Origin of the sequence: Arthrobacter sp. 2MCAF15, assembly GCF_052115605.1 — a bacterium.
Classification (GTDB): domain Bacteria; phylum Actinomycetota; class Actinomycetes; order Actinomycetales; family Micrococcaceae; genus Arthrobacter.
Map to the genome: position 1 here is coordinate 1 of NZ_JBFRGZ010000005.1, position 56,105 is coordinate 56,105.

General features: G+C 66.7%; 55 protein-coding genes, 5 tRNA genes and 1 other RNA gene (1 of these 61 running past the window's edge). 37 read left to right on the forward strand and 24 right to left on the reverse strand.

The features are described from left to right. Positions 1-589: 589 nt before the first annotated feature. The 9 genes from AB4089_RS07615 to AB4089_RS07655 all read left to right on the forward strand — a co-directional run bounded on the left by AB4089_RS07615 (position 590) and on the right by AB4089_RS07655 (position 7,973). Complete coding sequence (locus tag AB4089_RS07615) at positions 590-1,009, forward strand: DUF3052 domain-containing protein (protein ID WP_018773429.1); 420 nt, start codon at positions 590-592, stop codon at positions 1,007-1,009. Then, positions 1,006-1,518: a peroxiredoxin gene (locus AB4089_RS07620; protein ID WP_441408694.1), complete on the forward strand. Its 513-nt coding sequence runs from the start codon at positions 1,006-1,008 to the stop codon at positions 1,516-1,518. The genes AB4089_RS07615 and AB4089_RS07620 overlap by 4 nt, the downstream gene beginning before the upstream one ends. Positions 1,519-1,549: 31 nt before the next feature. Then, positions 1,550-2,467 (forward strand): NAD-dependent protein deacetylase, encoded by a 918-nt coding sequence (locus tag AB4089_RS07625; RefSeq protein WP_441408695.1) that lies wholly within the window; start codon positions 1,550-1,552, stop codon positions 2,465-2,467. A 104-nt stretch (positions 2,468-2,571) separates the two neighbouring features. Further along, positions 2,572-2,647: transfer RNA gene (locus tag AB4089_RS07630), tRNA-Val, on the forward strand. 124 nt (positions 2,648-2,771) lie between these two features. Continuing rightward, complete coding sequence (locus AB4089_RS07635) at positions 2,772-4,034, forward strand: glycosyltransferase (protein WP_441408696.1); 1,263 nt, start codon at positions 2,772-2,774, stop codon at positions 4,032-4,034. Positions 4,035-4,143: 109 nt separating this feature from the next. Then, complete coding sequence (locus AB4089_RS07640; RefSeq protein ID WP_441408697.1) at positions 4,144-4,434, forward strand: hypothetical protein; 291 nt, start codon at positions 4,144-4,146, stop codon at positions 4,432-4,434. Positions 4,435-4,658: 224 nt separating this feature from the next. Further along, complete coding sequence (locus AB4089_RS07645; RefSeq protein ID WP_441408698.1) at positions 4,659-5,489, forward strand: fumarylacetoacetate hydrolase family protein; 831 nt, start codon at positions 4,659-4,661, stop codon at positions 5,487-5,489. Positions 5,490-5,659: 170 nt separating this feature from the next. After that, a complete protein-coding gene (locus AB4089_RS07650) occupies positions 5,660-6,457 on the forward strand; it encodes an IclR family transcriptional regulator (RefSeq protein WP_441408699.1) in 798 nt (265 codons plus the stop codon). A 160-nt stretch (positions 6,458-6,617) separates the two neighbouring features. Continuing rightward, on the forward strand, positions 6,618-7,973 hold the full coding sequence (locus AB4089_RS07655) for an MFS transporter (RefSeq protein ID WP_441408700.1): 1,356 nt from the start codon (positions 6,618-6,620) through the stop codon (positions 7,971-7,973). 303 nt (positions 7,974-8,276) lie between these two features. Here AB4089_RS07655 and AB4089_RS07660 read toward each other — a convergent pair whose 3' ends face one another. Then, the gene (locus tag AB4089_RS07660; RefSeq protein WP_441408701.1) at positions 8,277-9,341 is read right to left on the reverse strand and encodes a D-2-hydroxyacid dehydrogenase; all 1,065 of its coding nucleotides are present in this window, start codon (positions 9,339-9,341) and stop codon (positions 8,277-8,279) included. Positions 9,342-9,423: 82 nt separating this feature from the next. On the opposite strand from AB4089_RS07660, the gene AB4089_RS07665 reads away from it, so the two are divergent. From AB4089_RS07665 to AB4089_RS07675, 3 genes are read left to right on the forward strand one after another with little or no spacing between them, the layout of a single operon-like run. Next, positions 9,424-10,359: an NAD(P)-dependent oxidoreductase gene (locus tag AB4089_RS07665; RefSeq protein ID WP_441408702.1), complete on the forward strand. Its 936-nt coding sequence runs from the start codon at positions 9,424-9,426 to the stop codon at positions 10,357-10,359. 13 nt (positions 10,360-10,372) lie between these two features. Then, positions 10,373-11,143, forward strand: a complete 771-nt coding sequence (locus tag AB4089_RS07670) for an SDR family oxidoreductase (RefSeq protein ID WP_441408703.1) — start codon at positions 10,373-10,375, stop codon at positions 11,141-11,143. Then, complete coding sequence (locus tag AB4089_RS07675; protein WP_441408704.1) at positions 11,143-12,294, forward strand: L-idonate 5-dehydrogenase; 1,152 nt, start codon at positions 11,143-11,145, stop codon at positions 12,292-12,294. Before AB4089_RS07670 ends, AB4089_RS07675 begins: the two co-directional genes overlap by 1 nt. A gap of 20 nt (positions 12,295-12,314) precedes the next feature. Here the strand turns inward: AB4089_RS07675 and AB4089_RS07680 are convergent, their stop codons facing one another. Then, positions 12,315-13,043, reverse strand: a complete 729-nt coding sequence (locus AB4089_RS07680) for a FadR/GntR family transcriptional regulator (RefSeq protein ID WP_441408705.1) — start codon at positions 13,041-13,043, stop codon at positions 12,315-12,317. Between the two features lie 262 nt (positions 13,044-13,305). Between AB4089_RS07680 and gndA the strand changes: the two genes are divergently transcribed. Beyond that, positions 13,306-14,742 (forward strand): NADP-dependent phosphogluconate dehydrogenase, encoded by a 1,437-nt coding sequence (gndA, locus tag AB4089_RS07685; RefSeq protein WP_441408706.1) that lies wholly within the window; start codon positions 13,306-13,308, stop codon positions 14,740-14,742. 131 nt (positions 14,743-14,873) lie between these two features. Continuing rightward, complete coding sequence (locus tag AB4089_RS07690; protein ID WP_441408707.1) at positions 14,874-15,707, forward strand: oxidoreductase; 834 nt, start codon at positions 14,874-14,876, stop codon at positions 15,705-15,707. Here AB4089_RS07690 and AB4089_RS07695 read toward each other — a convergent pair. The 6 genes from AB4089_RS07695 to msrA form a co-directional block, all read right to left on the reverse strand. Continuing rightward, positions 15,704-16,501 (reverse strand): formylglycine-generating enzyme family protein, encoded by a 798-nt coding sequence (locus tag AB4089_RS07695; RefSeq protein WP_441408879.1) that lies wholly within the window; start codon positions 16,499-16,501, stop codon positions 15,704-15,706. The two genes, AB4089_RS07690 and AB4089_RS07695, sit on opposite strands and share 4 nt — an antisense overlap. After that, entirely contained in the window at positions 16,502-16,639 is a 138-nt protein-coding gene (locus AB4089_RS07700) for a hypothetical protein (RefSeq protein ID WP_441408708.1), read from the reverse strand. It abuts the gene before it with no gap. Then, positions 16,636-18,177, reverse strand: coding sequence for an arylsulfatase (locus AB4089_RS07705; protein WP_441408709.1), 1,542 nt, complete (start codon positions 18,175-18,177; stop codon positions 16,636-16,638). Before AB4089_RS07705 ends, AB4089_RS07700 begins: the two co-directional genes overlap by 4 nt. A 171-nt stretch (positions 18,178-18,348) precedes the next feature. Continuing rightward, a complete protein-coding gene (gene epsC / locus AB4089_RS07710) occupies positions 18,349-18,933 on the reverse strand; it encodes a serine O-acetyltransferase EpsC (protein ID WP_018773413.1) in 585 nt (194 codons plus the stop codon). A 40-nt stretch (positions 18,934-18,973) separates the two neighbouring features. Beyond that, a complete protein-coding gene (gene cysK, locus AB4089_RS07715; protein ID WP_441408710.1) occupies positions 18,974-19,909 on the reverse strand; it encodes a cysteine synthase A in 936 nt (311 codons plus the stop codon). A gap of 65 nt (positions 19,910-19,974) precedes the next feature. After that, positions 19,975-20,499 (reverse strand): peptide-methionine (S)-S-oxide reductase MsrA, encoded by a 525-nt coding sequence (gene msrA / locus AB4089_RS07720; protein WP_441408711.1) that lies wholly within the window; start codon positions 20,497-20,499, stop codon positions 19,975-19,977. 99 nt (positions 20,500-20,598) lie between these two features. Here msrA and AB4089_RS07725 point away from each other — a divergent pair, with 99 nt between their 5' ends. Both AB4089_RS07725 and AB4089_RS07730 read left to right on the forward strand, forming a co-directional pair. Further along, positions 20,599-21,528, forward strand: a complete 930-nt coding sequence (locus AB4089_RS07725) for a Nif3-like dinuclear metal center hexameric protein (RefSeq protein ID WP_441408712.1) — start codon at positions 20,599-20,601, stop codon at positions 21,526-21,528. 62 nt (positions 21,529-21,590) lie between these two features. Then, the gene (locus AB4089_RS07730; protein WP_441408713.1) at positions 21,591-22,328 is read left to right on the forward strand and encodes a zinc ribbon domain-containing protein; all 738 of its coding nucleotides are present in this window, start codon (positions 21,591-21,593) and stop codon (positions 22,326-22,328) included. Positions 22,329-22,388: 60 nt separating this feature from the next. Here AB4089_RS07730 and AB4089_RS07735 read toward each other — a convergent pair whose 3' ends face one another. Beyond that, positions 22,389-23,153 (reverse strand): YaaA family protein, encoded by a 765-nt coding sequence (locus AB4089_RS07735; RefSeq protein WP_441408714.1) that lies wholly within the window; start codon positions 23,151-23,153, stop codon positions 22,389-22,391. 33 nt (positions 23,154-23,186) lie between these two features. Further along, complete coding sequence (locus tag AB4089_RS07740; protein WP_441408715.1) at positions 23,187-24,098, reverse strand: alpha/beta hydrolase; 912 nt, start codon at positions 24,096-24,098, stop codon at positions 23,187-23,189. 83 nt (positions 24,099-24,181) lie between these two features. On the opposite strand from AB4089_RS07740, the gene rnpB reads away from it, so the two are divergent. The 8 genes from rnpB (at position 24,182) to AB4089_RS07780 (ending at position 31,669) form a co-directional block, all read left to right on the forward strand. Beyond that, an RNA gene (gene rnpB, locus AB4089_RS07745) (RNase P RNA component class A) lies at positions 24,182-24,575 on the forward strand. Between the two features lie 193 nt (positions 24,576-24,768). After that, entirely contained in the window at positions 24,769-26,436 is a 1,668-nt protein-coding gene (locus AB4089_RS07750) for a GMC family oxidoreductase (RefSeq protein ID WP_441408716.1), read from the forward strand. Between the two features lie 230 nt (positions 26,437-26,666). Then, complete coding sequence (locus tag AB4089_RS07755; protein WP_441408717.1) at positions 26,667-28,157, forward strand: glyceraldehyde-3-phosphate dehydrogenase; 1,491 nt, start codon at positions 26,667-26,669, stop codon at positions 28,155-28,157. A gap of 90 nt (positions 28,158-28,247) precedes the next feature. Next, positions 28,248-28,457 (forward strand): hypothetical protein, encoded by a 210-nt coding sequence (locus tag AB4089_RS07760; protein ID WP_441408718.1) that lies wholly within the window; start codon positions 28,248-28,250, stop codon positions 28,455-28,457. Positions 28,458-28,568: 111 nt separating this feature from the next. Beyond that, complete coding sequence (locus AB4089_RS07765) at positions 28,569-29,366, forward strand: HNH endonuclease family protein (protein WP_441408719.1); 798 nt, start codon at positions 28,569-28,571, stop codon at positions 29,364-29,366. Positions 29,367-29,531: 165 nt separating this feature from the next. Next, positions 29,532-30,404 (forward strand): polyphosphate kinase 2, encoded by an 873-nt coding sequence (ppk2, locus tag AB4089_RS07770; RefSeq protein WP_441408720.1) that lies wholly within the window; start codon positions 29,532-29,534, stop codon positions 30,402-30,404. A gap of 92 nt (positions 30,405-30,496) precedes the next feature. Continuing rightward, the gene (locus tag AB4089_RS07775) at positions 30,497-30,949 is read left to right on the forward strand and encodes a DUF1579 family protein (RefSeq protein WP_441408721.1); all 453 of its coding nucleotides are present in this window, start codon (positions 30,497-30,499) and stop codon (positions 30,947-30,949) included. A 9-nt stretch (positions 30,950-30,958) separates the two neighbouring features. Further along, a complete protein-coding gene (locus tag AB4089_RS07780; RefSeq protein ID WP_441408722.1) occupies positions 30,959-31,669 on the forward strand; it encodes an alpha/beta fold hydrolase in 711 nt (236 codons plus the stop codon). 94 nt (positions 31,670-31,763) lie between these two features. Here the strand turns inward: AB4089_RS07780 and def are convergent, their stop codons facing one another. From def to orn, 4 genes are all read right to left on the reverse strand, one after another. Then, complete coding sequence (gene def, locus AB4089_RS07785; protein WP_441408723.1) at positions 31,764-32,336, reverse strand: peptide deformylase; 573 nt, start codon at positions 32,334-32,336, stop codon at positions 31,764-31,766. 38 nt (positions 32,337-32,374) lie between these two features. Further along, positions 32,375-33,529 (reverse strand): acyl-CoA dehydrogenase family protein, encoded by a 1,155-nt coding sequence (locus AB4089_RS07790; RefSeq protein ID WP_441408724.1) that lies wholly within the window; start codon positions 33,527-33,529, stop codon positions 32,375-32,377. Positions 33,530-33,678: 149 nt separating this feature from the next. Continuing rightward, positions 33,679-33,751: transfer RNA gene (locus tag AB4089_RS07795), tRNA-His, on the reverse strand. 131 nt (positions 33,752-33,882) lie between these two features. After that, positions 33,883-34,527, reverse strand: a complete 645-nt coding sequence (gene orn / locus AB4089_RS07800; protein ID WP_441408725.1) for an oligoribonuclease — start codon at positions 34,525-34,527, stop codon at positions 33,883-33,885. Between the two features lie 169 nt (positions 34,528-34,696). Between orn and mptB the strand changes: the two genes are divergently transcribed. Beyond that, positions 34,697-36,337, forward strand: a complete 1,641-nt coding sequence (mptB, locus tag AB4089_RS07805) for a polyprenol phosphomannose-dependent alpha 1,6 mannosyltransferase MptB (protein WP_441408726.1) — start codon at positions 34,697-34,699, stop codon at positions 36,335-36,337. 12 nt (positions 36,338-36,349) lie between these two features. Here the strand turns inward: mptB and AB4089_RS07810 are convergent, their stop codons facing one another. Continuing rightward, positions 36,350-37,045 carry a DNA alkylation repair protein gene (locus tag AB4089_RS07810; protein ID WP_441408727.1) on the reverse strand — a complete coding sequence of 232 codons (696 nt, stop codon included), beginning with the start codon at positions 37,043-37,045 and terminating at the stop codon, positions 36,350-36,352. A gap of 77 nt (positions 37,046-37,122) precedes the next feature. On the opposite strand from AB4089_RS07810, the gene map reads away from it, so the two are divergent. Then, a complete protein-coding gene (gene map, locus AB4089_RS07815; RefSeq protein WP_441408728.1) occupies positions 37,123-37,890 on the forward strand; it encodes a type I methionyl aminopeptidase in 768 nt (255 codons plus the stop codon). Positions 37,891-37,912: 22 nt separating this feature from the next. Here the strand turns inward: map and AB4089_RS07820 are convergent, their stop codons facing one another. Together AB4089_RS07820 and AB4089_RS07825 are read right to left on the reverse strand one after the other, a co-directional pair. Then, positions 37,913-38,560, reverse strand: coding sequence for a GNAT family N-acetyltransferase (locus tag AB4089_RS07820; protein WP_441408729.1), 648 nt, complete (start codon positions 38,558-38,560; stop codon positions 37,913-37,915). 23 nt (positions 38,561-38,583) lie between these two features. Beyond that, complete coding sequence (locus AB4089_RS07825; RefSeq protein WP_441408730.1) at positions 38,584-39,045, reverse strand: lipopolysaccharide assembly protein LapA domain-containing protein; 462 nt, start codon at positions 39,043-39,045, stop codon at positions 38,584-38,586. A 237-nt stretch (positions 39,046-39,282) separates the two neighbouring features. Between AB4089_RS07825 and AB4089_RS07830 the strand changes: the two genes are divergently transcribed. After that, positions 39,283-40,299, forward strand: coding sequence for a magnesium and cobalt transport protein CorA (locus AB4089_RS07830; RefSeq protein ID WP_441408731.1), 1,017 nt, complete (start codon positions 39,283-39,285; stop codon positions 40,297-40,299). A 93-nt stretch (positions 40,300-40,392) separates the two neighbouring features. On the opposite strand, the gene AB4089_RS07835 is transcribed toward AB4089_RS07830, so the two are convergent. Next, positions 40,393-40,465: transfer RNA gene (locus AB4089_RS07835), tRNA-Arg, on the reverse strand. 243 nt (positions 40,466-40,708) lie between these two features. On the opposite strand from AB4089_RS07835, the gene AB4089_RS07840 reads away from it, so the two are divergent. Together AB4089_RS07840 and ettA are read left to right on the forward strand one after the other, a co-directional pair. After that, positions 40,709-41,275 carry a single-stranded DNA-binding protein gene (locus AB4089_RS07840; protein WP_441408732.1) on the forward strand — a complete coding sequence of 189 codons (567 nt, stop codon included), beginning with the start codon at positions 40,709-40,711 and terminating at the stop codon, positions 41,273-41,275. Between the two features lie 256 nt (positions 41,276-41,531). Next, the gene (gene ettA / locus AB4089_RS07845) at positions 41,532-43,214 is read left to right on the forward strand and encodes an energy-dependent translational throttle protein EttA (protein WP_441408733.1); all 1,683 of its coding nucleotides are present in this window, start codon (positions 41,532-41,534) and stop codon (positions 43,212-43,214) included. A 198-nt stretch (positions 43,215-43,412) separates the two neighbouring features. Here ettA and AB4089_RS07850 read toward each other — a convergent pair whose 3' ends face one another. Continuing rightward, positions 43,413-44,360: an acyl-CoA thioesterase gene (locus AB4089_RS07850; protein ID WP_441408734.1), complete on the reverse strand. Its 948-nt coding sequence runs from the start codon at positions 44,358-44,360 to the stop codon at positions 43,413-43,415. A gap of 62 nt (positions 44,361-44,422) precedes the next feature. Here AB4089_RS07850 and AB4089_RS07855 point away from each other — a divergent pair, with 62 nt between their 5' ends. Beyond that, the gene (locus AB4089_RS07855; protein WP_441408735.1) at positions 44,423-45,082 is read left to right on the forward strand and encodes a hypothetical protein; all 660 of its coding nucleotides are present in this window, start codon (positions 44,423-44,425) and stop codon (positions 45,080-45,082) included. 13 nt (positions 45,083-45,095) lie between these two features. On the opposite strand, the gene AB4089_RS07860 is transcribed toward AB4089_RS07855, so the two are convergent. Continuing rightward, a complete protein-coding gene (locus AB4089_RS07860; protein WP_390206381.1) occupies positions 45,096-45,554 on the reverse strand; it encodes a globin in 459 nt (152 codons plus the stop codon). A 4-nt stretch (positions 45,555-45,558) separates the two neighbouring features. After that, positions 45,559-46,218: a mechanosensitive ion channel family protein gene (locus AB4089_RS07865; RefSeq protein WP_441408736.1), complete on the reverse strand. Its 660-nt coding sequence runs from the start codon at positions 46,216-46,218 to the stop codon at positions 45,559-45,561. Between the two features lie 132 nt (positions 46,219-46,350). On the opposite strand from AB4089_RS07865, the gene AB4089_RS07870 reads away from it, so the two are divergent. Continuing rightward, positions 46,351-47,385 carry an NAD-dependent epimerase/dehydratase family protein gene (locus tag AB4089_RS07870; protein WP_441408737.1) on the forward strand — a complete coding sequence of 345 codons (1,035 nt, stop codon included), beginning with the start codon at positions 46,351-46,353 and terminating at the stop codon, positions 47,383-47,385. A 58-nt stretch (positions 47,386-47,443) separates the two neighbouring features. On the opposite strand, the gene AB4089_RS07875 is transcribed toward AB4089_RS07870, so the two are convergent. Then, the gene (locus AB4089_RS07875; RefSeq protein WP_441408738.1) at positions 47,444-47,929 is read right to left on the reverse strand and encodes an OsmC family protein; all 486 of its coding nucleotides are present in this window, start codon (positions 47,927-47,929) and stop codon (positions 47,444-47,446) included. An 85-nt stretch (positions 47,930-48,014) separates the two neighbouring features. After that, the gene (pepN, locus tag AB4089_RS07880) at positions 48,015-50,570 is read right to left on the reverse strand and encodes an aminopeptidase N (RefSeq protein ID WP_441408739.1); all 2,556 of its coding nucleotides are present in this window, start codon (positions 50,568-50,570) and stop codon (positions 48,015-48,017) included. 236 nt (positions 50,571-50,806) lie between these two features. Here pepN and AB4089_RS07885 point away from each other — a divergent pair, with 236 nt between their 5' ends. The 3 genes from AB4089_RS07885 to AB4089_RS07895 all read left to right on the forward strand — a co-directional run bounded on the left by AB4089_RS07885 (position 50,807) and on the right by AB4089_RS07895 (position 53,407). After that, positions 50,807-51,808, forward strand: a complete 1,002-nt coding sequence (locus tag AB4089_RS07885) for a hypothetical protein (protein ID WP_441408740.1) — start codon at positions 50,807-50,809, stop codon at positions 51,806-51,808. Between the two features lie 124 nt (positions 51,809-51,932). Continuing rightward, entirely contained in the window at positions 51,933-52,424 is a 492-nt protein-coding gene (locus AB4089_RS07890) for a ribose-5-phosphate isomerase (protein WP_441408741.1), read from the forward strand. Then, positions 52,424-53,407 (forward strand): Fpg/Nei family DNA glycosylase, encoded by a 984-nt coding sequence (locus AB4089_RS07895; protein ID WP_441408742.1) that lies wholly within the window; start codon positions 52,424-52,426, stop codon positions 53,405-53,407. The genes AB4089_RS07890 and AB4089_RS07895 overlap by 1 nt, the downstream gene beginning before the upstream one ends. Positions 53,408-53,539: 132 nt before the next feature. On the opposite strand, the gene AB4089_RS07900 is transcribed toward AB4089_RS07895, so the two are convergent. Then, a tRNA-Gly gene (locus AB4089_RS07900) sits at positions 53,540-53,610 on the reverse strand. 133 nt (positions 53,611-53,743) lie between these two features. Here AB4089_RS07900 and AB4089_RS07905 point away from each other — a divergent pair. The 3 genes from AB4089_RS07905 to AB4089_RS07915 all read left to right on the forward strand — a co-directional run. Continuing rightward, positions 53,744-53,818, forward strand: a tRNA-Pro gene (locus AB4089_RS07905). Between the two features lie 68 nt (positions 53,819-53,886). Further along, positions 53,887-55,281, forward strand: a complete 1,395-nt coding sequence (tig, locus tag AB4089_RS07910) for a trigger factor (protein ID WP_441408743.1) — start codon at positions 53,887-53,889, stop codon at positions 55,279-55,281. 235 nt (positions 55,282-55,516) lie between these two features. Further along, on the forward strand, positions 55,517-56,105 hold the 5' portion of the coding sequence (locus AB4089_RS07915; protein WP_441408880.1) for an ATP-dependent Clp protease proteolytic subunit. The gene runs 47 nt beyond the window's last position; the window shows 589 of its 636 coding nt (coding positions 1-589); its start codon is at positions 55,517-55,519; the stop codon falls past the right edge of the window.

The window sequence follows — 56,105 nt, forward strand, 5'->3', positions numbered from 1 at the left end:
AATGTACTAATGTACTGGGCACGTTCGGTGCCCTGTTCCTGAATCAGGGTATCCAGGGACTCCAGCCATTCGGCGGTCTCTTCCGGATCACGATCAGGCAGCTGGTTTGTCAACCCGCTGAGGATATGGGAGGTATCTTCTCCTGCAGCCACGTCCAACCTCTCTTTGAGCGCATCCATCGGCACCCTCAGCTCCGGGCAGGGTGACTGCCTGGGTTGAACGCGACGTGTGCGACATATCGGTTACAACAGCCCGGTCGTATGCGCCGGGCAAGGTCCAATCACGGTACGCCTGCCTGTAATCAGTCGGGCGGTTGCCCGCGCAGGCGTAGTCGTCATCAGCCACTCTAGCCGTGCGGGCAGACCGATGCGTAGCCGCCGCATGGACCCGTCGTCGTATTTCACGGGCATACTGGTTGTGTGACGAAGGGCTGCCCTGCAGCCTTCGGATCGGCCTGTGTGACGCAGAATATGGCGGATCGCGGGGTCAACAGCTTGAAGCGAGAGCTCAAAGGGTGTTGGCTTGGAGTAATGGAAATCACTAGTGCCATTGAAAACATGAAGCAATTCACAAAACATAGGAGCAACACGTGAGCGAGGCCGACGCCGCCACTTCGGTAAATGTGGCGGAGAAACTGGGTTTCAAAGACGGGGACCTGATTCAGGAATTCGGTTATGACGACGACGTCGACTTCGACTTGCGTGACGATATCGAAGATCTCACGGGCTCTGAACTGCTCGACGAGGACGATCACGAAGTGGTCGACGCCGCCATTCTGTGGTGGCGGGCAGGTGACGGAGACCTTGTCGACACCTTGGTCGATTCGCTGACCACCCTCACCGAGGGCGGCGTCGTATGGGTCCTGACTCCCAAGTCGGGCCGCGACGGCTACGTGTCGCCGGCAGACATCCAGGATGCCGCCCCCACCGCGGGACTTCACTACACCACCTCCGCCGGCGTCTCGAAGGACTGGAGCGCCACCCGTCTGGTCACGCGGAAGAACAAGTGACCCAAGCGGTCCAGCATGAGGCCGCGGCGCTGCCCGCCGTGACGCCAGTTCCCGGCGTCGGGGATTCCGCACCTGAATTCGAGCTTGTTAATCAATATGGCGAACCGGTGCGCCTCTCGGATTTCCGCGGACGCAATGTCGTGGTTGTCTTTTATCCCTTCGCTTTCTCCGGCATCTGCACCGGGGAGCTGTGCGAAATCCGGGACAACCTGGCTCTGTTCGAGGACGCCAACGCCGCGGTGCTGGCAGTCTCGGTGGACAGCAAGTTCGCCCAGCGGGCCTACGCCGAAAAGGAAGGCTACGATTTCGACCTGCTCGCCGACTTTTGGCCGCACGGCGCGGTGGCATCGGCCTACGGGGTGTTCGACGCCGACAGCGGCATGGCACTGCGCGGCACCTTCATCATCGACGCGGCGGGAATCGTCCGCTACGTCGTGGTGAATCCCCGCGGCCAGGCCCGGGACCTCGGCGAATACCGGGCCGCCCTCGCGGGGCTCGGCGGGAATTGATCCGGTGAGGCAGCGGCGGCCAGGAATCGGCATGACAGGATTTGCCAGCCTCCCGCCCGTCACGGCCGCCGAAGCCGGCGGCGATACACCAGCGCAACTCCTGCAGGGCGAGCTCGAGGTCCTGCAGGACATCCGTGGCGTCCTGTCCGGGGGACAGTTCACCGTGCTGACCGGCGCCGGCCTGAGCACGGATTCGGGCATTCCGGATTACCGCGGGCCCGGCGCCGCGCCGCGGATGCCCATGACCTACCAGGAGTTCATCGGCGAACCGGGGAACCGGCAGCGCTACTGGGCCCGCAACCACATCGGCTGGTCGCACCTGCGCCGGGCCGATCCCAATCACGGCCATGCGGCTGTAGCCCGGCTGGAACACCGGGGACTGCTTACCGGACTCATCACGCAGAACGTGGACCGCCTCCACGAGGACGCCGGCAGCATCAACGTCGTGGACCTGCACGGCCGGTTCGACCAGGTTGTCTGCCTTGACTGCCACCGGAGATTCAGCCGCCGGATGCTGGCCGGGATCCTGGAGGAACTGAACCCCGGGTTCCTGGAACGGGCGGAGGCGGCCGGCGCCATTGAAATGGCCCCGGATGCCGATGCCACGGTCGAGGACTCCGAACTGATCGAATCCTTCGTCGTCGCCCGCTGTCCCGCCTGCGGGGGCACCCTGAAACCAGACTTCGTGTACTTCGGCGAAAACGTGCCCAAGGACCGTGTCGAGCGCGCGTATGCCATGGTCGACGCGGCCCGGGCGCTCCTGGTGGCCGGCTCGTCGCTCACAGTAATGAGTGGCCTGCGTTTTGTCCGCCACGCGGCGAAGCAGGGCAAGGCCGTGGTCATCATCAACAGGGGACCGACCCGCGGCGACGACCTCGCCACCATCAAGCTCGACTCCGGCGTCAGCGGCGCCCTGAGCTGGCTCGCCGCCGAGCTGCCGCCACTGTAGTCCGCCGCTGCAGGAGGGAGCGGGCCGATTGGCGCTGGGACCGTGGCATCCGGTACAGTTGCTGTTCGTTGGTTGAAGCGCTTGGGCGTGGATACCGCGGTTTTGGGTCTTTAGCTCAGCTGGTAGAGCGCCACGTTTACACCGTGGATGTCATCGGTTCGATCCCGGTAGGACCCACCACAAGAAACCCCGTCGTTCGAACCAAAAGGTCTGCAACGACGGGTTTTGTGCGTATATACCACAGCGGTGGTCGGGTATAGTTAGGTGATTTGTTCAGCACCCGAGAAACCCCTGGGGGACCACCATGTTCTACGGCGTCACGCGCTACAGCCTATTTTCACCCGGATCGCCGTCGTGGAAGACGTCTCGCAGCGGGGTCTTCAAGACCCCGGAGGCGTACCAGAACTATCTCTTCTCGGAGCAGCGCCTACAGATGCGCGCGGACGTTTTCTTCGGGAAGTCCGTGCCCGCGCTGGCAGCCATGGCCGAGAACCATGACTACAAGCATTTCGTACTCTATTCAGAGTTGCTGCCGGAGCGCCATAAGCAACTGCTGTTCTCTGCAGCCAGCGAACACCCCTTCCTGATCCCCGTGGAGTGGAACAAGACGGTCCGCGGAACCGGCATCGAGGAAGTCACCACCCTTATTGAAGAAGACCTCGCCGGCAAATTCGGAGCGGACGAGGACGTCCAGCCCGTGATGTGGTTCCGCCTCGATGACGACGACGTACTCGCCGCTGACTATCTGACGTGCCTGGAAAGGTACCGGTCCGCGAATCACATCGGGATGGCGATCTCCTTTGGCCTGGGCCTGACGGCGTATCGGGGGGATCACGAACTCGTGAATCTTCGGGAGTTCTACCATCCGAAGTCGGCACAGGGAATGGCATTCGTGTCGGCATTCGACCCGCGCGAAGGCCGCTTCTCCGTGAGTACGCCCGGCCATCACCACAAGGTTGACACTGTGATGCCGACCATTCTGGACTCGAGCGATCACATGTTCTTCCAGATTCGTCACGGTGACCAGGACTCGACGCTGAATTCGACGCCGCATGAGCGCGTTGCGGATTCACTGGCGCGCCTTGAGAAGCTGCCGGTGGTGCGGGCCGCGGATGTTTCCGCAGAAAAATGGCCGAGTCTGATCGAGGATATCGTCGCCGGTGAGTCCGGAATACATGAATTGTCGGCGCCGGGTGCCGAACCCCTGCAGCTTACGGCGGATACTGTGCTCACGTTTCCGCTGAGGGCAGACGCGGGGCTGGTTGAGTTTGAATTCGAGTTCGAATCCGCAGCAAATCTTCAGGGTGGCTTTGCCGAAGTCTCGTATGATCTCCAGGGCGCAGATGAACTGGATGTGTCCACCCTGGGTTTGAAGCGGAACTCCAAGCTTGGCCTGAGCCGCCAGGCTTGGTCGCGGAAATCAAACGGACTGGTGCGCCACAGCATACTCATGCCCGAGGGCGTCAGCATTTCCGGTATCACGTTGACGGGCAAGAACCGTCAGCCGGCCGACGTCTTCATCCGCTTGCGCCAGCCCCGGGTCGTGGCGGTACACGCCGCCGGCTAAGAATTGAGGCCCGATACCGGTCCCGGGACGCCGGTCCCGGATTCGGCTGGGGACTGCCGCCCGCATCCGGTCCCCGAAAATGTCGGTGCCCCACCCTAGCGTGACAGGCATGGAGCACGTGATGGTGAAGACCGGCCCGGACGGGCGGCCCCTGGCGGTAGTACGCGGGGGCAGGGAGTGGATGATCGGGGCCGAGCCGGTGCGCTGGTTCGAGCGCGTCAGCTGGTGGGAGGCCGAGCGCCGGATGCCCAAGGGCCTTAGCCGAGTTGACGTCGAGGTTTGGCAGGTCCAGGCAAGGCTCGGCCGCAACCACGGGTCGGCCCTGACCACCATGGAATTGATCCGGGACGGCCTCGGCGGCGGATGGCGGCTTCGGGGGGCTGTCGCGGACGCCGCATAGGCTGCAGCGGGCGGGAACGAGCCGGACACTGGCCGGGCCAGAAAACCGGGCATTGGAAAAGCCTTCCACCGCGACTATTGGGGGATGCCGCGGTGGAAGGCTTGTAATGAATATACCGTGAACGTTTGGAAATGTGAAACACCGCCAGGGTTTCAGCGCGGCATAATTACGCCAGTCGCTGGCCTAATCAGTGCCAATGGATCCCTCCCGCCTAGGATGTTTGCATGACCGCCACGCATGCCCGCCGAATCGCCAGAGTCCGCCCCGTTTCCCGCGCCACCGAGGACGAACACTTCTTCGTTTCCAACGACGCACCGGACTTTGAGAGCGCGGCCGGCAAGGCGTGGACGGTGACCGCCACCCCGTTCCCCGGGTCTCCGGCCAACGCCGGCAGCCCGCACCGCAGCGGCTGGGAACTCGGCGCAACCGTGGATGAGGCATCATTCACGTTCCTCTCACCCAGTGTCCCGGCCAACGTCTTGGGCATGGCCCACAACACCGGCCGCCCGGGCCGCGACCTGCCGCCGCAGGCCTTCCACAAGGCGACCACCAGCGTGGTGGGCCCGGGGGACGCAATCGAACTGCGGCCGGGCGTGGGCCTCGTCGAGCCGGAGGCCGAACTGACAATCGTCGTCGGGAGCAAGGCCCGCGGCCTGACGCCCGGCAATGCCATGAGCGCCATTCTGGGTTACACCATTGGAAACGACGTATCCGCCAGGGACCTGCAGGCATCCGATGAACTGTGGATCAGCGCCAAGAGCCAGGATACGTTCACACCCGTGGGCCCATGGATCGTCACGGACCTGGCGGGTGAAGACCTGGCAATCGGCATCGAGCACAACGGAGCCCAGTTGAAGGCGGCCAGTTCTGCCGACCTTGGCTGGAAGGTGGAGGAGATCCTCACCTACCTGACCTCGTTCATGACGCTGCACGCCGGCGACCTGGTGCTGACAGGGTTCCCGGCCGAGTGCGCGCCCCTCGCTGCCGGCGACACCGTCACCTGCCAGATTGCAGGCATTGGCGAACTGACCAATCCCGTGGTGGCCGCTGGCTGACGGGCCGGCGGTCTCCAGCGAAGAGCGCCGAAGTGCGGGCAGCGGCCAGCGGGCCCGAGCGGGCCCGGCCGCCGACACATGCGGTGCATTATGATGGTTAGTGTTCAGCTGACTGGACGGCATTTGAATGAGTGGCGCGGCGACTTGCGCGCGATACCTGAAGGAGAATCATGGCCGATTCCCGAGTTCCCCGAACCTCCGAAGGATTGGGGAGCGCGTCACCTGCACCGGCCGTCACCCGAGCCGCCGCTGTGCTTGAGGCCCTGGCCGCATCGGCGACCGGACGCCTGACGCTCAGTGATCTGGCCAGGGAGCTGGGAATCCCGAAGTCCTCAACGTCCAACCTGCTCCTCGCCCTCGAGGAGGCCCGCCTGATCAACCGCCAGGGCGCGGACTTCACCCTCGGGCGCAAGTTGGTTGAGCTGGGTGCGGCCTACCTGAGCCGCCTCGACGAGGTCCAGGAGTTCTACCGCTTTTGTGAGCAGGCTCCGACACTGTCGGGCGAGACTGTCCGCATCGCCATGCTGGACGGAACAAATGTCATCTATCTGGCCCGCTACGAAGGGCACCCGGCGGTACGCCTGACGTCCAACATCGGCGACAAAATGCCGGTGTCCCTCTGCGCCGTGGGCAAGGCCCTAATTGCGCGACTGCATGACCATGACGTCGAGGACATGTTTCCGGACGACGCCGAACTGCCGGTCCTGACGCCGAAGTCGCTGCGCACCGGAGCCGAACTCAAGGCCCAGCTCGAAGTCATCCGGTCACAGGGCTACGCCTTCGAGGACGAGGAATCCACCACTGGCGTCGTGTGCCTGGCCGTGGCCGTCCCCACGCGCGGCGCACATGGTCCAAGCCTTGGCCTCTCGGTCACGGCGCTCAAGGCGACCTACTCGGATGAACAGGGCGCCATGATGGTCAAGGAACTCAGGGACCTCGCCCGGTCCCTTGGCAACCCCATGGGCTAGGGCCCATAACGCCGGGTCGTCCTGGGTCATCACGAATAAGTCTGATTATTCATTGGCTAGCCGATCACTATGCTGTACTCTGTTCAACATAGTGATCGACTCCTTGAGGGGTTGCTCACATCCCACCAGGCCAACGGGGTTCTGGAGTGTTCTTGAGGGAGTGCTTGTGACAACTCGTACTAATACACCGCTGGCTGACACGGACGGCGCCGTCGTCGATCCGGAACAGCTGCGACGGGCAACGCTTGCCAGCTCTGTAGGCTCCGCTCTGGAGTACTACGACTTTTATATCTATGGCCTGGCCTCGGCCCTCATCTTCGGCCCGCTGTTCTTCGCGCCGCTCGGTGAGGACGGAGCCCTGATCGCCTCCTTCGCCACATATGGCGTCGGATTCGCGGCCCGGCCCTTCGGCGGCATGGTCTTCGGCTACATCGGCGACCGATTCGGCCGCAAAATGGTCCTCATCCTCACCATCGGCCTGATGGGCACCGCCAGCTTTGCCATCGGCCTGCTGCCGACGTACGAACAGGCGGGCATGCTGGGCGCCGTACTCCTGGTGATCCTGCGTATCTTCCAGGGCCTGGGTGCCGGCGCGGAACAGGCAGGCGCCACCACGCTGATCTCGGAGGTCGCACCGCGCCGCCGTCGTGGATTCTTCGCAGCTCTCCCGTTCGTCGGCATCCAGCTGGGCACCCTGCTCGGCGCCGGAACGTTTGCCCTGATTGCCATGGCCGACAAGGCCGTTCTGCAGGGCTGGTTGTGGCGGGTGCCCTTCCTGGCCAGCGTGTTCCTGATTCTGGTGGCCCTCTTCATACGGCTCCGCCTGAAGGAAACGCCGGTGTTCCAGGAGTTGGAGAAGCACAAGAATGTGGCCAAGAACCCCATTGGCCAGCTGTGGAAGCACTCAAAGAAGAACGTGCTGATCGGCATCGGCCTCCGGATGGGCGAGAACGGCAATTCATCGATCTATTCCGCCCTGCTGGTCGCCTTCCTGGCGGCAAAGGATGGAGTCTTCCCCGGCGACAAGTTCATCGGCCCGGTCGGCCTGCTCATTGCCGCAGGGTTCGCAGCCGTCATGGTGATCGCGTTCGGCGCGCTCTCCGACAGGATCGGCCGCGTGCCGGTCTACCGCTATGGTGCGCTCTTCCAGGCGCTCATCGCGCTGCCGGCGTTCTACCTGGTGACACTGGGCAACGTCACGCTCGTCTGGGTTGTCATGGTGGTGGGCATCRCCCTCGGTGTTCAGTCCATGCTCGGCCCCCAGTGCCCGCTGCTGCCCGAACTCTTCGGCTCGCAGTACCGCTTCACCGGAGTGGCCATGAGCCGGGAGTTCTCGGCGGTCCTGGCCGGCGGACTGGTCCCGCTGGTAGGCGCCGCGCTGCTGGCCGCCACGGACCATTCCTGGCTGGTGCTCGCCATCTACTCGCTGGTGCTCGCGCTGATCTCGTTCGTCACCACGTTCTTCACGCCGGAGACGGTGGGACGCGACCTCGTCCTCATTGAGGACGCAAGCTAGGCGTACCCGAGCAACAGATCCGCAAGCCGCGGCCCCTTCCTGCCAGGAAGGGGCCGCGGCTTTTTGTGCGACACGGGAAGCGTCCGGCGACGCGCAGAATACCGGGCGCTACCGGAATACCGGCGTCGACAGGCAGGATGCGCGGCGCAGTTGGGAATGCGCGTCGCCAGGCGGGGGTTGCGTCGCCGGCCAGGACTCGCGTCGCCAACCGGGAGTGCCCGACCCTGGAGCGCGCCGACGCAAAGGGCGGCCCGTCCGTTTCCGGAAGGGCCGCCCTGGGTGGTGATGCTGCGGGGCAGCGGCCTAGTAGAAGTGCACCGTGTCCACGAGGTGGGGCAGTTCGCCGCCGTCGAGGTAGGTCCGCAGGTTGCTGGCGAAGCGCTCGGCGATCAGCCGGTTTTCGGCCGCGCTGAGGGCCGAGGTGTGCGGGGAGACCATGACCCGGGGGTGGGACCACAGCGGGCTGTCCTGCGGCAGCGGCTCCACGGCAAACACGTCCAGGCAGGCGTAGGAGACCTGGCCGTTGTCGAGCGCTTCCAGGAGCGCCTCTTCGTCCACCACGGTGCCGCGGCCCACGTTCACGAAGACGGTACCGGGCTTCATGGCAGCGAAGGCCTCGCGGCCGAAGAGCTTCTCCGTGTATGGCGTACCGGGAAGGGTATTGACGACGGCGTCTGCCGTGGCCAGCAGGCCCGCCAGGCCGTCGTTGTCCGTGACCTCCTCGATCCCGGCGATGGCTTCCACGGTCCGCTTGGTGCCGCTGACGCTCATGCCCAGGGCACGGGCAATCCGTGCCGTCTCGAGCCCGATCTCGCCCAGCCCGGTGACCACCAGGCGGGAGCCGTTGACCAGGCGGGTAGGGGTGCGGAGCTCGGGCCAGACCTTGGCAGCCTGGTCCTGGGCCAGTTCGGCGCTGCGCTTGAAGCCGTTGAGGATGCCGAAGACGGCGAACTCGGCGAGCGGCAGGGCATGCACGCCGGCCGAGGTGGTGACCTTGAACTTCTGCAGCGTCTCGGCGTCCAACCCGGATGCCTTCACGGCACCGCCGGCGCCGGCCGCCATGGCGTGGATCCACTCAAGCCGGGGATTGCTGCCTGCGATCCGGGCAAGGCCCGCCGGGCTTTCGTTGGGGAGCCCATACAGCACCTGGGCCTTGTTGAGCATGTCCCAGTAGCGCTCCTCCTGCTCCGGCGTCCTGCGGAAGTCTGGATCTCCCGAGTGGTCTGCGGGAAAGCGTTCCGGCGGCAGGAGGTCGGGCTCGTAGAGGACGGTCACGGACGGATCTACGGCGCGGATGCGTTCCACAAGCTCTGCTTCGAGCGGGACGGCGATCGCGACGGTGGTTTTGGTCGTCATAGTGTTCATCATACTGAATGGAGGCTAGAATGCTGAACAGATTTCAAAGATTGACTACGACAGATTGACCACGACGAAGTGAGGCAGCATGGAGATGGACCGTAAAGAAGCCGGCTTTGTCGGCCTGGGACTGATGGGCGCGCCGATGGCCGCCAACCTCCTCGCGGCAGGCTGGGCCGTCACTGCCTGGAACCGCTCTTCACCAGCCTTGGACGCCTTTGAGGCCCTCGGTGGCTCCCGTGTGGCGGCCGTCGAGGCGCTCCGGGACCAGCCGGTAATTGTCTTCATGCTCCCGGATCTGTCCGACATTGAGGATGCGAGCATCGCCCTCCTGACGGACTGGGCCGCCAGGCCGCCCGCCCCCGGCACCGCCGTGGTGGTCATGAGCAGCGTCTCGCCCTCTGCGGTCAAGGAGTTCGGGAAACGGGTCGTGACGGCGAGCGGAGGCAACGCCGTCGTCGTCGATGCGCCGGTCAGCGGCGGGACGAAAGGTGCGGTTGAGGGAACCCTCGCCATCATGGCCGGCGCCAGCGAAACCGACTTCCGGCGGCTCCTGCCGCTCTTTGGCTCAATGGGCGGCACCGTGCGGCGGCTGGGGGCGCTGGGCTCGGGGTCGCTCGCCAAGGCATGCAACCAGCTGATCGTGGGAAGCACGACGGCGGCGCTCGCCGAGGCCGCCGAGCTCGCCGAACGCTCCGGCATGGACGTGGCGGCCCTCTACGAGGTGCTCGCCGGCGGCCTGGCCGGCAGCCGGGTCCTCGAGGTCGTGGGCCCGAGGCTCGCCGCGAAGGACTACGAACCCACCGGCCCCGCCAAGTTCATGCACAAGGATCTGTCCTTCGTGCTCGAAAGCGCCGACGCCGTCGGTGCCGCGGTGCCGATGGCCTCCGCCGGCGTCGAGCTCTACGCGGAGCTCAAACGCCAGGGGCTGGGGGACCGGGACCTTGCCGTCGTACGGCAGACCATCTCCAATCTCAGCGACAACGCCAGATACAACACAACAGACAACACATCAGTCAAGACCAATTGAGGATCAGCAAACCATGAGTGGACTTTTTGACCTGACGGGGCGGGTGGCCCTGGTGACCGGTTCGAGCCGGGGGATCGGCAATGCGCTGGCCCGGGCGCTGGCGGATGCCGGGGCCACGGTGGTGCTTAACGGCATCAACGGCGAGCGGCTCAAGGCCGCGGAGGCGGCGATGGCCGCGGACTACCCGCCGGGGCGGGTGCACGGCTGCGCGTTCGATGTCACCAGCGATACCGAGGCCGCCCGGGGCATCGCCTGGGTGGAGGAGCACGTGGGGGCGCTGGAGATCCTGGTGAACAACGCCGGGATCCAGCACCGGGTCCCGATGCTGGAGCTGGATGTGGCGGACTGGGAGCGGGTGATCTCCACGGACCTGACCAGCGCGTTCCTGGTCGGGCGGGCGGCGGCCCGGCACATGATTGGCCGGGGGCGGGGCAAGATCATCAACATCTGTTCGGTCCAGACCGACCTGGCCCGGCCCACGATCGCCCCGTATGTGGCGGCCAAGGGCGGGCTGCGGAACCTGACCCGGGCGATGACCGCGGAGTGGGCGGGGTCCGGGCTGCAGATCAACGGGATCGCGCCGGGCTACATCCACACCGAGATGACCCAGAACCTGGTCGATGACGAGGCGTTCAATGCCTGGATCCTGGGCCGGACCCCGGCGCACCGGTGGGGGACGGTGCAGGACCTGGCCGGGCCCGCGGTGTGGCTGGCCTCGGACGGCTCGGACTTCGTCAACGGCCAGACCATCTTCATCGACGGCGGAATGACGGTGGTGGTCTGATGGGCGGCAACACAGCACTTCCCGAGGCAGCGGCCGGGTCTGTCATCTCCGAATCTGACATCTCCGAGTCGGCCCTGCCCGGGGCTGTCCTGTCCGGGACGGGCCTGCCTGTTTCGGGCCTGGCGGTGGTGGCCCACGCGGCCGGTGACCTGCGGATCGAGGACGTGGCGCTGGCGGCGCCGGCCCCGGATGAGGCCGTCGTCGAGGTGGCGTACGGCGGGATCTGCGGCTCGGACCTGCATTACTGGCTGCACGGCGCGGCGGGCGAGTCCATCCTGAGGGCACCCCTGGTGCTCGGGCACGAGGTCTCCGGCACGGTGGTCCGGGCCGCGGCGGACGGCACCGGGCCCGGTCCGGGCACGGCCGTGGCGGTGCACCCGGCCACGCCCGGCCCGGGCCCGGCCCGGTATCCGGCGGACCGGCCCAACCTGTCCCCGGGCTGCACCTACCTGGGCAGCGCGGCCCGGTTCCCGCACACCGACGGCGCGTTCAGCCGGTACGTGAACCTGCCGGTGCGGATGCTCCGGGCGCTGCCCGCGGACCTTGGGCTGCGGACCGCGGCGCTGATCGAGCCGGCGGCCGTCGCCTGGCACGCCGTCGCCCGCGCCGGGGACATCGCCGGCAAGACCGCCCTGGTGATCGGCAGCGGCCCCATCGGCGCCCTGGCCGTCGCGGTCCTCAAACGCGCCGGCGCCGCCCGGATCGTCGCCGTCGACATGCACGCCAAGCCGCTGGACATCGCCCGTGCCGTGGGAGCCGACGCCGTCCTCCAGGCGGACGACGCCGAGGCGATCGCCGCCGTCGAGGCCGACGTCGTGATCGAATCCTCCGGCAACCACCACGGCCTGGCCTCGGCCATCCGGGGTGCCACCCGCGGCGGCACCGTGGTGATGGTCGGCCTGCTGCCCACCGGTCCCCAGCCGGTCCTGATCTCCCTGGCCATCACCCGCGAACTCGACCTCAAGGGCTCCTTCCGCTTCAACGACGAAATCGACCACGTCATCGCCGCCCTCACCGACGGATCGCTGCAAATCGACCCCGTCATCACCCACACTTTTTCGCTGGACCGCGGACTGGAAGCGTTCGAGACTGCCAGGAATGCGGCGGTGTCCGGGAAGGTCCTTCTCGACTTCGGGCCGGCCCCGGAGTGAGGCGGTCCGCCGGCGGTGCGCTACCGGCGCTCGAGCGGAACGAACACCCGCGGCTGGTTCTTCCAGCTCGGCTCCATCTCGGAAATGGTGTCGCGCATGATCCGGTTCGAGGCCTCGCGGGCGGCGGTGGCCTCCCCGGCGGCGATGGCTTCGGCGACCTCCACGTGCCACTGCAGCGCCGTCTCCCGCGGGTGGTCCGGCATGAGGCCGTGGATGGTGCGGCCGGTCAGGGTCTCGGTGACCTGCCCCACCATGTTGGCGAACATCTCGTTGCCGGAGCCGGTCAGCAGCAGGGAATGGAACAGGATGTCCAGCTCCAGGAACCGGGGCACATCCCCGGCCTGCCCGGCGTCCCGCATGGCGTGCGAGACCTCCACAAGTTCCCTGCGGAGCTCCTCGGGGGCGTTGGCAGCTGCCAGTTCGGCGGCCACCGGCTCTACGGCGGTGCGGAGCTCGGCCAGGGAGCGCAGCTGGGCGCCACGGCCCTCGCCGGCCAGGCGCCAGCGGATCACGAGCGGATCGAAGGGATTCCACCGGTTGGAGGGCAGCACCCGGATACCGACGCGCTTGATGGTCTCAACCAGGCCCAGGGACTGCAGGACGCGGACCGCCTCCCGGACCACCGAGCGGGAGACCTTGAGTTCGTCCTCAAGATGCTCGGCAAGCATGACGTGCCCGGCCGGAAGCTCGCCGGCCACGATCCGGGTCCCGAGGTGCTCAATGGCACGATGGTGGAGGCTCGTTGACATAGTCGTAAGCATAATGCTGCAAGCCTCGCCCGGGCCGATCGGCGGCCCGGGCGCAGGTGATCATAGACTGTTTGTGACGCGCAGTATTCCGCTACGTGGGCGCTGCTTTCCCGCAGCCCGCGGAAATACATATGGTTTATGTACAGCCACAAAAATCCCAAGGGCGGGTCCGCCCTCTGCGGTGCACCTTCCCGAGTCCTAGTTGAACGTCGCACATGAATCGCCGTACACAGATGGCGTACAGAAATGAATTGGAGTTTTGATGTCAGCACACATCGGTGTCACCGGCCTTGCGGTGATGGGGGCCAACCTCGCACGCAACCTGGCCCGGAATGGCTTCACCGTTGCCCTGCACAACCGGTCCGTGGAGAAGACAGACGCCCTACTCGCTAAGCACGGCGACGAGGGCGACTTCGTCCGCACGGAAACCCTCCAGGAGCTCGTTGATTCGCTGGAGAAGCCGCGCCGCGTGCTGATCATGGTCAAGGCCGGCAAGCCGGTCGATTCCGTGATCGAGCAGCTCGAGCCGCTCTTGGAAGCGGGCGACATCATCATCGACGCCGGCAACTCGCACTACGAGGACACCCGCCGCCGCGAGGCTGCCCTCGCCAAGAAGGACCTGCACTTTGTCGGCATCGGCGTCTCCGGCGGTGAAGAAGGCGCCCTCAACGGCCCCTCGATCATGCCCGGCGGCTCCAAGGAGTCCTACGACGCCCTCGGCCCGCTGCTGGAAAAGATCGCCGCCCACGTCGACGGCCAGCCCTGCTGCGCATGGATCGGCACCGACGGCGCCGGCCACTTCGTCAAGATGGTCCACAACGGCATCGAATACGCCGACATGCAGGTCATCGGCGAGGCCTTCGACCTCCTGCGCTCCGGCGCCGGGATCGAACCGGCCGAGCAGGCCAAGATCTTCGAAGAGTGGAACAAGGGCGACCTCGCCTCCTTCCTGATCGAAATCTCCGCAGAGGTCCTCGGCCACGTCGATGCCAAGACCGGCAAGCCGTTCGTCGACGTCGTGGTGGATGCCGCCGGCCAGAAGGGCACCGGCCGCTGGACGGTCATCTCCGCGCTCGAGCTCGGCTCCCCGACGTCGGGCATCGCCGAGTCCGTCTTCGCCCGCGCCCTGTCCTCGCAGGCCGAGCAGCGCGTCCTGGCCCAGGAACTGCTGGCCGGCGGCGAGGCCGCCGTCGAGGTCCCTGAGAGCTTCGTCGAAGACGTCCGCCAGGCGCTCTACGCTTCCAAGCTGGTTTCCTACGCCCAGGGTCTGGACATGCTCACTTCCGCGGCCAAGGAATACGGCTGGGACCTGAAGCTGGATGAAATCGCTTCGCTGTGGCGCGGCGGCTGCATCATCCGCGCCGAACTGCTCAAGGAGATCACCAAGGCCTACGCCGCGGCGGAAAAGCCGGCCAACCTGCTCTTCGCACCGGCGTTCACCAAGGCGATCGCCGACGTCCTCCCGGCCTGGCGCCGTGTGGTGGCCACCGCGGTGCAGCTCGGCATCCCGGTACCGGTCTTCTCCTCCTCGCTGGCCTACTACGACGGCCTGCGCCGCAAGCGCCTGCCGGCCGCCGTGATCCAGGGCCAGCGCGACCTCTTCGGTGCGCACACCTACGGCCGGGTCGACGCCGAGGGCACTTTCCACACCCTCTGGGGCGAGGACAAGTCCGAGATCGAGGCAGTGGACACGCACTAGTCCGCACCGCGAACGGCCGGCGCTTCCCGATACTGTGGGAGGCGCCGGCCGTTCGTGTTTCCGCGCCGCACCCGCCCCAGACGTTCAGCACCCAGTTCAGCACCGAGTTCAGCGCCCAAGGAGTTCTGCCCATGCCCCAGCCCGTAGCGTTTGTCACCGGTGCGTCCACCGGGATCGGCTTCGAAACCGCGAGGAAGCTGGCCGCGGCCGGCTTCACCGTCTACGCCGGTGCCCGCCGGGTGGAGAAAATGGAACCTCTGAAGGCCTCCGGCGTCAACGTGGTGGCCCTGGACGTGACGGAAGAGGAGTCCATGAGCACCGCCGTCGGGGAAGTGCTGGCCGCGCACGGCCGCATCGACGTCCTGGTCAACAACGCCGGCTACGGGACGTACGGCTCGCTCGAGGAAGTGGAGCTCGCCGAGGGGCGGCGGCAGTTCGACGTCAACGTCTTCGGCCTCGCCCGCATGACCCAGCTCGTGATCCCCGCCATGCGGGCCGCGCGGGCGGGCCGGATCATCAACATCTCATCCATCGGCGGCAAGATGTACGAGCCGCTGGGCGCCTGGTACCACGCGACGAAGTTTGCCGTGGAGGGCCTGAGCGATTCGCTGCGGCTCGAACTCAAGCCGCACGGCATCGACGTGGCCATCATCGAGCCCGCCGGGACGCAGTCGGAGTGGGGCACCATTGCGGCCCAGGGGCTGCTGGCCAGCTCCGGGAGCGGCCCCTACGCCGGCCAGGCCAAGGTGGTCGCGGCCGCGCTGGCCACCACGGACAACGCCGCGACGTCGGCGCGGCCGGAACTCGCGGCCGAGGCCATCCTGCACGCGGCCACCGCGCGGCGGCCCAAGACACGGTACCCGGTGGGAGCCAGCGCCCGGGGGATCCTGCTGCTGCGCCACCTGCTGCCGGACCGGGCGTTCGACGCCGTCCTGTGGAACATCTACAAGCGGTTCCCCGGCTAAAGTTTCGATGCAGCGCAGCGGAACCCGACGTGGCTCATCCCGGTGTCGATCATCTGCGGCCGCCGCGCGGCGGGCCGGTACCGCCGGCAGTAGTTGTCGGCGCAGAGGAATGAACCTCCCTTGATGACCTTGCGCGGAACCGGAGCCTGACGCGGGTCGATGCTGGAGTCGCGCTCTCCGCCCCGGGGATTGCGCGAGGCACAGCATCCGGGGCCGGCGTCGTGCTGCTGGTACCAGTCACTGGTCCACTCCCACACGTTTCCAGCCATGTCATGGAGCCCGTACCCGTTCGGCGGGAAGGAACCCACGGGCGTGGTCGAGCCGTAGCCGCGGCGTGCCCTCCAGGGGAAGTCGCCGTGCCAGTAGTTCGCGCGCGGCGTGTGCGCGTCCTCCGGGTCCTCGCCCCACGTGAACCGCGCACCATCGAGGCCGCCCCGGGCGGCGTATTCCCATTCCGCCTCGGTTGGCAGACGGCATCCGGCCCACACGGCGTAGGCTTCGGCGTCCTCGTACGCGACATGCACCACCGGATGGTCCGCGCGGTCGGCGATGGTGGTGCCGGGCCCGAACGGCCGTCTCCAGTTCGCGCCCGGCGTCCACGCCCACCACTGGCTGAGGTGCCTCAGGTCGACGGGGCCCGGTGTTCCCGTGAAGACCATCGAACCCGGGACGAGGTTCTCGGCCGGCGCACCCGGAAACATCTCCGGGTCCAGCGGCCGCTCCGCGACCGTGCGGTACCCAGTGGCCCGCACGAAGCTCGCGAACTCGCGGTTGGTAACCGTTGCCGGGCTGATTCAGAACCCGCCGACCCGCACCCTGTGCGCCGGGGCCTCCTCCGGGTAGTGCTCATCCGAGCCCATCACGAACTCTCCGGCGTCGATGCGCACGAACCCCTCCGGAGCGACGGGCGGCGTGGCGGGGTGAGGAATCAATCGCCACCGGCCAGGAACGCCTGCAGCTTCTCCACGGCCTGGTCGATGCTGAAGGTCGCCGCACGCTGGCGCGGCGGGAACTCCTCGAACGTGGCGAGGAACTCTGTCATGAGGGCCTGGGCGGCGAAGATGAGGTAGTCGTTCTCGAAGAGCCAGTCGAAGTACGTGTTGGAGGTGACGTCGGCCCGTTCGAAGGGGTCGGTGCGCATGTTGAACAGTTTCGGGATCCGCAACTGCACGAAGGGTTCGAACCACACCTGCAGCGTGCCCTGCACGCGCTGCTCCATGAACACGACCTTCCAGTTGTCGTACCTCAAGGCGAGCACGTCGCCGTCGTCGGAGAAGTACACGAGCCCCTTCCTGGGGCTCCCGGTGACTTCGCCCGTGAGGTATGGGAGCAGGTCGTAGCCGTCGATGTGGACTTTGTAGGTGCGGCCGCCGATCGACTTGCCCTGCTTGAGTTCCTCGACCGTGGTCGTGTCGCCGGCGGCGGCGAGGAACGTCGGCAGCCAGTCATGGTGCTGGATGATCTCGTTGGACACGACCCCTGCCGGGATGTGGCCCGGCCACCGGATCACCTCGGGGACGCGGAACGCGCCCTCCCAGTTGGTGTTCTTCTCGCTCCGGAACGGGGTCATTCCGCCGTCGGGCCACGTGTTCATGTGCGGGCCGTTATCGGTGGAGTAGATCACGATCGTGTCCTCGGCAAGGCCCAGTTCGTCGAGGTGGTCCAGGAGCCCGCCGACGAGTTTGTCGTGGTCGATCATGGTGTCGTGGTATTCGGACTGCCAGCGGCCGGCCTGGCCGATGCTCTCGGGCTTCGGGTGCGTGCGGAAGTGCATGTGCGTGGTGTTCATCCACACAAAGAACGGGTTGCCGGCGCCATGCGCGCGCCCGATGAAGTCCTTGGCCGCGGCGCCGAACTCCTCGTCGATCGTCTCCATGCGCTTTTTGGTGAGCGGGCCGGTGTCCTCGATGCGCTGCCTGCCGCGAGGGCCGAACCGCCCGTCCACAGTGTCGTCCTCGTCCTCGGTGGCCCAGGAGCGGATGACCCCGCGCGGCCGTGCCCGGTCGTTGAAACCGGGGAAGTCCTGGACACTGGGCCAGTTGGGCGATTCCGGCTCCTCCTCGGCATTGAGGTGGTACAGGTTGCCGTAAAACTCGTCAAAGCCGTGGGCGGTCGGCAGGAATTCGTTCTTGTCGCCCAGATGGTTCTTGCCGAACTGTCCGGTCACGTAGCCGTGCGGTTTGAGGACCTCGGCGATGGTGGGGTCCTCGGCACGCAGGCCGAGGTCCGCGCCCGGCATGCCGACCTTGCTGAGCCCGGTACGGAACACGCTCTGCCCGGTGATGAACGAGGCACGCCCCGCGGTGCAGCTCTGTTCGCCATAGGAGTCCGTGAACCGCATGCCTTCCTCGGCAAGGCGGTCAATGTTGGGTGTGCGGTAGCCCATCAGCCCGTCGCTGTAGCAGCTCAGGTTGGTGATGCCAATGTCATCACCCCAGATGACCAGGATGTTCGGCTTACCGTTGGGCATGGCGCGCCTCCTCGCAGGCTCGGACGGCGCCAATTCAAGGACATTCCTAAAGGACACTGCATGTTTAGGACACTGCACGCTAGGACACTGCACGGACGGACGCGCCGCTGTGCTCGACATCCTAGTGACACGGGGAGCAGGGGAAAAGACTTCCGCCGCCCCGGAGCGGCCCTAGATCCGGTATTCGATCAGGTATTCGGCCGGGTCGACGGCGGGTTTGGTCTCGCGCTGCGCGTCGCGGTGCCGCCAGGTCGCAGGCACGCCGGTGACGATTGATTCGGCCGGGGCATCCTTGACCACGACGGCGTTGGCGCCGACGGCGCTGTCCCGGCCGATGGTGATGGGGCCCAGGATCTTGGCTCCGGCGCCGATCACCACGCGGTCCTCGATGGTGGGGTGGCGTTTGATCTTGGCCAGCGAGCGGCCGCCGAGGGTCACCCCGTGGTAGATCATGACGTCCTCGCCGATCTCGGCGGTCTCACCGATGACCACGCCCATGCCGTGGTCGATGAAGAAGCGCCGGCCAATGGTCGCGCCGGGGTGGATCTCGATCCCGGTGAGGAACCGGGCGAGCTGGGAGATGAGCCGGGCCGGGAACCGCAGGGCCGGGTTTTGCCACAGCCGGTGCGTCAGGCGGTGGAACCAGATGGCGTGCAGGCCGGAATAGGCGAAGAAGTTCTCAAAAGAACCTCGAGCCGCCGGGTCGTGGGACCGGGCGGCGTCGAGGTCTTCCTTCAGTCTTGCGAAGAAGCTCACAAAGACCTTTCTGGGGAATCGTGGGACGGCGGCAGTGACTTTAGCCGCGGATGTCGTCGTACAGCACGGTGGAGATGTAGCGCTCACCAAAGTCGCAAACCACAGCAACAATGAGTTTACCGGCGTTCTCGGGGCGTTTGGCGAGCTCCAGGGCCGCCCAGACGATCGCGCCGGAGGAGATGCCGCCCAGGATACCTTCCTTGATGCCGAGATCGCGGGCAACGCGGACGGAGTCTTCCAGGGTGGCGTCGATGACCTCGTCGTAGACGTTGGTGTCCAGGATTTCGGGGACGAAGTTCGCTCCGAGACCCTGGATCTTGTGCGGGCCCGGGGCGCCGCCATTGAGGATGGGGGAGTCCTTCGGCTCGACGGCGACGATCTGGACGCCCGGCTTGCGTTCCTTCAGGACCTGCCCGACGCCGGTGACGGTGCCGCCGGTGCCGACGCCGGCGACGAAGATATCCACCTTGCCGTCGGTGTCAGCCCAGACTTCCTCGGCCGTGGTGCGGCGGTGGATCTCCGGGTTGGCCTCGTTGGCGAACTGCTGGGCCCAGATGGAGTTCTCCGTGTTGGCCACGATCTCCTGGGCCTTCTCCACGGCTCCGCGCATGCCCTCGGAACCGGGGGTCAGGACGATTTCGGCGCCGTAGGCGCGCAGCATGACCCGGCGCTCGGTGGACATGGTTTCCGGCATGGTCAGGATGACCTTGTAGCCGCGGGCCGCGCCCACCATGGCCAGGGCGATTCCGGTGTTGCCGGAGGTGCCTTCGACGATGGTGCCGCCGGGCTTGAGGGCACCGGCCTTCTCGGCAGCGTCAATGATGGCGACGCCGATCCGGTCCTTGACGCTGTTGGCCGGGTTGTAGAACTCCAGCTTGACGGCCACTGTGGCGTCAAGGCCTTCGGTCAGCCGGTTCAGCCGGACCAGCGGAGTTCCGCCGACCAGCTGGGTTACATCGTCATAGATCGGTGCCATGTATGTATGCCTGTCTTTGAAGAGGGTTGACTGAGGTCAGCCTAACGAGCGCGTACAGGCCCTAGCTAAGCATTAAGCCACGCAGAGTAATATTTCCTCGCCTTGGCCAGCTTCGGGTTGATGATGACCTGGCAATAACCCTGCTCGGGGTACTTGGCGAAGTAGTCCTGGTGAATTTGCTCCGCCACATGGAACTGCGGCAGCCGGCTGACCTCGGTGACGATCGGATGCCGCCACAGGGCCTGGTTCCGCTCGATCGCCTCCTCGAACAGGATTTTTTCCTCGGTGGTTTCGTAGAACATCGAGGAACGGTACTGCGTCCCGACGTCGTAGCCCTGCCGGTTCAGGGTGGTGGGGTCGTGGAGGACGAAGAACATGTCCAGGATGACTTCGGCGGGGATGACGTCCTCGTCGAACGTCACCGCCACCACCTCGGCGTGGCCGGTGGTCCCGGAGCACACAGAGTAATAGTCGGGGTCGCGGTCATGGCCTCCGGTGTAGCCCGAAACGACCGAACTGACACCCTTGGTTTTCTGGTAGACGGCGTCGAGGCACCAAAAGCAGCCTCCGCCGAGGACAAAAGTTCTCATGACCTCTTCAATGGTTCGACGGTCCAGATGATTCCCCACCCACCTTACGAGACCCTTACGAGTGTCAGGGGCGCCCGCGGATAGGGTAAAAATGGGGGTATGGAACCTGTGAACACCGATGTTTCAGTGGAGTCCGACGGCGCTGCTGCCGCCGACGACGGCGCTACCGGCCACGGCGAGGCCCCCGGCGCCGCGACGCTGGGCATGATCCAGCTGGCGGTGGAGGAGCTCTGGCCCGAATCCTTGGCCGAGGACTGGGACGAGGTGGGCCTCGTGGCGGGCCATCCGAACGCCGAGGTGCACAGGGTCATGTTCGCCGTCGATCCGACCACGGACGTGATCGAGGAAGCCATTGAATTCGGCGCCGAACTGCTCATCACGCACCATCCGCTCCTGCTCAGGGGCGTGACGTCGGTCGCCGCGAATACGGCCAAGGGCAAGGCCGTGCACCGCCTCATCGAGTCCGGGACCGCGCTGATGACCGTGCACACCAACGGGGACTCCGCCGTTGGGGGAGTCTCCGATGTCCTGGCCGATGCCCTGGGCCTGCTGAATGTCGCCCCCCTGACTCCCGCCGCGAACGGGCTCCCCGAAGAAGGAATCGGCCGGGTCGGGGACCTCGAGGAGGTCCTGACGCTGGGTGATTTCGCTGCCCGGGTGTACGGCATCCTGCCCTCGGTGGCCGGCGGCGTCCGGGTATCGGGTGACCGGGACGGACTGATCCGGCGGGTAGCTGTCTGCGGCGGCGCCGGCGATTCCCTCTTCGGGGAGGTGCGGGCCAGCAACGCGGACGTCTACGTGACAGCTGACCTGAGGCACCACCCGGCATCGGAAGCCCGGGAGGCGGCGGTCAACGACCGGCCCTACCTGATCGATGTGTCCCACTTCGCCAGCGAGTGGCTATGGCTGCCCGCGGCCGCCGAAGCGCTGGGCAACGTGCTCACCGACCAGGGCCACGACGTCGAGATCCGGGTCAGCACCACCAACAGTGATCCGTGGGACTTCATTCTGACTCCGGCCGGGGACTAGAGTCTAGGGAGCGCCGATACGGTGCCCGGCTTCGGCCGGATTGGATTTAGCGGAGGTAAATAGTGGCCAAGGCAGCACCGGCGGAACAGTTGAAGTTGCTCGAATTGCAGGGACTCGATGCCAAGCTCAAGTCCTTGTCCAACCGCCGGCGAAGCCTTGAAAGTGACTCCCGGATCACCGATCTTGAAGCTGCACTCAGTGTGGCCAACGGTGAACTCGGTGCAGCAAAGGTTGCCGTCCACGACGCCGAGCTCGAGCTCAAGCGCTCCGAGGCCGACGTCGAGCAGGTTGCCTCCCGGATCGAACGCGACGAGGCCAGGCTCAACAGCGGAACGGGCCTGTCCAAAGACCTCGTTGCCCTGCAGCGGGACCTCGTTTCCCTGAACAAGCGCCGCTCGGACCTCGAGGACGTTGAGCTGGAGGTCCTCGAACGGCTCGACTCGCTGCGTGCCCGCCAAGTGGCCCAGCAGCAGATCGTGGACGACATCCAGGGCTCCTTCGGCTCCATCCGCGCCGAGCTGGACGAACAGCTGGCAGAGATTGCAGCCGAGGCCACCGTGGTGCGCGGGCAGCGGGCCGAGTTCGCCGCCGCCCTCGACGCCGGCATGCTGGCCATCTACGAGAAGACGCTGGCTAAGCGCGGCGTCGGCGCTGCCCGGCTCTTCCACGGGACCTCGGAAGGCTCGGGCATGCACCTGAGCCCGGGCGACCTCGCGGAGATCAAGGCCGCCGCCGAGGACGACATCGTCTTTTGCCCGGATTCCGGCTGCATCCTGGTCCGCTCCGCCGAGTGGGCCTAACCACCCAACTGACTAACAGCAGGGGCCGTTCTGAGTGTTCAGAACGGCCCCTGCTGTTAGCTAGTTGGGCAGGATGATGTTCAGGGTGTGCGGCTTCCGGGCCGTGCCCTCGACCAGTTCGGCAACCCACTTCTCGGCCGCCGCCTTCTGCAGCTGCGCCGGGGTCGTCGGCGCCTTGCCCCGGCGGGTGAGCAAATGGCGTGCCAGCTCGCCCCGGGTGTGCTTGGCAAAATGGCTGACCACCTTGCGCACGCCGCCTGTCTCGGTGAAGACGTTCACGGCCACGGTCTGTTCCGGCGGAGGAGTCCAGGCCGCGGCGTAGGTGCTGGACCGGCAGTCCACCAGGAGCTCGCCCGCGGCGGCCACCGCCAGGGCCTCGCCCAGTTGCGGCTTCCAGAACGAGGCGAGCCGCCCGACGTCGGGCAGTGAGATCCCCATCGACAGCCGGTAGGCCGGCACACGGTCGGCGAAGCGGATGGCGCCCCACAGGGCGGAGACCACCAGCACCGACGCGTCTGCCTGCTTCCGCTGCGCCGGGGTCAGGGAGTCATAGCCCAGGGCGTCGAAGAGCACGCCGGAATAGACCTGGTGGGCCGGCGCAGCAGGTTCCGCGTGCAGGCGGGTGTTGCGTTCGACGTCGGCACTCAGCGAGGCGCCGACGCCCAGCAGCGCCAAGGCGTCCTCATGGGCGCTGACTGTGCCCAGCGCGTCCAGAACCCTGGCCCGGGAGCTGTTGAGGGCGGGAAAGCTTAAGGCGGTCCAGTCGGCGGCGTTCCCGCGCGTGGCGGGAGTCTTGCCCTCGGAGGGCGGCAACAGAATTAGCACCGTACGATCCTACCGGCGCCGGCGGCGCCGGGTTCAGGCGAGGTTGTAGCCCAAGAAGGACAACACATCGGGCAGGACGGACCGCCAGTAGCTGTAGTCGTGGCCGCCGGGCCGGAATTCACCCTCGACCTCGCCCGGGAGTCCAGAACGGTAGGCACGAACCGTGGAGGCAAGCTCGTCGCCGGTGCCGCAGTCGACCCGCTTGGGCAACGCGGCGAGTCGGGGTCGGAGCGCGAACACGTCATGGGCCGCGAAGTCGGCCGGGCCGTCCAAGGCCGATTCCTGGCGTGGGTCGTAGTGGTCCCAGACCGCTGGGCTCATGGCCGCGACGGCGCGGACTCCGGGCAGCCGGCCCTGCGAGGCGAGCAGCAGGGAACCGAAGCCTCCCATGGAGAGGCCAAAGAGGCCGATCCTGCCCAGGTCGCAGCCCTGGCTGCCCAGGAACGGAACAAATTCCCTCACCAGCATCGACTGGGTGTCGCTGCCGTCGGCGCGCGGGTGCCACCAGGTGTTTCCGCCGTCCACGGCAGCGATCGCGAAGGGCGTGCCGCCGGCGTCGAGGTGCTGTTGGAGGGCCTCTTGGGCGGCCAGGTCCTCGAGTAGGACGGTGTGGCTGCCGTTGAGTCCGTGAAGAAAGACGGCCAGGGGCAATTCCGGCTGTGTGCCGCCGGGCGGCAATTCGGGAGCGGCCAGGGACCAGTGGCTGGCGATCCCGGGGCGGTAAGCCGAGACGAATGAGCCTGAGCTGGTCCGGACTGTCAACGGGACGGCGGGCGCCGGGGGCGTTGTCGCCGTCGGGCCCGCTGGTACGGGCGGAGCGGCTGGTGCTGGCGGAGTCATTTCGGCGGGCGCGATGCGGGCAGTGCAGGCCGTGAACGCGGCCGCGCCCAGGCCGATTCCCGCCAGCTCCAGCAGGCGTCGCCGGGTCAGGGCAGACTCGTCCATCTTCCGATAATAGGCCCGGGGGTCCGGCGCGGTCCGGACGTGTCACCGGAGGCCCCCGCGCTGACCGTAGAATGGACAGCGGATGGGTTGACCAGGCGGCCGCGCGTCACGCAAGTGGCTCGAGGAACGTCCGGGCTCCGCAGAGCAGGGTGGTGGGTAACGCCCACTCGGGGTAACCCGCAGGCCAGTGCCACAGAGAACAGACCGCCTGCGTGCGGCGTGTGTTTGCACAGGCCGCAGGGCAGGTAAGGGTGAAACGGTGGTGTAAGAGACCACCAGCTTCCCGGGTGACCGGGAAGGCTAGGTAAACCCCACCCGGAGCAAGGCCAGACAGGGCACGTTTGAGGGCTGCTCGCCCGAGTGTCCGGGTAGGCTGCTGGAGGGCGTCGGCAACGGCGTCCGTAGATGGATGGCCGCTACTCCCGCGCCGGCAACAGCGCGGGAACACAGAACCCGGCGTATCGGTCAACCCATCCATCCACTTGGGCGTCGCGAAGTCCAGTCCTGCCCGGCAGGATTCGGCCGTCACAGGCTGCCGGCCGGGGTCGCGTGACTGCAGGGTTGCAAGCTTGGGAAAACCTTGAGGCGTGGTTGACATCATCCCCGCGAGCCCCGACACTTCAATGAACGCTTCAAGTAACGGTGCATGAGCGATGGTTGAGGAGTCATAGTGCCGGACGACGCAGCATATGACTATGTCATCGCCGGCGGTGGCACAGGCGGCAGCGTCTTGGCCGGCAGACTTAGTGAAGACCCTTCCATACGCGTGCTGCTGCTCGAAGCAGGAAAATCCGACCGTCATCCGTTCATTCACATGCCCGCGGGCTTCCCCAGACTCAAGGGGGGCCCGTATCAGTGGGCTTACAACAGCGTTCCGCAAAAACACAGCAACGGCCGCAGCATCGCGCTTCCCCAGGGCCGGGGACTCGGCGGCGGCGGCTCCATCAACTCCCAGGTCTTCACGCGGGGCGTGGACGAGGACTACGACGGGTGGGTAGCGGACTACGGCTGCGAGGGCTGGTCTGCCGCTGAGGTGTCCAGGTATTTTGTCCGCTCGGAGTGCAACTCCAGACTCGCAGGACCCCACCACGGAACCCAGGGGCCGCTTGGCGTCTCGGATCCCCGGCGTCCGCACACGCTCTCGGCGGCTTTCGTGCAGGCCGGACAGGAGTTCGGGCTGCCGTACAACAACGATTTCAACGGCGCCGAACAGCACGGCGTCGGTTTCTACCAGACCACCACGAAGAACGGCCGCCGGTGCAGCGCGGCCGTGGCCTACCTCAAACCCGCGCGCAAGCGCAACAATCTCACGGTCCGCGTCAACGTGACCGTTTCCAAAGTGGTCATCAGGAACGGCCGTGCCGTCGGCGTGCAGGCAGTCGAGGACGGGGTTGCGAGAACCTACGCCGCGCGGCGTGAGGTCATTGTCGCCAGCGGCGCCTTTGGATCGCCGAAGTTGCTGCAGCTTTCGGGGATCGGCGACCCGGCGGACCTCGCCGCCGCCGGGATCGACGTCCTCCATGCCCTCCCAGGCGTCGGGAAGAACCTCCAGGATCACCTGGACCTGGACATCATCTACGAACTCACCGACGACCACAGCCTGGACCGCTTCAACCGTGTGCGCCCGGCGACGGTCCTGGCCGGTCTCGAGTACCTGGCCTTCCGCTCGGGACCGTTCGCGTCCAACCTTGTCGAGGCCGGCGGTTTCAGTTACGCCAACAAGGATGAAAAAACCCCTGACCTGCAGTTCCACTTCCTGCCTGCCGCGCGCTCAGAGCCGGGCATAGCGTCGCTGCAGCCCGGGTTCGGCATGACGTTGAACTCCTATTTCCTGCGCCCCCGCAGCCGCGGGACAGTCCGGGTCGCATCCTCAGACCCTACACAGTCGCCGCTCATCGATCCGGATTTCCTCGCGGACGACTATGACCTGGAGATGACGATCGCCGGCGTGCAACAGAGCCGCCAGATCATGGAGCAGACATCGATCGCAGCCTTCATCAAAAAAGAGCACATCGGTGACGGCTCACGGGTGAAGACCCGCGACGAGTACGTGAAATTCGTGCGCTCCCACGGAAGGACTTCGTACCACCCGGTCGGCACCTGCGCCATGGGGACCACCGATGATTCGGTCGTCTCGCCCCGGCTGAAGGTCTACGGGCTGGAGGGATTGCGGGTGGTTGACTCCTCCATCATGCCCCGCCTGATCAGCGCCAACACGCAGGCGCCGACCATCATGATCGCGGAAAAGGCCGTCGACATGATCCTGGAGGACGCAGCCCGGCTGGCGCCAGGAGTGAGTGGTTTGGCCGGCTCCTCTAAGGCCCCGGACGGTATGTGAGTCATTTCACGCGCAACAGGGCACCGGAGCATGCCGGGCCGCCCGTAGAATTGATGGTGAACGTAGAAGTTCTGCCGCCGGGTCTGCGTTCGCAGCCGGCGGTTTTTCTTTGCGCTCGATGAGGCGCCCGGGGTGGACCGAATCCCCGCCGGTGCCCGGTACCGGACACCCTCCGGCGGCCGACTTCCCCCTACGAGGACGTAGGGGGTGGATTCTAGGAAGGTAGTTCTGTGAGCCAGACGTCAGATTCTTGTCTTGATACGTGGATGGGCCGCGAGGCGCTCGCCGAGGCCATGATCCCCGTGATCGGCCGGCTGTACCGCGAGAACAACGTGGTGACCTCCATCCACGGACGCAGCCTGATCAACAAGTCCACCATGAATATCCTCAAGGCCCACCGCTTCGCCCGCCGGATGAGCAAGGAAGAACTGCGCCTCGAGGAGACGGCCCCGCTGTTGGAGGCCCTGACCAAGCTGGATCTCGGCGCCGCGGCGATCGATGTTGCCCGCCTCACCGAAAAGTACCGTGCAGAGGGCGACGGCGCCAGCCTGGATGAGTTCCTCCGCGGGGAACTCGCCGAGATTGTCGGCAAGCGCGGCGGCGACGACCGCACCAGCACCGACGTCGTACTCTACGGCTTCGGCCGCATCGGTCGGCTCCTGGCCCGGCTCCTGATTGAAAAGGCGGGCGGCGGCCACGGCCTGCGCCTGCGCGCCATCGTGGTACGCCGCGGTTCCGACAACGACCTTGCCAAGCGCGCCAGCCTGCTGCGCCGCGACTCCGTCCACGGCTCTTTCGAAGGCACCATCAAGGTGGACCTCGAAAACGACACCATCACCGCCAACGGCGTCCAGATCCAGGTCATCTACTCGGACAACCCCGCCACGATCGACTACACCGCCTACGGCATCCACGACGCCCTGGTCGTGGACAACACGGGCCGCTGGCGCGACGCCGAAGGCCTGTCCCAGCACCTGAAGAGCAAGGGTGTGTCCCGGGTTCTCCTGACCGCCCCGGGCAAGGGCGAGCTGAAGAACATCGTGCACGGCATCAACCACGGCACCATCGCCGACTCGGACACGATCGTCTCGGCGGCCTCCTGCACCACCAACGCCATCACCCCCGTGCTCAAGGCCATCAACGACCGCTACGGCGTGGTGCACGGGCATGTGGAGACGGTCCACTCTTTCACCAACGACCAGAACCTGATCGACAACTTCCACAAGGGTGACCGCCGTGGCCGCTCCGCCGCGCTGAACATGGTGATCACCGAGACCGGTGCCGCCAAAGCCGTCGCCAAGGCCCTCCCGGAACTGCTCGGCAAGCTCACGGGCAGCTCCATCCGCGTTCCCACCCCGGACGTGTCGCTGGCCATCCTGAACCTGAACCTGGAGAACGGCACCACCAAGGACGAGGTCAACGACTACCTGCGGGAAATGTCGCTGCACTCCGAGCTGCGCAAGCAGATCGACTACATCGATTCGCCCGAGGTTGTCTCCACGGACTTCGTCGGCTCGCGCCGGGCAGGCATCGTGGACGGCCTGGCCACGATCTCCAACGAGAAAAACCTCGTGCTGTACGTCTGGTACGACAACGAGTTCGGCTACAGCTGCCAGGTGGTCCGCGTCATGGAGGAAATGGCCGGGGTCAACCCGCCGTCGTTCCCCGCCAAGGACGCGGCCTCCATCCTCGAGGCCGCCGGGCTGCCCGTAGGCCTCTAGCCCCCGGGCAACCGTTCCTGACCGCGACTTATTCCCCTTTTCCCGGCCGGTTCACTGGAATCGGTCGGGAAAGGGAACCACAATGGTGCCATGGAACAGAACCCGGTTGTTGAACACGAGACCACCCTGGAACACGCGCTGGACGTCGCGCGCAGCAACGCGAAGGAAGCCAAGCGGCTGCTGGACGACGCCATGGTCAAACGCGAGGCCGGTGAAGTCAATGACGACCGGGTGAAACAGCTCCAGTCACTGCTGGACCTGGCCAACCAGGACCTGAAACGGGTCACCCGGGAGCAATAGCCGACGGCGTTTTCCGCCACCGCTCCCCAACACTGTGGACAACCTCCCGGGTGTCAGAGCACCCGCGTAGGCTCGGGTCGTGAAGCCAGAACGCCGCCTGCGGCCGCCCTCATGACCGTCACCTGGACGGAGTTCCGCCGCGCCCGGCGCAGATCGCGCCAGGCGTGGCTTCTCCTCGCCGCGGCCGCACTGGCCCTGCTCGGCGGCCTGTTCTGGTTCTTCACTGCCGGCCAGTTTGCCGCGGCCGAGCCACGGACCCCGGGTCCCAGCGAGGCCCCAGTGCTTGCCCGCGAGTGGATGAAGCCGGTGGAGGCAGTCCGGTCCGTACCGGCGGGCACCGCCGCCGGCGTGCTAGACACTCTTGCGGTCAAGGGACGGTCGGCAAAGGACAATTACGACCGGAGCGCCTTCGGCCAGGCGTGGCTCGACGTGGACCGCAACGGCTGCGATACGCGCAACGACATCCTCCGGCGGGACCTGGCGGCCACGGAATTCATCAGCGGCTCGCAGTGCCAGGTGGCCGGCGGCACGTTCCAGGAACCGTACACCGGCCGTATGATCGTGTTCCGGCGCGGCCCCGACACCAGCGCGGAAGTGCAGATCGACCACGTCGTGGCACTGGGCGACGCGTGGCAAAAGGGCGCCCAGCAGCTCACCGCGCAGCAGCGGGAGCACCTGGCCAACGACCCCCTCAACCTGATCGCCGTCGACGGCCCCACAAACCAAGACAAGAGCGCCTCCGACGCCGCCACTTGGCTGCCGCCCAACAAGGCTTTCCGATGCCACTACGTTGCCCGCCAGATTTCGGTCAAGGCGGCCTACCAGCTGTGGGTCACGGCTGCAGAGAAGGAGGCGATGAAACGGATCCTCGCGTCGTGCCCAGGGCAACAGAGCATCGTTCCAGGCTGACGGCAATGTGTCCTGTCCTGGCGTGCCCAGCACCAGTATTCATACCTCGGGCATGGGAGTTCCCCGTCACGGCTTCCGGGCTGGAGGACCCTTGTAGCCGTTCTGCTAACGGGCCAAAATGGGCGCGGCGGGACAAAGCGCCCGCCGGAATACAGGAACGGAACCATGGCACATCGCACGGACGAGTCCGGCAAGGGGCACGCCGGTCACAAGAAGGGCTCCGCACGGCGGCGGGGCCGGCTGAATACCGGAATCTACGAGGCCGAACTTCTCCGGCTCCAAGGAGAACTGGTTGCCCTCCAGGAGTGGGTCAGGAGCAGCGGGGCGAGGGTCCTCATCATTTTTGAGGGTCGGGACGCCGCCGGCAAGGGGAGTGCGATCAAGCGGGTCACCGAATACCTGAATCCGCGGTTTGCCCGGATAGTCGCATTGCCGGCGCCGACGGAACGCGAACGCGGTGAATGGTATTTCCAGCGCTATGTGGCGCATCTCCCCGCCGCAGGGGAAATCGTCCTGATGGACCGCTCCTGGTACAACCGTGCTGGCGTCGAACACGTTATGGGCTTTTGCACCCCGGCGGAACACAAGCGCTTCATGGCACAGTGCCCGGTTTTTGAACGGCTCCTCATCGACGATGGCATCCTGCTCTTCAAGTACTGGTTCTCGATCAGCCATGCGGAACAGGAGCGGAGGTTCAAGTCCCGCCTGGACGATCCCTTGCGGCAATGGAAGCTCTCGCCGATGGACCGGGAGGCAATCTTGCGGTGGGAAGACTACTCGCGGGCCAAGGACGACATGTTCGTGCAGACGGACACCGCGGAATCACCGTGGTACGTCGTCGAAGCAGAAGACAAGCGCCGGGCAAGGATCAACGTTATCGCCCACCTGCTCTCCAGCATCGAATACACCGAAGTGCGGACAGAGCCGGTGACCTTGCCGGAGCGGCCGAAGGCCGTCAACTACACACGCCCGCCGCGGGAACTGTTCCACTACGTCCCGGACTTCGCGGCGAGCCTGGGGAAACCGGTCGAGGGCTGAGAGGCACGTGAACCCGCCGGGGCGGCCTGCCGGCTTGGGGGCACGCCCGCGGAGAAGGGAAGCGCAATTGACCCTGCTTTGTAGACTGCAGCATGGACATTGTGAAATACGTGACGCCGCTGCTGGGCAGCTGGCAGGGAAAAAACCGCCTCCGGATCATGCCCACGGACGACTACAAGGATTCGGCGGCCACGGCCACCGTCGAGGTGACCGCGGCGCACTTCGCAAGCGTCGCCTACACCTGGTCAGACGGTGCGAGCCCCCAGGAGGGTCTCCTGCTCCTGGCCGGTGGTGCGTCCGACGAGGACCCGGCCACCGCCGTGTGGGTGGACTCCTGGCATACCGGCAAGGCACTGATGCAGTTCTCCGGGACAGTGGACGGGGACGGAATCCTCCGGCTCAACGGCTCCTATGCGGCTCCCAGCGGCCCGGATTGGGGCTGGCAGATCCACATCCACCCGGGCGAGACCGCACGCATCACCATGCACAACATCGTCCCAGGTGAAGACCCATATCAGGTGGTGGACCTGGCACTCGACCGGTAGGGTACCGGCATGGACATTATCCTCGTACCCGGATTCTGGTTGGACGCCTCATCGTGGGAGGACGTCACCCCGCCGCTCACCGCGGCCGGGCACAAGGTCTACCCGCTGACCCTGCCCGGCCTGGAGTCGGTCGATGCGCCCCGCGCAGGCATCGGCCTGCGCACGCACATCGACGCCGTCGTGGCGAAGATCGATTCCTTCGACGCGCCGGTGGTCCTGGTGGGCCACTCCGGCGGCGGCGCCATCATTCACGGCGCCGTCGATGCCCGCCCGGACCGGGTGGCCCGCGCAATCTACGTGGACAGCGGCCCGCTGGGCGAGGGCGGGGTCATCAACGATGAACTCCCGGCCAACGGCGACGACGTGCCGCTGCCGCCGTGGGAGCTCTTCGAGGACGCGGACCTCACCGACCTGACCGGCGAGCTGCGCGCCATGTTCCGCGCCCGCGCCGTCCCGCAGCCCCGCGGCGTGGCCCAGGACCGGCAGCAGCTCAAGGATGAACGCCGGTTCGAGGTCCCGGCCACCGTCATCGCCTGCGAATTCCCGTCCTCGATGCTCACGGAAATGATTGCCGGGGGCCACCCGTTCGTGGCGGAGCTCGGGCGGGTCCGCGACGTCGACTACGTGGACCTGCCAACCGGCCACTGGCCGCAGTTCACCAAGCCGGCCGAGCTCGGCGCCGCCATCCTGGCCGCCGTCGACCGCACTGCGGGGAGCTAGCCGGCGGCGTATCCGTTGCGCCGGTGAAATTTCTGGGCTGGGAAATTTTTGAACTGGGAAATATTCTGAGCTGGGGAATTTTCAGGCTACGCGGTCAGTGGCCGAACGGGTCCGGATCCACGCCCGGCATCCAGGTCAGGCCGGGAACACCCCAGCCGCTGCGCTTGGCCTGCTTCATGGCCTTGCGCGAATAGCGGTCGATCAGCCGGTTGACGTAGAGCTTGCCGTTGAGGTGGTCGTACTCATGCTGGATGACCCGGGCGAACCAGCCGGTCGCCTCGAATTCCACCGGATTCCCGTCGCCGTCGAAGCCCTGGACCCTCGCCCATTCGGCCCGCTTGAGCGGGTACTGGCCTCCGGGGAAGGACAGGCAGCCCTCCTCTTCCTCGTCGGGGTCCGGCAAAGCGCCGGAGACCTTGGACAGGGTCAGGACCGGGTTGACGACCGCGCCGGTGGGCGGGGCGCCGTCGTCGTTTTCGTACTTGTACACGAAGAGCCGCTTGCCGACCCCCACCTGGGGTGCGGCAAGCCCGACGCCGTTGGCGGCGTCATTGGTCTCGAACATGTCGGCGATCAGGGTGCGGAGCTCGTCGTCGAATACTTCGACTTCCGCGGCCCGGCGGTGCAGTACGGGCTCGCCCCAGATCGTGATGGGCAGGACGGTCATGTCAGGAAATTTCCTCAGGCTGTTGGAGTCGCGGCAGCTCAGCCGGCGATGGTGCGGCCGACGACGTCGCGCATGATTTCGTTGGTGCCGCCGAAAATCGTCAGCAGCCGGGCGGCCAGGAAGGCCTGTGCCACCGGGTACTCGAGGATGTAGCCGTAGCCGCCGTGCAGCTGCAGGCAGCGGTCCGTGACGGACTTGGCGCGCTCGGAAGCCCACAGCTTGGCGCGGGCAGCGCCGGCGGCGTCGAGCTCCCCGGCGTTGAAGGCCAGGATGGCCTGGTCCACGTACGCTTCGGTGACCTCGACCTCGGTGAGGATGTCGGCCAGCTGGAAACGGCTGTTCTGGAAATCGATGATCCGCTCGCCGAACGCGTTGCGGTCCTTCGTGTAGCGGACGGTCTCCTCGTACATGGCGCGCACGACGGCGGAGCTCGCCACGGCGATCGCCAGGCGGCCCTGGGGGAGCTGCTCGGCGGCGTACTGCAGGCCCTTGCCTTCCTCGCCCACGAGATCGGCATGCGGGACGCGGACATTGTCGAAGAACAGTTCGGCGGTGTCGGAGGCTTTCAGGCCCATCTTGTCCAGCTGCTTGCCGGTGTTGTAGCCCTCGCCCTTCTGGACCATGAACAGCGAGAACGAGTCGTGGTTTCCGCGTCCGGTGCCGCCGTCGGTGCGGGCCAGGACCAGCGACGCGTCGCCGGAGATGCCGTTGCCGATGAACGTTTTCTGGCCGCTGATCAGCCAGTCGTCGCCGTCGCGCACGGCCTTGGTGCGGATGCCGCGCAGGTCCGAGCCGGCGCCCGGTTCAGTCCACGCGATCGAGGTGACCTTCTCGCCGGAAACCATGCCCGGCAGCCAACGGGACTTCAGGTCATCGGAGCCGTAAGCCAGCAGGTGGGGGAGGACCATGTCGTCGTGCAGGTGGAATGCCAGGCCTACGGCGAGGTGGTTGCTCTTGGCGAATTCTTCGTCGAGCACTGCGCGGAAGCGGTAATCGGACATTCCCATGCCGCCGAAATCTTCCGGCACGGCGAGGCCCAGCAGGCCCTGTTCACCGGCCGTCGACCACAGGTCCCGGGACATCATGTGGTCCTCGTCCCATTTGGCGTAGTGAGGAGCAACCGCGCGGACGTTGAACTCGGCGGCCATCTCACGGAACATCTCGTGGTCTTCTTCAAAGAGCTTGCGCTTCACTGCGTTTCCTTCCAACGACAGATCCCGGGACGACTGCACGGACAACAAACCAAAAAACCAGAAAACACCGTACAGACAACAAAGGCCGCACCGGATATCCGGTGCGGCCTTTGGAAAAGGTCGGACAAATCACTGCCGTCCTTCATGAGGGTGAGCGACGGGGGTTGAACCCGCGACCTCCTGGACCACAACCAGGCGCTCTGCCAACTGAGCTACGCCCACCATGTGCCGTATCAGGCCCTCCGGCGAACCGGCTGGCTGGAAAGGCAACGACAAATAGCTTACCTGTTGTTCGGGGGTGCTTTTGCCACTTTTGCGGTTTTCACCAAAATTTCGTCAAAAAGTGGTGCAGATTACTTTCCGGCGGGCTCGTTTTTCGAAGGATCGGCTTCGTTGCCGCCCATGACGCGCTTGGCGATCCGCTGCGCCGTGGCGCTGTCCGGGCCCGGTGCGGGGACGAAGACGGCCTCGCGGTAGTACCGGAGTTCGTCGATCGAGTCCTTGATGTCGCCGAGGGCACGGTGCCCGCCCATTTTGGCGGGGGACTGGAAGTAGGCCCGGGCAAACCACCGGCGGGAGAGCTCCTTGATGGTGCTTACGTCGATGACCCGGTAATGCAGGTGCTCCACGACGTCGGGCATGTCACGTACGAGGAACACGCGGTCGGTGCCCACGGAGTTGCCGCCGAGCGGGGCTTTCTTCGGGTCCGGCACCCACTTCTTGATGTACTCGAGAACGGCGGCCTGTGCCTCAGCCATGGTCTTGCCGTGCGGCAACTCCGCCAGGAGGCCGGACCGGGTGTGCATGTCGCGGACAAAGTCGTTCATCTGGGCCAGCGCGGCGTCGTCGGGCTTGATGACGACGTCGACGCCGTCACCGAGAATGTTGAGCTCCGAATCGGTCACCAGGGCGGCCACCTCGATGAGGGCGTCATTCTTGGTGTCCAGGCCGGTCATTTCGCAGTCGATCCAGACGATGCGTTCGTTAGTAATAGGCACCCGCCCAGCCTACCGTTCCGACGCCGCAGAGCCGTCCGGTGCTAGGATTTCGGATACGCGGCCGTCGAATTAATTCGTCAACTCATTTCGTGAACGCGGCGCCCCGGGCCGGACAATGCGGCCGGCTGTGGGCGGAAACATGGCCCACAACAGATTGGACGATCCTGACATGACGGCGCCTGTGCCAGCGGCGGGGGAAACGGCAGTCGGTTCGTCCCTCACGTCCCCGTCCCGCCCCTCGGAATCCGGCCAGCCTGGGTCCGCCCGGCGTGGGCTGGGCTCGCTTGTGCCGCGCCCGGCACGGGACGATTCTGCTGGCGACGTCGACAACCCGCGGTCCCCGATCCTTGCCGGGTTCCTGGGATCGTTGTTCATGACGATCGGCTCGATCGGGGTCGGCTGGCTCGCCCCCGCGTCAGAGCTCCGCCGCGTTCCGCTGTTCATCTGGATGCGCACCGAGGCGTTTGGTGTCGCCCTGTCCATTGTCCTGTTGGCCTTTGGCGGCATGCTGCTGGTCCGCGCATGGCTGCGGCTCGGCCAGCGCGTCCGGGTCTGGGGAGATGGCGCCCGGAAGGCCACGCTCCAGGCGACGGTGGCCTGGGGCCTGCCCCTGATGTTCTCCGTGCCGCTGTTCAGCCGTGACGTCTACGCGTACATCGGCCAGGGCCGGCTCATGGTGGAGGGCTTCAACCCCTACGAAAACGGGATCTCGGCGCTGTCCAACTACTTCCAGCTCGGCGCCGACAGGATGTGGACCGAAGCACCGGTCCCATACGGGCAGCTGTTCCTGTGGATCGAACAGTTCGTGGTCTGGGCCACCAACGTCCACCCCGAAGGCAGCATCATGCTGTTCCGGCTGGCCGCGCTGGTGGGCGTGGTCCTGTGCGTGATCTACGTGCCAAAACTGGCCGAACTGCACGGCGTGAACCCCAACCGGGCCCTGTGGCTGACGGCAGCGAACCCGCTGTTCCTCACCAACTTCATCGCCAGCGTCCACAACGACTCGCTCATGATCGGCCTTGCCCTGGCCGGGCTCTATTACTGCGCCACGCGTCGGGTCATCCTCGGCATCGTGCTGGTCACGCTGTCCATCTCGGTCAAGCCGATCACGGTGGTCTTCCTGCCCTTCATCGGCCTGCTCTGGGCGGGCAAGGGTGCCAGCTGGCCGCGCAAGGTCCTCTTCTGGGCACTTACGGCAGGGCTCAGCCTGGCCCTGTTGTACGCCATGAGCCGGGTCAACGGCTTCGGCTTTGGCTGGATCAACGGGCTGTCCGCCCCGGGCAGCATCTGGATCTGGTACGCGCCCGTCGGCCTGGTGGGCCTGATGGTGGCCTCCATCTCCAACGCGTTCGGCCTCGACGGCTGGGGGCTGGCCAAATGGGCGTTCGACGCCGGCAAGCTGCTCGCCGTCGGGATCGTCGCCTGGCAGATCTTCCGCGGTGACTACGACCGCCTGATGCGCCGCCTCACCCTGGCGTTCGCCGCGGTCGTGCTCCTGTCCCCAATGATCCAGTCCTGGTACATCGTCTGGCTCATCCCGCTCTTTGCCGTCACGGGCATCCGCGACGACTGGCAGGTCAAGGCGCTGTACTTCATCGTGTCTTTCTTCATGGTGTACGCGATCTCGGACCAGCTCGATGTCTTCCCGTACCTGCAGACCGCGGACCTTGGCTTGGCGCTGGCTCTGGCCCGCAATGCCGCGGCCATCATCGCCCTGCTGTTTGCCCTGTATCTGATCTTCCTGGACCCGAAGACCAAGCAGCTGTTCAGCAAGTCGGACGAGCCGGTCACGACACGGCCCATCATCTAGCGCTGATTCTGGCTAGGCGGGCAGGTTCCTGAGCGCTTCCGTGCGCGACAGCGGGCTGAGATCCGCCCAGTGCTGCTCCACGAACGCCCGCACCCAGTCCGGATCCGTCCGGGCGTACTGGCGCAGGGCCCACCCAATCGCCTTCCTGATGAAGAACTCAGGATCCTTGAGGTTGGCCTCGATCACGGCGGCCAGGAGGACCGTGTCAGTGGCTGATTTGGCCCCCAGTTGAGCGGTGATGGCGGCCCGCCGGACCCAGAAGTCCTGGTCCCTGCTCCAGCGCTCCAGTACCGGCGTCAGCTCTGCCCGGTGGGCCAGCAAGAGCGAGCCCAGCCGGTGCGCCACCCCGTCCACAAGGTCCCACCAGGCCCCGGTGCGGATGATTTCCTCGTAGACGGCGAGCATGCTGAGTTCCCCGGCGGCGAGCTTGAGCCCGGTGAGGTCGATCGCGGCGTAGCGCTCCTCACGGCAGGCGGCGTTCCGCCACAGCGCGAGCACGGTTGACTGCAGTTCCGCCAGGCTGCCCGGAGGGTGCGCCGCGGCTGCGGTTTTGACGATCCTGCGGACCTCGGGCACCCGCACGCCCAGGGACGGCATCTGCGATTTCATGTAGGCCTGCGCCCCCGCGGCGCGGCTTGGGTCGGCCGCAGCCTGCAGTTGGCGGCGGATCGCGTCAATCAGTTCCGTGGTGACTTCAGTGGCGGCCATGAGGCCACTGTAGACATCCTGCGGCGGGCTCTAGAGTTGATGCCAGCAAGCCGCGGCTCCGCGTCGGAAGGAAAACCATGTCCATGATCAAGAGTCCCGAAGAGATTGCACTGATGCGGGAGGCGGGCCGGGTGGTGGCCAATACGCTCGCGCGGGTCCGGGAGGCCGCCGTCGTCGGCGTCTCGCTCAAGGAGCTCGACGAAGTCGCCGCGGCGTCAATCGCCGACGCCGGTGCCACGCCGGCGTTCCTGAACTACCGGCCGCGCTGGGCGTCCGTCCCGTTTCCCGGGGTCATTTGCACGTCCGTCAACGACGCCGTCGTGCACGGCATCCCCAACGGGTACCGGCTGCAGGACGGGGACCTCCTGAGCGTGGACTGCGGCGCGTTCCTGGCGGGCTGGTGCGGCGATGCTGCTGTCAGCTTCATCGTGGGGACGGCCGACCCGGTGGACCAGGCCCTCATCGACGCCACGGACGCTGCCCTGGCGCGGGGGATCGAGGCAGCAAGGATCGGGAACAAGATGGGAGACCTCGCCTACGCGATCGGTGGAGCGGCGCGCCGGGCAGGCTATGGGCTGCTCGCCGATCACGGCGGCCACGGGATCGGCCGGACCATGCACGCCGAGCCGCCCGTGCCCAACGACGGGCGCCCCGGCCGGGGCATCAAACTCACCGAAGGCCTGGTCATCGCCATCGAGCCGATGCTGATTCTGGGCCGCAAGGACGACTACTACCATGACGAGGACGAGTGGACCCTCCGCTCGGCGAACGGCCGCCGCGCCGCGCACAGCGAGCACACCGTGGCCATCACGGCTGACGGGCCCGTGATCCTAACACTGCCCTAAGTCGTGGCCTTAGGACTCGGCTTCAGGACTCGGCTTCAGCGACCGCGGGCGGTGACGTGCGGCGGACGACGGCGCGTCCCGGCACCGCGTCGCTGACCACCGTGAAGCCGGCGGCCACGAAGAGCTCCAACGTCCCGTGATAAAGGTCAGCCGGGCCCGCCTTAGGCCGTTGCGCGGGGTCCACCGGGTAGCCCTCCACCACCGTGGCGCCGTGGGCGAAGGCGTGTTCGACGGCGGCTGCCAGGAGGGCTCCGGCCACACCGGTTCGGCGATGGCCGGGGGCCACGACGAAACAACTGACCGACCACGGATGGTCAGCTGCCGGGGCTTCAGGCGCCGCAGCGTCCGGCGCCGTTTTTGCGGCGGCCAGCACCTTCGAGCGCAGGATCCTCGGATAGCACTCACGCGGCTCCACGGCACACCACCCCACGGGCTTCCCTTCGCGGAAGGCCAGCACGCCGGGAGCCGGCCGGCCGCCGTCGAACTTGTCCCGCAACTGGGCCTTCCGCTGGTCCGGGGTGGTCGCGGACCACTCGCTGCCGGTCACCGCGAAGAACTGGCACCAGCAGCGTGACGGTTCGCCGCGGACGCCAAAGAGGCGTTCGACGTCGGGCCAGTCCGCGGCCGCGGTGGTGATGGCTGCCTGGCCCCCGGATTCTGCTGTGCTCATGGAAAGAGGGTAGCGCCTGCCGTTTAGCGCGTGCGCGTCCCCGGGCTGGCCTGTCGCCGGACACGATGTGCGGCGAGCCTCAGCTGAATGATGCGGGCGGCTCCGGCGATCGCGACAAGCACGCCGCCGCCGACTGCCGCGATGAACAAGGCAATGCCGAGCGGGACGGAGCCTTCGAGGCCAAAGAACTTCACCTGCACATATTCCTGGTTCTGCAGGATGAAGGCGATGAGCACGATCAGCACCACCAACGCGCTGGCAACCGCTGCCCAGACCATTCCCGCACGGGTGACCTGGCGCGTCTCCGGGGCCGGGGCCGCGGGCGGCTGGCGAGTCTCCGGGGCCGGTGCTGCGGGAACCTCTGCACGGGAGGTGCCAACTTCGGAGGTCCCTGGCCCGGACGTTGCGTCAGCGGTCCCCGTGTACTGTGCGGTTGGGGCATCGTCGGGAGTGTTGGGGTCGAATCTGCGAGGTGTCTCGGTCATGGCGGCCGTGCCTTTCGATTGCGGACAGGGCGCACAGGCTTTCCCTGACGGCCTGCCTGTCAACTCAATACTAAGCCTGCTGATGGCTCCAGGGGTGTCCGGGCAGCTGGGCGGGGTCCGGGCCAACCGCGCATACCGGTGACATTGCGTGCGCAGCCCCGGGGAGCGCTGTTGGCACCGGCCCGGGCACGGTATAACGTCACAGCCAAGGGAAAGCCTTGAAGAGGAGGCGCGGCCGTGACCATTATTGACAACGCCGTTTACGTGGACGGTCGCCGGACCGCGGACCCGGAAGACCTCGAGGAGACGTATTTCCTCCTGCGGCAGCGCCAGGGCATGGCTTGGATCGGGCTCTACCGACCGGACCCCGATGAGTTGCGTTCGGTGGCCGAGGAATTCGACCTGAGCCACCTTGCCGTCGAGGACGCGCTGGCCGGCCACCAACGCGCAAAGCTGGAACACTACGGCGAGACGTTGTTCCTGGTGCTGCGGCCCGCCCGATACCTGGACGACGTGGAGAAGGTCGAGTTCGGCGAGATCCACGTGTTCGCCGGCCCGGATTTCGTGGTGACTGTCCGCCGGGCCGAGTCGCCCGACCTCGCCCGCGTACGCCGGCGCATGGAGTCCGAGCCGGAATTCCTGGCGCTGGGACCGGACGCGGTGCTGTACGCGATTCTGGACCAGGTGGTGGACGAGTACGAGCCGGTGGCCGCGGGGCTGGAAAACGACATCGATGAGATCGAGGATGACTTGTTCGCCGCCGATCCCGGGGTGTCGCGCCGGATCTATGAGCTCTCCCGCCAGGTCATTACGTTCCAGCGGGCGACGGCCCCCCTGGCCGGAATCCTGCAGACCCTCATGGGCAGCGGACCGGACGGGGTGCCGGACCCCGAACTGCAGGACCATTTCCGCGACGTATTGGACCACGCCATCAGGCTGGGGGAGCGGGTGGCTGCCTTCCGGGCGCTCCTGCAAAACGCGCTGGCCGTCAACGCGGCCCTCGTGGCCCAGCGGCAGAACGACGAAATGCGCCTCCTGACGGAGTCTAGCTTCGCCCAGAACGAGCAGGTCAAACGGATCTCGTCGTGGGCGGCCATCCTGTTCGCACCGACACTGATCGCGTCGATCTACGGCATGAACTTCCACGACATGCCCGAACTCAACTGGATTTTCGGCTATCCGATGGCACTGGCGCTCATGATCGGCATGGGCGGGATCCTGTACCTGACGTTCAAACACAACAAGTGGATCTGACGTTCCGGTTGGAATGGAAGCGGCTCTCTGACCGCGCCAGTAAAACAAAAGCGGCTCTGACCTTGTATGTGCAGGTCAGAGCCGCTGTCCTTGTGCCCCAGGAGGGAATCGAACCCCCGACCGGCGGATTAGAAGGCCGCTGCTCTATCCCCTGAGCTACTGGGGCACGCTGGTGCCCACCGGCTGCTGCCGGGGACGCCTCAAAAAGTTTACAGTGCCGGACGGCCGGTGGGGGTCAATGCGGCCGGTGGCCTGTCCTGCAGCCAGGACCACTCCCCAACAAAGGCCCCGGCGATGCCGCCGGACGTGGGTTTTCCACATGGCACAGTTCGCCCCTGCCTGCCCGCGGGCCCCGGCGGGATGCTGGAACTGCCCGGCTGGGCACGACAACTCGAGACAGGACATGAGAATGAGTGACAACATTACGGTCCGTGGCTTCGTCGCCTCGGAGATCAGAAGTGCGACCACCCCCGGGGGCGTGGCCACGGCGAACTTCCGGCTCGGCGCCACCGAGCGCCGCTACGACCGCGGATCCAGCACCTGGGTGGATGGCAACACCAACTGGTTCACCGTCCAGGGCTATCGTCAGCTGGCGGGCAACATCGGCTGCAGCATCAAGAAGGGACAGCGGGTCATCGTGGTGGGCAGGCTGAAGATGCGCAGCTGGGAGAAGGACGGCAGGGTCTACCACGACGCCGAAATTAATGCGGAGTCAGTCGGCCACGACCTCATGTGGGGCTCTGCCAACTTCACCCGCTCCGCCGCCGCCGGAAGCCAGTCGGTAGCCGTGCCCGGAGCCCCGGGCGCCGCTGGCAGCGGGGACGGCGGTGACAGCGGCCAACACGCAGAGGCCGGAGAGCCGGGGGACAGCGGCGGGGACGGTGCCGAGCATGAGGCGACGTTCATCGATGACGCGAGCGGTGAGGAGGAGGAGGTGGACCAGGAGACCGGCGAACTGAAAGGGGCCGCGGCCTGATTCCCGGGCCCGCGGCTACCGGACTCAGCGTGCTGCCGGGCCGGCCTCCGGGAGCTGCCTCGTGGGCGTCCGGAAACTGAGCCGAACAGTTCCGGCCGGGCAGTGCCGCAGGGGCAGTCCGGGACGCTGGGGCAAGGGCGGGGGCGGCCGCCAGGGCCAGGGCGGCGGCAAGGGCTCCGGCAACCGGCCCGTCAACAGCCGCGTCGGGCGCCGACGGAATGTGAGTTATCCCGGCCGAACCACTAGATTTGTAGGCATGGCGGAATTTATCTACACAATGACCAAGGCCCGTAAGGCTGTCGGCGAAAAACTCATCCTCGATGACGTGAGCATGTCCTTCTTCCCGGGGGCCAAGATTGGCGTTGTCGGCCCGAATGGTGCCGGTAAGTCCACCATTCTCAAGATCATGGCAGGCCTGGACACTCCCTCCAACGGTGAGGCCCGGCTCAGCCCCGGCTACACGGTAGGCATCCTGCTGCAGGAGCCGCCGCTGAACGAAGACAAGACCGTCCTGGGCAACGTCCAGGAAGGCGTCGGCGAAATTTACGGCAAGATCCAGCGCTTCAACGAGATCTCCGAGGAAATGGCCAGCCCCGACGCTGACTACGATGCCCTCCTCGAGGAAATGGGACAGCTGCAGGAAGCGATCGACGCGGCCGATGCCTGGGACATCGATTCCCAGCTGGAACAGGCCATGGACGCCCTGCGCTGCCCGCCGGCCGATGCCGACGTCACGCTCCTCTCCGGTGGTGAGCGCCGCCGCGTCGCCCTGTGCAAGCTCCTTCTGCAGAAGCCGGACCTGCTGCTGCTCGACGAGCCCACCAACCACCTCGACGCCGAGAGCGTGCTGTGGCTCGAACAGCACCTCTCCAGCTACGCCGGCGCCGTCCTGGCCGTCACCCACGACCGCTACTTCCTGGACCACGTGGCCGAGTGGATCGCTGAAGTTGACCGCGGCCACCTCTACCCGTACGAGGGCAACTACTCCACGTACCTGGAGAAGAAGCGCGCCCGCCTGGAAGTCCAGGGCAAGAAGGACGCCAAGCAGGCCAAGCGCCTGACCGAAGAACTCGAGTGGGTCCGCTCCAACGCCAAGGGACGCCAGACCAAGTCCAAGGCCCGTCTGGCCCGCTACGAGGAAATGGCCGCCGAGGCGGACCGCACCCGCAAGCTCGACTTCGAAGAGATCCAGATCCCGCCGGGACCGCGCCTCGGCGGACTTGTGCTGGAAGCCAAGGAGCTCCAGAAGGGCTTCGATGACCGCACGCTGATTGACGGGCTGTCCTTCAGCCTGCCCCGCAACGGCATCGTCGGCGTCATCGGCCCCAACGGCGTCGGCAAGTCCACGCTGTTCAAGACCATCGTGGGCCTGGAACCGCTGGACGGCGGTGAACTGAAGATCGGCGATTCCGTCAAGATCTCCTACGCCGACCAGAGCCGCGGCGGCATCGACCCGAACAAGACGCTGTGGGAGGTCGTGTCTGACGGGCTGGACTACATCCAGGTCGGCCACGTCGAAATGCCGTCCCGCGCCTATGTGGCCGCCTTCGGCTTCAAGGGCCCGGACCAGCAGAAGAAGGCCGGGGTGCTCTCCGGCGGTGAGCGCAACCGCCTCAACCTTGCGCTGACCCTCAAGCAGGGCGGCAACCTGCTGCTCCTCGACGAACCGACTAACGACCTCGACGTCGAAACCCTCAGCAGCCTCGAAAACGCACTGCTCGAATTCCCGGGCTGCGCCGTCGTCGTCTCGCACGACCGCTGGTTCCTGGACCGGGTGGCCACCCACATCCTCGCCTACGAAGGCGACGAGGAGAACCCGTCCAAGTGGTACTGGTTCGAGGGCAACTTCGAGTCCTACGAGGAGAACAAGGTGGAGCGCCTGGGCCCGGACGCGGCCAAGCCGCACCGCGTCACGCACCGCCGCCTCACCCGCGACTAAGCCCGCCAGGCTTACAGCGCCGCTGGCACACAAAAAGCCGGTTCCCCGTGGGGAGCCGGCTTTTTGTGCGCCGCGGGACTTTGTACCAGGCAGGGCGACTGGCGCGGCGTCCGGCAGGGGGCGGGATTCCTAGCTGCGCTCGGCCCTGCGCATCTGGTGCTGCAGCACTCTGGACGAGACGGCGGACTAGACGTACTACTAGACGGCGGCCTGGACGGCGCCGTTCACTGTGTTCTTCAGATCGTTCGGGACCCGGACCATGCCTTCCTGCGCCACCGTGGCTACGTGCAGGCCGTCCCGGCTGAAGATCTTGCCGGTCGCCAGTCCCCGCGCGCCCTGGGCGCTGGGGGACTCCTGGACGTACAGGAGCCATTCGTCCACCCGGACCGGCCGGTGCCACCACATGGCGTGGTCCAGGCTGGCCACGGACATCCCGGGCGTAATCCAGCTCATCCCGTGCTTGCGGAGGACGGATTCGAGCAGGGTGTAATCGCTCGCGTAGGCCAGGGCGGCCCGGTGCACGCCGGCGTCGTCGGGCATCGGCCCGAACGTTTTCATCCAGACGGCGTTGCGCGCCTCCTTGGGCCCCTTCGCCGAGACGTACAGCGCCGGGTCGACGTGGCGGATATCGAAGGGCCGTTCAAACGCCCAGTGCCGGGCCACGGGGTGATCGAACTTGCCCAGCAGGTCGGCAGTGCTGGGAAGAGATTCCGGGTCCGGGATCCCGGCGGGCATTTCGGACTGGTGCTCGATCCCTTCGTCCTCGGCCTGGAAGGACGCAATCATCGACAGGATGGGCATGCCCTCCTGGTAGGCGTGGACCCGGCGGGCCGAGAAGGACCGGCCATCACGCAAACGCTGCACCCCGAAGGTGATCGGCTTGTTGGCGTCTCCCGGCCGCAGGAAGTAGCCGTGCATGGAGTGCACACTGCGGTCCGGATCGACGGTGCGGCTGCCGGCGATCAGGGACTGCGCCAGCACCTGGCCGCCGAAGACGCGGTGCCTGGGCTGTTGCTGGGAGGGCCCCATGAAGATGTCCTCGTCCGTCCGCGCGCCCTCGAGCTCGCCGAGGTTGAGCAGTTGGATGAGCGAGGAGGTGGGGTCCTGGGTCGGGAGCCCCAGCAGTCCGGCTTCGGCTTCAGTCATGGTCTGACTCTAGACGGCAGCGCGCGCCGCTCCAAAGAAGCGCAGCCGGTAGAGTCGGTGGTGTGTCTGATGTCCTAACCCAGCCCCTGCAGTTCACCGATCCCCGCGACCTCGCCGACCTGCGCACGTTCGCCACGCGCGCTAAATCCATAGACGACGGCGCCATCCGGCTCCAGGCCGCGGGCCCGGTCCTGGCCGCCTACGTCTGCGTCCTGCGGCCCCGGCTCCTCGGCGAGTCCACCCCCACCATCCTGGGACTGCGGACCATGGCGCTGGCACAGCCGGCGGACACCGACGTGACGGTGCCGCTGTCCGCCGTGCTGGACCGTCTGGCCCGGGCGGGGGAGCACGACGTCGAGCTCCCCGTTCCGCCGGTGACCGTCAGCGAGTCGTGGGCCGGGATCGGGGCGCCGCGGACCGGCTGGGAACTGCTCGGCACCCTCCAGGACCCCGTCCTGAGGGACGCTGCCGAGGCCGGCATCAGGGAAATCGCCGCGATCATCCCGGACAAGCCGGGCGCGCTGATCGTCAACAACGCCCGGGCGAGCGTCTGGGGCCGGGAACTGCCCGACGCCGGCGGCCTGCCGGCGGGAGCCGCGTTCGCCGCGCTGACCCTGGGCTTCCTGGCCGACGGCGATCAAAAGCTCTTCCGCGCCGGGCGCTGGTTCCGCCTCAGCGGCACCCGCGGACACGTGCTGGTCCGGACCGGCACCGGGCTGTAGGCAGCGTCCGCGCTCAGGCCTCCGAGGGGCTGTTCACCATGGACAGGGCTGCCCGGTCCATGTAGTCCCAGAGCGTGCCCTCATACAAGGGCGGAAGCTCCAGGGAGTCCACGGCGGCGCGCATGTGGAACAGCCAGCGTTCCTTGGCCTCCGGCGTCACACGGAACGGCATGTGGCGCATCCGCAGCCGCGGGTGCCCGCGCTCCTCGCCATACGTGGTGGGCCCGCCCCAGTACTGTTCCAGGAACATCAGGAAGCGCCGCTTGGCCGGGCCGAGGTCCTCTTCCGGGTACATGGCGCGCAGCAGCGGATCGGTCGCGACGCCGTCGTAGAAGACGTCGATGAGCTTCACGAAGGTCTCGTGGCCGCCCACGGCGTCATAGAAGTTGTCGGTGTAGCCGGGCTGGCTGAACGGATCGTTCTGCAGCAGCTGCCTGGGCTGGCTTGGTTCGCCGGCGCTGGGAATCGTCATGGCTCTATTCTCCGGCCTGCTGCTGCGGCGTGGAATCGGCCTCTTCGGCCGGCGGGGCAGACGGCGCGATGTAATGGCCCTGGGAACGGTTGCCCACACGCAGGATTTCTCCGTTGCGCAGGTACCAGATGGTGCCGTCGTCGGCCCGGACGCGCGTGATCCGCAGGTTCATGGCCTCGACAATGCCCACCACCTCGGAGGTTTCGATGACATCGCCGATCCCGTACTGATCCTCGAGCGTGATGAAGATGCCGGCCAGGAAGTCGCGGATCAGTTGCTGGGCGCCGAAGCCGATGGCGATACCGAGGATACCGACGCTGGTCAGCAGCGGTGCAATGTCCACGTTCAGGTATTTGAGCACGTACACGATGGTGAGGACGGCCACCAGGACGCCGACAACGCTGTTGAGCAGTGCGCCAATGGTGTGGGCCCGCTGGACCCGGCGCTCGTGGTCCAGTGCCCGCAGAGCGGGAGACACCCAGCGGAAATGCCGCTTCTTGAAGAATGTGCTGCCCTCGGCGACACGCTTGGTGATTCCGGCGATCACGAAGGACGCCACCAGCCACACGGCGACGCCGATCCCCAGGGCTATCAGGGCGCCCGGCAGATTGACGGCGGCGATTTGTTGGGCGGTGATTGGTTCGATGGTGGTCAGGCTGATCATCGGTGGGGGAAAACTCCTTGTTGCTTCGTCCCAGCCGGCCGGCAGCAGGGCTGGGCGTCCGGGTAGCGGCCGGCGTTCGCCGGGCGCATAACACTCTGGTCTCCTTCAACATTAGCGCCGTAGCGTGGCCCCATGCGCATCCTGGTCCTTGGCGGCACCGCCTTCCTCTCAGCCGAAATAGCCCGACAGGCCCTGACTTCCGGGCATGATGTGACCTGCCTGGCCCGTGGAACCGTCTCTGCACCGCCTGACGGAGCCACATGGGTTCGGGCGGACCGCTCGGAGGGGAAGGCCGCCTACGCGCCGGTGGCGGGCCGTTCAGACCCGGACGGATGGGATGCCGTGATCGATGTCTCCCGGGACCCCGTGCAGGCGCGTGAGGCCCTTGAGGCGCTGGCCGGATCGACCCGGCATTGGACCTTTGTCTCCAGCTGCTCGGTCTACGCAGACCACTCCGTGGCCGGCGCCGCCGAAGACGCCCAGGTGCTCCTGCCGCTGGCTCCGGGAACGGAACTGAGCATGGAGAACTACGGCGAGGCCAAGTCCGCGATTGAGTCCTGGACCCGGGAGCTGGCCGGGGCCAAGGCACACCTGTGCCGCGCCGGCCTGATCGGCGGACCCGGGGACGGCTCTGACCGTTACGGGTACTGGCCTGCCCGTTTTGCCCGGGACGACGATCCGGTCCTGGTCCCGGACATCCCCGCCGACGCCACCCAGATCATCGACGTCCGCGACCTCGCGGCCTGGATCCTCACCGCAGCCGAAAGGGGAACCGTCGGCGCCCTGAACGCCGTCGGCGAACCGGTCCCGTTTGCCGCCTACCTTGAGGAATCGCGTCAGCTCGCCGACGCCGACTCCGAGGTGGTTGTCGCTCCCGAGGACTGGCTGGCGTCCCACGGCGCGAACTATTGGGCCGGCCCGGACTCGCTGCCGCTGTGGCTGCCGGCCGGCCACGATGGCTTCGCGACCCGCAGCAATGACGCTGCCCGGGCCGCCGGGCTGCGCATCCGGCCCTGGATGGACACGCTGCGGGACACCCTGGCCGATGAGCGTCGCCGCGGGCTCGGCCGCGAACGCGAGGCCGGGATGAGCCCGGAGACCGAACGCAGGATCGTGTCCGAGTACAGGGCGGAGGCCTCAGCCGGGCAGGCTGACGGTGCCGCCTGACCTTGCCACCTGACGGTGCCCCCTGACCTTGCCGCCTGACCTTGCCCCCTGACGTCGTTCAGTCCGCCTGGCCCTCCACCACAGCCGTGGGCTCGTGCAGCACCGGAAAGTTGACGCTGCGGGCGATGAAACAGACCTTGTTGGCCTCGACGTGGAGCTCTTCCAGGAGTTCCGGGGCCGCCGGCTCCGCCATCGTCACCGTGGGTTTCAGCGTGACGGATTCGAATTGGCCGCTGCCGTCCCGGTTAGTCCGCATGAGGCCCTCGGCCCGGTCCTCGTAGGCGGTCACCACCACGCCGTGCTTCACGGCCACGTGCAGGAAGGAGAGCATGTGGCACTGGGACAGCGCGGCCAGGAGCAGCTGTTCGGGATTGTAGCGCTCGCGGTCGCCGTGAAAGGTCGGATCGGCCGAGCCGTGCAACACCGGCAATCCCGGGATCTCGACGTGATGGTCCCGTGAATAGCCGCGGTAGGAGGACGTCCCCTCCCCGAGGTTCCCGGTCCAGCGGACAGTCAGCGCGTAGCGGTGTTCGTCAAGGCTCATGACCCCAGCCTAGAACGACGGAACCCCGGCGCCGCACGTGGGCGGCACCGGGGCTCCAGGATTGCCGGGGTTCGGGGCGGCTTTCCTAGCCGACGTCGGCCTGGCGGGCCCGCAGCGAGCGGACAACGCCGTCGCGGTTCTCCAGCATCATCCGGCGCAGCGCGGAGCTGCCTTCCGGCAGCGACGCCAGGAACTCATCGGTGCGGTCCACGGTGGCCTGCGTGGTCAGCTGGGCCGGGTAGAGCCCGACGACGATCTGCGAGGCCAGCGCGTGGGTGCGGTTGGCCACGATGCCCGGGACGGCCTCGAAGTACTTCTCTGCGTACGGCTCCAGCAGGGACGTGTCCAGGACCCGGGTAAAGCCGGCCACCGCGGAACCTTGCAGGGCGTTGGACAGATCGCCCTTGACCACAATCGATTCCCAGGCTGCGGCCTTGGCCTCCGGCGTGGGGATCGCGGCCTTGGCCAGGGCCGCCGCGTTCTGGCCGTTGGAGGTGTTGTCGTGCTCCAGTTCCTCGTCGATCCGCTCCTGCCCGGCGCGGCCGCCTGCCACGAGGGACGCCAGCAGTTCCCAGCGCAGGTCCTGGTCCACGCTCAGCCCATCCAGGGTGAGCGAGCCGTCCAGCAGCCCGGACACCGTGTCCAGCTGCCCGGCGCTGCTGGCCAGCAGGGCGTAGGACTTCACGAACTGCAGCTGGGCGTCCGAGCCCGCAGGCACGGCCGAGGCGAGATCCCACAGCCTGTCGGTCGCGGCCACGGTGGTGGCCTCCTTGTGCTCCTCGGCCACGTAGAACGTCAGCGTGGTGGCGAGCTGCCGGAGCTGGACCAGGATCACGGAGGAATCGGATTCCTCGGCGATGTTCGCCAGGATCAGGTCCACATACCCGCGGGCCGGGGATTCGCCGTCGCGCGCCGCATCCCACGCCGAGCCCCACACGAGGGTTCGGGGGAGGCTCTGGCTGAAGTCCTTCAGGTGGGCCGTGGCGGTGGCGAGGGACTTCGGATCGAGGCGGACCTTGGCGTAGGCCAGGTCGTCGTCGTTGAGCAGGATCAGGTCAGGCTGGGCCAGGCCGGCCAGGGCCGGAACCTCGGTGCGCTCGCCGTCGACGTCGAGCTCCACGCGGTGCACGCGCTCCAGCTTGCCGGCGCCGTTGAGGTTGTAGAAGCCCACGGCGAGCCGGTGCGGGCGGAGCGTCGGTTCGCTCTCGATCGCCGACTGCACGATGGCGAACGAGCCGATGGTGCCCTCGGCGTCGGCCGAGATTTCCGGCGTCAGGGTGTTGACGCCGGCGGTCTCCAGCCAGAGCTGCCCCCACTTTTCGAGGTCGCGGCCGCTGGCCTTTTCGAGTTCGGCCATGAGGTCGCTGAGCTCGGTGTTCTGCCAGGCGTGCTTGCTGAAGTACTCGCGCACGCCGGCCATGAATTCCTCCGGGCCCACCCAGGCGACGAGCTGGCGCAGCACGGAGGCGCCCTTGGCGTAGGTGATGCCGTCGAAGTTCACCTCGACGTCCTGGAGGTCGTTGATCTCGGCGAAGATCGGGTGCGTGGTGGGCAGCTGGTCCTGCCGGTACGCCCAGGACTTCTCCACCGAGGCGAACGTGGTCCAGGCGTGGTCGAACTCGGTGTTCTCCACGGCGGCCAGGTGGGACATGTATTCGGCGAAGGACTCGTTGAGCCAGAGGTCGTTCCACCAGCGCATCGTCACGAGGTCGCCGAACCACATGTGGGCGAGCTCGTGCAGCACGGTGATGGCGCGGCGCTCGACCTGGGCGTCGGTGACCTTGCCTCGGAAGACGTAGCCTTCCAGGATGGTGACGGCCCCGGCGTTTTCCATGGCGCCGGCGTTGAACTCCGGCACGAAGAGCTGGTCGTACTTCTCGAACGGGTACGGGCAGCCGAACTGCGCCTCGAAGAACTCGAAACCCTGACGGGTGAGCTCAAAGATGTTGTCCGCATCGAGGTACTGCATGAGCGACTTGCGGGCGAAGATGCCCAGCGGCGTGACCCGGCCCTCCGCCGAGACGACCTCGCTGCGCACCGACTGGTACGGCCCGGCGATCAGTGCGGTGACGTAGGAGGAGAGCCGCGGCGTGGGCGTGAACTCCCAGACGGAGCGCGCGCCCCCGTCCGCGCCGGGGATGGTCTCCACCGGCGCCGGGGTGGGGGAGTTGGAGACCACGTCCCAGTGCGAGGGGGCGGTGACCGTGAAGGTGAAGCTGGCCTTGAGGTCGGGCTGTTCGAACACGGCAAACATGCGCCGCGAATCCGGGACCTCGAACTGGGTGTAGAGGTAGACCTCGTTGTCCACCGGGTCCACGAAGCGGTGCAGGCCCTCGCCGGTGTTCATGTACGGGGCATCGGCGACCACGAGCAAGTGGTTCTCGGCCTCCAGGTCCGGGAGCTGGATCCGGACGCCGTCGGAGACCTCGGACGGGTCGAGTTCGCGGCCGTTGAGGCTCACGCTGTGCACCGTGTGGGTCACGGCGTCGATGAAGGTCGAGGACCCCGGCTTGGCCGCGAACTTCACGGCCGTGGTGGACCCGAAGACTTTTTCGCCGCGGGTCAGGTCCAGGCTGACCTCGTAGGACTCGACGTCGATCAGGGTGGCGCGCTCGCGGGCTTCGGCGCGGGTGAGGTTCATACCGGGCAAAGGGGCCTCCAGAAGAAGATGGATACTGCCGGCCGGCCGCAGCCGCCGGCGATACTGTGAAATCATTCTTTCACGTCAGCGGCCCGTGGCAAGTTAGCCCGCTCACAATGTCTTTCCCGGCGCTCCAGCCGCAACACATCCGTTCCTACGTTTCGCTTCCTGTTGGCCGCCTGACCTGCGCGCATGTCCCTGGATCTCTCCATGCCCAGCCGGGGTAGCGTTGGGTCATGGGAAAGATCCGGGACTCAGTCGATGCCAGGGCCTTGCGCTTTGCCATCGGTTTCCCCCTCATGCTGGCCGCCGGATTCGTGGTGTGTGCGCTGCTGGTGCGGCCTGAGCTCCCCGAGCCGCTGGCCATCCGCTGGACCGACGCCGGTGCCGTCGACTTTGCGCCGTTCACCGCCTTCGTGGGCGCCAGTGCCGCGCTGATCGTAGTTGTGGGCTGGGCCGTGCTGCTGCAGGCCGTGCCGCTGTCCCGGCCTGTGATGATGCGCCGGATCATGATGGGCGCCGGATTTGCCATGAGCCTCTTCCTCACCACCGTCCTCGCCGCCGCCCTCGTGGGACAGTTGGGACTGCCCGACGCGCGGGGCTCCCATGTGGACGCCTCGGTCCTGGCCCTGGGAAGCGGCGCAGCCCTCGCCATGGGCTTCGTCATGGGCATGGTCTTCAAGGCAGACGAACGCTGGTCTGTCGATGACGACCTCGCCGTCCGCCAGGCCCTCCAACGCGAACAGGATCCTGAATTGGCCAGGGACCGGGTCAGTCTCTGGGTCCATGCCCGCAGTTCGATCTTCGTCATGCTTGGCATCGCGACGCTCTTGCCCGCGGCCCTCTTCACCATTGCCGTGCCGTGGGTCTCTGCCCTCCTGGTGGCCGCAGCCCTGGTGGCGGCGGCGTTCCTGGTGGCCCGGATCCGGGTTGACCGGAGCGGCCTGCGGGTCTTCGTGGCAGGTTTCGTCCGGGTCATGAATGTTCCAGCCGCGGCTATCGACGCCGCCACGCCCAGCGACGTCAGGGCGGCGGACTACGGCGGCTGGGGCTACCGCATCCACGGCAACACCACAGCGCTGCTGGTCAGCAGTGGCCCCGCGGTGGTCATCGACCGCTCGGACGGGCACCGGCTCGCGGTGAGTGGCGGTAGCGCCGCCACGGCGGACAACATTGCCCAAACGCTTTCCCGGGTGGCGGACAGGGCGCGGCGGAACGGCGGGGCCCCGGCCACGTAACACGGCGGCCCGATCCAGCCCCCGGCCCGCCACAGCACCGTCCCGGAAGACGCGGCCTAGTAGGCTTGGACGAGACCTCGACCGCCCCGGCCGCCGCCCCGCGCCGCAACTGAACGGAACAGCCGTGACCATTTCTGACTTCCCCCGCGTGCACATTGCCACCGACCACGCCGGCATGGAGCTCAGCGCCCACCTCGTCAGCCACCTCAGCGCCAAAGGTTACGACGTGGTGGACCACGGCCCCGTGGAATACGACGCCCTGGATGACTACCCGTCGTTCTGCATCAACGCCGCCCTCGCGGTGGTCGCGGACCAGGAAGCCGGAACCCACGCCCTGGGCATAGTGCTCGGCGGATCCGGCAACGGCGAGCAGATTGCCGCCAACAAGGTCAAGGGCGTGCGCGCGGCACTGGCGTGGAACCTCTCCACGGCCCAGCTCGCCCGCGAACACAATGACGCCAACGTCGTCGCCGTCGGCGGCCGCCAGCACAGCGTCGATGAGGCAACGGCCATCATCGAGGCCTTCCTGAGCGAGCCGTTCAGCAACGACGAGCGCCACGTCCGCCGGATCGGCAAGATCGCCACCTACGAGCGCACCGGCGAAGTCGTCCTGTAGTGCCGGAGGGGCACTCCGTCCACCGGCTGGCCCGCCAGTTCGGCGACGTTTTCGCGGGCCAGAGGCTTTCGGTCTCGAGCCCGCAAGGCAGGTTCGCGCCCGGCGCCGCCCTGCTGGACGGGCATGTCCTGACGTCCGCGACCGCCCACGGCAAGCATCTGTTCCTCGGGTTCGACCACGGCCTGGTCCTGCACGTCCACCTGGGCCTCTACGGCGCCTGGAATTTCGGCGGGGATGCCACCTTCCGTGGTGCGTCCAGCATCGGGGCGCCCCGGAAGGTGGGGGAGCGGGAGGTGTACGACGCCGATGACGCCGGCAGCGCGGCTGGGCCGGCCTCCGTGGGCGCAGCGTCGCCTGCCTACACAGGGCCACCGGAGCCGGTGGGCGCGGTCCGGGTCCGGCTGGTGAGCGGGCACGGCTGGGCGGACCTGCGCGGCGCCACTACCTGCGAGGCGATCATCGCGGCCGAAGCCGCGGCCGTCGTCGCCCGCCTGGGCCCGGACCCGCTGGGCAACAGGCCAGGCGACCGGGACGCATTTGCCGCCACCGTGACGGCCAAACGGGCCCCGCTGGCAGGGCTGCTCATGGACCAAAAGGTGATCGCCGGCGTCGGGAACGTCTACCGGGCGGAACTGCTGTTCCGGCAGCGCCTCAACCCCTGGCTGCCCGGGACCGGACTGACGCCGGAGGCGGCACGCCGGCTCTGGGACGACACCGCCGCAATGATGTCCGACGGCGTCCGGGACGGCCGGATCATCACGACGCCGCCGCAGTACTGGGACACGCCGCCCCGGGACGGGCACGGCGACGCCGTGCCGAACACCACGGCCGGCGCGCTGCCGGGCCCGCTGCCGGACCCGGACCAGGCGCACTTCGTCTACCGCAGGCACGGCCTGGACTGCCGTGACTGCGGCACGTCCGTGGCGCTCACGGAGCTCGGTGCCCGGAAACTGTACTGGTGCCCGCAGTGCCAGCAAGCCTGAACAGCCTCTGAACAACCCTGAATACAACTGAGTAGTCCCGATCCGGCATATGCGCCGCAAGGCATGAAACAGGCGCATGAAACAGGCATGAAAAAAGCCCCTCCGTGGAGGGGCTTTTTCGTCATATTTCCGAGGGGACGACGGGAATCGAACCCGCGTAATCAGTTTGGAAGACTGAGGCTTTACCATTAAGCTACGTCCCCGGGTGGTGATGCTGGATTTCCAGCAAATCTTCCGGGCGGCTGTTCAAGCCGGATACAACTAAACCCAATTCAGGGCCCCGGTGTCAAATGTGCAAATCGGCGCAGTATGACCGTAGACTGTTCTGTGCACTTACGGGGTGTAGCTCAGCTTGGCTAGAGCGCCTGCTTTGGGAGCAGGAAGTCGCAGGTTCAAATCCTGTCACCCCGACTCTGCAAGCACTGCCAGCACGTGGCAATGCAGAACCCTATTCCCCCCACACCAGGAGTACTTAGACTGTGAAGAGCGCTGTCGAGAACCTCACCCCCACGCGGGTCAAGCTCAATGTTGAGGTCCCCTTTGAGGAATTGAAGCCCAGCATCGCAGAGGCATACAAGACTGTTGCTTCGCAGATCCAGGTTCCCGGTTTCCGCAAGGGCAAGGTCCCCTCCAAGCTCATTGACCAGCGCGTCGGCCGCGGCTACGTCCTGGAGACGGCCATCAACGAAGGCCTCAACGGCTGGTACCAGGCTGCCGTGCAGGAAACCGGCATTCGTCCCCTGAGCCGTCCCGAAGTTGAGATCACCGAGGTTCCGGACCCGTCCGCCACCGACGGCGAGCTCAAGTTCCACGCCGAGGTTGACATCCGCCCCGAGATCGAACTGCCGGACTACGCCGGGATCAAGGTCGAGGTTGCCGCCGCCGAGTCCTCGGACGCCGACGTCGACAAGGCCATGGACGAGCTCCGTGGCCGCTTCGGCACCCTGAAGTCCGTGGACCGCCCGGCAGCCGACAGCGACTTCCTGACGATCGACATCGCAGCCTCGATCGACGGCTCCGAGGTTGACTCCGCCTCCGGCCTGTCCTACCAGGTTGGCGCCGGCACCATGCTCGAAGGCCTCGACGAGGCCGTCACCGGCCTCAGCGCCGACGAGGACGCCATTTTCGACACCACGCTGGTCGGCGGCGAGCACGCCGGCGAGTCCGCTCAGGTCAAGGTCACCGTCAAGGCCGTCAAGGAGCGCGAGCTCCCCGTCGCCGACGACGACTTCGCCCAGCTCGCCAGCGAATTCGACACCCTGGCCGAACTCCGCGAGGACCTGGCCAAGCAGGCCGCCGAGTCCAAGGTTGTTGAGCAGGGCGTCGAGGCCCGCGACAAGGTCCTGGACAAGCTCGTTGAGCTCGTCGCGGTCCCCGTCCCGGAATCAATCGTCGAAGAGCAGCTCGAGCAGCACTTCAACGCCGAGAACGCCCACGGTGAAGGCGAGCACGACACCGAGGAGCACCGCGCCGAGGTCAAGGCCAACACCGAGCGTGCCTTCCAGAACGAGATCATCCTTGACGCCATCGCCGAAAAGGAAGAAGTCAACGTCAGCCAGAACGAGCTGATCGACTACATCGTCACCACCGCCAGCCAGTACGGCATGGACCCGAACCAGTTCGCCCAGATCATCGATCAGAGCGGCCAGGTTCCCATGATGGTTTCCGAGGTCCGCCGCCGCAAGGCACTGGCCGTCGTCCTGGGCCAGGCCGAGGTCACCGACTCCGAGGGCAACAAGGTTGACCTCAGCGATTTCRTCCGCCCCGGCGACGAAGCCGCACCGGCCGCTGAGTCCGTCGAGGAAGAAGCCCCCGCGGCAGAAGCCGCCGCCGAGGCCACCCCGAGCGATGACCCCGCAGCAGTGAAGTTCTAGCATTGCCGCTGACGGCCCCCGGATCACCGATCCGGGGGCCGTCTGTTTTAACCGGCGCCCGTTTAACCCCGCGACGGCGGACGTGCGCCGTCAGCGAACAGCCCGCCGCCAGCGAACAAAGCGGGCGTGAAAACGGTTAGTGTCGCTGTAGGAAAGTTCAGTGATGTCGTCCAATGACGTCACCGTCGCCAGCGAGAGGTAAGTACATATGTCACAGCAAGCAGGGGCGCCCCGGATGGCCACGGTCGATCCGGCAGCCCAGGATAACTACATTTACAACCGCCTGCTGAAAGAGCGCATCATCTGGCTCGGCTCCGAGGTCCGTGACGATAACGCCAACGCGATCTGCTCCCAGCTGCTGCTGCTCTCGGCGGAGAATCCTGAACGGGACATCTACCTTTACATCAACTCACCCGGCGGCTCCGTCACCGCCGGCATGGCCATCTACGACACCATGCAGTTCATCCCGAACGACGTCGTCACGGTGGCCACCGGGCTCGCCGCCTCCATGGGGCAGTTCCTGCTCTCCTCGGGCACCAAGGGCAAGCGCTACGCCACCCCCAACGCCCGCATCCTCATGCACCAGCCCTCCGGCGGCATCGGCGGAACGGCGTCGGACATCAAGATCCAGGCCGAGCTGATCCTGCACATGAAGAAGGTCATGGCCGAGCTGACCGCAGACCAGACCGGACAGACCGTGGACACCATCCTCAAGGACAACGACCGCGACAAGTGGTTCACGGCCCCTGAGGCCCTCGAGTACGGTTTCTTCGACAAGATCGCGGCGCACGCAGGATCCGTGGCCGGCGGCGGCGGAACCAACG

Excerpts from the sequence above, each read along its gene's own strand:
- AB4089_RS07625 (WP_441408695.1), top strand. The coding sequence starts at position 1,550 with ATGACAGGATTTGCCAGCCTCCCGCCCGTCACGGCCGCCGAAGCCGGC.
- AB4089_RS07635 (WP_441408696.1), top strand. The coding sequence starts at position 2,772 with ATGTTCTACGGCGTCACGCGCTACAGCCTATTTTCACCCGGATCGCCG.
- AB4089_RS07640 (WP_441408697.1), top strand. The coding sequence starts at position 4,144 with ATGGAGCACGTGATGGTGAAGACCGGCCCGGACGGGCGGCCCCTGGCG.
- AB4089_RS07645 (WP_441408698.1), top strand. The coding sequence starts at position 4,659 with ATGACCGCCACGCATGCCCGCCGAATCGCCAGAGTCCGCCCCGTTTCC.
- AB4089_RS07650 (WP_441408699.1), top strand. The coding sequence starts at position 5,660 with ATGGCCGATTCCCGAGTTCCCCGAACCTCCGAAGGATTGGGGAGCGCG.
- AB4089_RS07660 (WP_441408701.1), bottom strand. The coding sequence starts at position 9,341 with ATGATGAACACTATGACGACCAAAACCACCGTCGCGATCGCCGTCCCG.
- AB4089_RS07665 (WP_441408702.1), top strand. The coding sequence starts at position 9,424 with ATGGACCGTAAAGAAGCCGGCTTTGTCGGCCTGGGACTGATGGGCGCG.
- AB4089_RS07670 (WP_441408703.1), top strand. The coding sequence starts at position 10,373 with ATGAGTGGACTTTTTGACCTGACGGGGCGGGTGGCCCTGGTGACCGGT.
- AB4089_RS07675 (WP_441408704.1), top strand. The coding sequence starts at position 11,143 with ATGGGCGGCAACACAGCACTTCCCGAGGCAGCGGCCGGGTCTGTCATC.
- AB4089_RS07680 (WP_441408705.1), bottom strand. The coding sequence starts at position 13,043 with ATGTCAACGAGCCTCCACCATCGTGCCATTGAGCACCTCGGGACCCGG.
- gndA (WP_441408706.1), top strand. The coding sequence starts at position 13,306 with ATGTCAGCACACATCGGTGTCACCGGCCTTGCGGTGATGGGGGCCAAC.
- AB4089_RS07690 (WP_441408707.1), top strand. The coding sequence starts at position 14,874 with ATGCCCCAGCCCGTAGCGTTTGTCACCGGTGCGTCCACCGGGATCGGC.
- AB4089_RS07705 (WP_441408709.1), bottom strand. The coding sequence starts at position 18,177 with ATGCCCAACGGTAAGCCGAACATCCTGGTCATCTGGGGTGATGACATT.
- cysK (WP_441408710.1), bottom strand. The coding sequence starts at position 19,909 with ATGGCACCGATCTATGACGATGTAACCCAGCTGGTCGGCGGAACTCCG.
- msrA (WP_441408711.1), bottom strand. The coding sequence starts at position 20,499 with ATGAGAACTTTTGTCCTCGGCGGAGGCTGCTTTTGGTGCCTCGACGCC.
- AB4089_RS07725 (WP_441408712.1), top strand. The coding sequence starts at position 20,599 with ATGGAACCTGTGAACACCGATGTTTCAGTGGAGTCCGACGGCGCTGCT.
- AB4089_RS07740 (WP_441408715.1), bottom strand. The coding sequence starts at position 24,098 with ATGGACGAGTCTGCCCTGACCCGGCGACGCCTGCTGGAGCTGGCGGGA.
- AB4089_RS07760 (WP_441408718.1), top strand. The coding sequence starts at position 28,248 with ATGGAACAGAACCCGGTTGTTGAACACGAGACCACCCTGGAACACGCG.
- AB4089_RS07765 (WP_441408719.1), top strand. The coding sequence starts at position 28,569 with ATGACCGTCACCTGGACGGAGTTCCGCCGCGCCCGGCGCAGATCGCGC.
- ppk2 (WP_441408720.1), top strand. The coding sequence starts at position 29,532 with ATGGCACATCGCACGGACGAGTCCGGCAAGGGGCACGCCGGTCACAAG.
- AB4089_RS07775 (WP_441408721.1), top strand. The coding sequence starts at position 30,497 with ATGGACATTGTGAAATACGTGACGCCGCTGCTGGGCAGCTGGCAGGGA.
- AB4089_RS07780 (WP_441408722.1), top strand. The coding sequence starts at position 30,959 with ATGGACATTATCCTCGTACCCGGATTCTGGTTGGACGCCTCATCGTGG.
- def (WP_441408723.1), bottom strand. The coding sequence starts at position 32,336 with ATGACCGTCCTGCCCATCACGATCTGGGGCGAGCCCGTACTGCACCGC.
- mptB (WP_441408726.1), top strand. The coding sequence starts at position 34,697 with ATGACGGCGCCTGTGCCAGCGGCGGGGGAAACGGCAGTCGGTTCGTCC.
- AB4089_RS07810 (WP_441408727.1), bottom strand. The coding sequence starts at position 37,045 with ATGGCCGCCACTGAAGTCACCACGGAACTGATTGACGCGATCCGCCGC.
- map (WP_441408728.1), top strand. The coding sequence starts at position 37,123 with ATGTCCATGATCAAGAGTCCCGAAGAGATTGCACTGATGCGGGAGGCG.
- AB4089_RS07820 (WP_441408729.1), bottom strand. The coding sequence starts at position 38,560 with ATGAGCACAGCAGAATCCGGGGGCCAGGCAGCCATCACCACCGCGGCC.
- AB4089_RS07825 (WP_441408730.1), bottom strand. The coding sequence starts at position 39,045 with ATGACCGAGACACCTCGCAGATTCGACCCCAACACTCCCGACGATGCC.
- AB4089_RS07840 (WP_441408732.1), top strand. The coding sequence starts at position 40,709 with ATGAGTGACAACATTACGGTCCGTGGCTTCGTCGCCTCGGAGATCAGA.
- ettA (WP_441408733.1), top strand. The coding sequence starts at position 41,532 with ATGGCGGAATTTATCTACACAATGACCAAGGCCCGTAAGGCTGTCGGC.
- AB4089_RS07850 (WP_441408734.1), bottom strand. The coding sequence starts at position 44,360 with ATGACTGAAGCCGAAGCCGGACTGCTGGGGCTCCCGACCCAGGACCCC.
- AB4089_RS07860 (WP_390206381.1), bottom strand. The coding sequence starts at position 45,554 with ATGACGATTCCCAGCGCCGGCGAACCAAGCCAGCCCAGGCAGCTGCTG.
- AB4089_RS07865 (WP_441408736.1), bottom strand. The coding sequence starts at position 46,218 with ATGATCAGCCTGACCACCATCGAACCAATCACCGCCCAACAAATCGCC.
- AB4089_RS07870 (WP_441408737.1), top strand. The coding sequence starts at position 46,351 with ATGCGCATCCTGGTCCTTGGCGGCACCGCCTTCCTCTCAGCCGAAATA.
- AB4089_RS07875 (WP_441408738.1), bottom strand. The coding sequence starts at position 47,929 with ATGAGCCTTGACGAACACCGCTACGCGCTGACTGTCCGCTGGACCGGG.
- pepN (WP_441408739.1), bottom strand. The coding sequence starts at position 50,570 with ATGAACCTCACCCGCGCCGAAGCCCGCGAGCGCGCCACCCTGATCGAC.
- AB4089_RS07885 (WP_441408740.1), top strand. The coding sequence starts at position 50,807 with ATGGGAAAGATCCGGGACTCAGTCGATGCCAGGGCCTTGCGCTTTGCC.